Below are 55,431 nucleotides of genomic sequence, written 5' to 3' on the forward strand. Positions count from 1 at the left end.
GTTACATTCCGAACCCGGAAGCTAAGCCTCACAGCGCCGATGGTACTGCAGGGGGGACCCTGTGGGAGAGTAGGACGCCGCCGAACTATTTTTGATAAAAAGCCTCATTCCCCGAGTGAAAACTCGGGGAATGAGGCTTTTTTGCGTTCCCGAACATAAAGCGAGCCGCAGATTCACGCCGGCTCCACCAGCTTCGCGTCGTACGCCACGATCACCGCCTGCACCCGGTCCCTGGCGCCCGTCTTCGCCAGGATGCGGCTCACATGGGTCTTCACCGTCGACTCGGCCAGGTGCAGTCGCGCCGCGATCTCCGAATTCGTCCAGCCCTGGGCGATGACCGTGAGGATCTCGCGTTCCCGGTCCGTGAGGGCGGCGATGCGCGGGTCGGGGCCCAGGGGTGCGTTCGTGGCCGGCAAGTGCTGGACGTAGGCGTCGAGGAGACGGCGCGTCAGGCTCGGCGCGACCACCGCGTCGCCCGTCGCGACCGCCCGGATCCCGGAGAGGAGCTCCTCCGGCAGCGCGTCCTTGACGAGGAAGCCGGACGCTCCCGCGCGCAGGCCGTCGTACGCGTACTCGTCGAGGTCGAACGTCGTGAGGATCAGGACCCGGGCGCGGGTGCCGGACGCGACGATGCGGCGCGTGGCCTCGATGCCGTCGAGGCCCGGCATGCGGATGTCCATCAGGACGACGTCCGGGTGGAGGCGTGCCGTGAGGCGGACCGCCTCGGTGCCGTCGCCCGCCTCCCCGGCGACGGTCAGGTCGTCCTGGCTCTCCAGGAGCATGCGGAAGCCGAAGCGCTGCATGGGCTGGTCGTCGACGATGAGCAAACTGGTCACGCGGAGGGTTCCTTCGGGAGGTGGAGACGGACGTGCCAGCCGCCCGGGGGCGTGGGCAGCGGGCCTGCCTCAAGTGTGCCGTCGTAGAGGCCAGTTCGCTCGCGCATGCCGGTCAGGCCGCGGCCCGTGCCCGGCTCCGGCGAGCGGCCGCCGCGGCCCGTGTCCGTGACGCTGACGCGCACCCCGTCGTCCCCGTATGTGACGTCGACGGCCGCGGAGGCGCCGGGACCGGCGTGCTTGAGCGTATTGGTGAGCGCCTCCTGCACGACGCGGTACACCGTCAGTTCCTTTCCAGGGGCGAGGGAGCCGGGGTGGCCGCGCAGCGCGAGGCGTACGGGCAGGCCGGCCGCGCGTACTCCGTCGACCAGCCGGTCCAGGTCCGTGAGGGCCGGCTGGGGGGCCAACTCGGCGGTGGGCACGGCCTCTTCGCGCAGGACGTCGAGCAGACGGCGCAGTTCCGCGAGGGCCTGGCGGCTTGTCGTCGCGATGGCTTCCAGGGCCTGCCCGGCGCGCTCGGGGCTCTTGGCCGCCGCGTAGGAACCGCCGTCGGCGAGGCCCGTGATGACGGAGAGGTTGTGGCCGATGATGTCGTGCATCTCGCGGGCGATGCGGGTGCGTTCCGCGGCCGCGGCGAGCCGGGCCTGCTGGTCGCGTTCGACCTCCAGGCGGCGGGCGCGCTCGACGAGGGACGACGTGTACTCCTGGCGGCTGCGGACCGCGATGCCGAGCAGTGCCACCAGGGTGATGGCCCAGACCTGCGGGACGATCTGCTGGTCCCAACTGCCCTTCGGATAGCGGGCGACGCCCACGACGACCGGCACGATCGTCAGCGCGCAGGCGGCCGCAAGGAGCTTGAGGGGGCGGCGCAGCGCGACGTTGAACACGACGATGAGCTGGACCAGCGCCGCCTGGAGCAGGGCGCCCGACCAGCTGTTCACGACACCTGCCGCCACCATCACCGCGAGGGCCGTCATCGGGCGCGTGCGGCGCCACAGCAGCGGCACCGTGAGAGCGAGGCTCAGGCACAGGACGAGCGGGCCCGGTACGGCGGTGTTGTGGGCGATGTTGCGCCAGCCGTCGCCCGCGTAGTCGATGACGGCGGCGGTCACGAAGAAGCCCGTCAGGTGGAGATCCCAGACGAGCGGGCGGCGCCGGTCGAAGGCGCGCACCCGCTCGGTGAGCCGCTGGACGTGAGCGGTGAGGGGGAAGGGGGCCCGCTCGGGCCCCTGGGTCCTGTCGTCCGTCTCCTCGTCCGTCACCGCTTCATCCTCGTACGGGAAAGGGTTCCGCGGGGCGTCATACGTCGCGGCGCCTGAGGAAGAGGGCCGTGGCCGTGAGGACCGCGGCGGCCCACAGGGTCAGGGAGAGGAGCCCCATGGCGGGCGAGACCGCGTCGGCGAGCCGGGTGGCGGAGCCGAGGGACTCGGCGGACTGGGTCGGGAAGTAGTTGACGGCGCTGTCCACGGCGTCGTACGGGAGCATGCCGAGGATCTCGGGGAGGATCATCACGCCGCCGACGAAGGCGCCGATCGCGGCGGGGACCGAGCGGAGCAGGCCGCCGAGACCGAGGGCGATCAGGCTCATCAGGGTGATGCCGGCGGCGTTGCCCGCGAGGGCGCCGAGGACGCCCGTGTCGGTGAGCGAGGTCGCCTTGTCGCCGTCGGAGAGCCAGATCTGTGCGACGAGGAACGTGACCACGTTCGTCACGAAGCTCAGGGTGAACGCGACGGCCGCGAAGACTCCGGCCTTGGACCACAGCACGGGCAGCCGGCGCGGGACCGCCGTCAGCGAGGCGCGGATCATGCCCGTCGAGTACTCGCTCGCCGTGACCAGGATGCCGAGGACGGCGACGCAGATCTGCGAGAGCTGGGTGCCGAGGAGGACGAAGACGACCGTGTCGATCTCGGAGTCGTCGCCGTCGTACGTCGAGCCCATGGTGATGCCGACGGCGAGGACGAGGGCGCTCGCGACGGCGAGGGTGATCCACGTGGAGCGCAGGGTCCAGAACTTGTGCCACTCGGAGCGCAGTACGCGGGGCGTGGTGACGCGGTAGGGGATTGCGGTGGTCATGCTGCTGCTCCCGTCAGGGCGGTGGTCTGGTACTCGACCGAGTCGTGGGTGAGGTCCATGAAGGCCTGCTCCAGCGAGGCGGTCCGCGGCGTGAGTTCGAAGAGGGGGATGCCGTGCGTGGCGGCGGTGCGGCCGATGTCCGGGGCGTCGGTGCCGCGGACGTGCAGGGTGTCGGGGGACTCGCCGGTGACGTCGACGCCGGGGGCGCCGGACAGGAGCTCGCGCAGGCGTGCGGCTTCGGGCGTGACGACCTTGACGTAGGCCGCGCCTGACTCGCGTACGAGGTCGGAGACGGTGGTGTCGGCGAGGAGGCGGCCGCGGCCGATGATGATGAGGTGGTCCGCGGTCAGGGCCATCTCGCTCATCAGGTGCGAGGAGACGAGGACCGTACGGCCCTCCGCGGCAAGGGACTTGAGGAGGTTGCGGACCCACAGGACGCCCTCCGGGTCGAGGCCGTTGACCGGTTCGTCCAGGATGACGGTGGCCGGGTCGCCGATGAGCGCGGCCGCGATGCCCAGGCGCTGGCCCATGCCGAGGGAGAAGCCCTTCACGCGCTTTCCCGCGACATCGGTGAGGCCGGTGAGCGCGAGGACGTGGTCGACGCGGGAGCGCGGCACGCCGTGTGTGTGGGCGAGCGCCATGAGGTGGTGGAACGCGGTGCGGCCCGGGTGGATCGAGCGGGCCTCCAGGAGGGCGCCGACCTCGTGCAGGGGCGCGGCGTGTGCGGCGTAGGCGCGGCCGCCGACGGTGGCGCGGCCCGAGGTCGGGGCGTCGAGGCCGAGGAGCATGCGCATGGTGGTGGACTTGCCGGCGCCGTTGGGGCCGAGGAAGCCGGTGACGGTGCCCGGGTCGACCGTGAAGGTGAGGTCCTGGACGACGGTCTTGTCGCCGTGGCGTTTGGTGAGTCCGTGTGCCCTGATCGTCATGGTTCGAAGGTAGGGAGAGGGGCGGGGGCGGGTCGTCCGACCGGGGTCCGGAGCTGCGGAAAACGCGTAGTACCCCGGTACGACGGTCCCGTAGGGTCCGCCCCATGGAGCCTGCCGAGAAGTACGCCGTACGTCCTGTCCGCAGCGATGAGTGGCAGGCGGTGCGGGAGATGCGGCTCGCCGCCCTTCGCGACCCGGCGGCGCCGATCGCCTTCCTGGAGACGTACGAGGGCGCGCTCGCGCGGCCTGAGCAGTTCTGGCGGGACCGGGCCGGGAGGTACGAACTCGACGGATCTGCCCGGCTGTTCGTCGCCGAGGGTGCGGACGGCCGGTGGTGGGGATCCGTGACCGTGCTCGCGGAGGAGGCCGGAGCGCCGCTCGTCTTCGGCGACACGAGCGAGGTGCGCCAGGCACATCTCGTCGGGGTGTACGTGCGGCCCGAGCACCGGGGGAGCGGCGTGACCGAGGCGCTGTTCCTGGCGGCCGTGGAGTGGGCACGCTCGCTGGACGGCCTGGAGCGGGTGCGGTTGTACGTGCACGAGGACAACGCGCGGGCGCAGGCGTTCTACCGGCGGTTCGGCTTCGTCCCCAGCGGGGCGAGCGTGGCGGTGCCGTCGGACCCGTCGAAGTACGAGTACGAGATGGTGCTGGAGCGTCGGTGAAAGGCCCTAGGTGACCGGGAGTTCGGCGTGCGGCCAGCGGGCCCTGCCCTGTTCCCGGGAGCGGAGGAGGGCCAGGGTCGGAAGACCCCGGTCCGCTCCGGTGGACAGCAGCTCCGGCAGCTGGGGAAGCGGAGCCACCGCGGCGACATCGTCGAGGACGAGCGCCATTGGTGGGTCGAGCCGACCGGCAGATGACCGTTCGGCCATGCGCCGGCCGTGCTCGACCACGCTTGAGGCGAGGGCCGTGAGGAGGGGCATCGCGCCCGGGTCCGTCTTGGGATCCTCGATGGCTTCACCCACCACATAAAGCGTGCCCCCTTCATTCACGAAGGAATCCAGGGTGAGCGCATCAGTTCGGTTTGGGGTGCAGGCCTCGCGGATGTGGACGGAGAACAGCGAGGACAGAGCGCGGGCCGTCAACTCCTGTGCCATGTCCCGGCGTTCGGTGTGCGAGGTGAGCGCGGCCTCCAGCTCGCCCGCTGTGCCGGCCGCGGCCTTCGGGCTGGTACGCAGAATGCGTACGGCCTCCTGGACCTGACTGCCCTGCGCCCAGCGGTGCACGTGCCGGAAGGGCTTCGCGTCCACGGCGGCGGCGTGCAGAAAGCTCCTCAGCAGGGTCTCGGCCGTGTCGGCGGTGGCCGCGTCGAGTTTGGCGGTGGGCCGGATCGGGGCGAGGAGCGCTGCCGCCCGGGACGCGGCCGTGGGCTTGTCCTCGCAGCCCTGCGCCGGGTTCCAGTGGAGGCGGGCCGGGGTGTCGCACAGGTGCGTCGGGTCGTAGACGAGGACGGGGCCCAGCTTCGACCGGGCGTCCTTGGTCTCGGCCCAGACACTCGCCGACGACGTGACGACGAGGACGGGACCCTCGGCGTCCCTGATCGCCTGAATGGCCCGGGGAGCCCGGGTCTCGACGGGGCCGAGGACCACGGGGCCGCGGGGGGCGGGGACGGCCACGGGGGTGGCGGCTGCCGGGGCGACGGGACTCGGGAGGTGCTCGTGGGGTGCGTGGTGCTGGTCGTGCGCGTGACTGTCAGAGGATTCCGCCCCAGCCGCCGGGACGACCTCCGAGGCCGTGGCCCGGGGAGCGGGCGTGACCGCAGGCGCCGGTTCGGCGGGCGGAGGCGCACCGGTCTGTGCCCGCCCCCTCCGCCGTACGGCCCGCCACCGCGCCACCGTCCCCGCGATGAACACCGCGAGCACGATCAGCACAAGGACCTGGCCGATGAACAGGCCCCAGAACAGCCCGTACCCGGAGAGCTGCCCGTCCGGGGTGTCCGGCCACGCGGCCGGCAGGTCGTGCGGGCGGCCGATGAGGGAGCGCATGGCCACCGGCGTGTGGCGGATCGTCACGCCGTCCGGCCAGGCGCCCTTGGAGAACAGGCCCGACAGACCCGTCGCCGTCCACACCATGACGGTCATGCCGAGCAGGAACGCGAGGACGCCGAGGAGCAGCCCGTCGGGAACGCCGCGTTCCCGTTCCCGTGGGGCGGGGCCACCCCGGCCCCGCTCCCCGTACCTGTCGTCCCGCTCGTAGGCGTCGTGCCGCCGCATCCCGCTCTCGCTCTCGCCGAGCCCCACCAGTGACTTCCCAGCCTCAGGCCTCGGACATCAGGCCTCAGACCCCAGGCCTCAGGCCACCGTCGACTCCGACGAGTCCTTCAGCCGGTCGCCCATGTGCTGTTCCACGAACGCGGCCGCCCGTTCCTCCGCCTCCAGGTCGGCGGCGCGCATTGCGTCGTCGTCGCCGAGCGTCTCGGCGGAGGACTCCGTCATGGCGCGGTCGGTGAAGACCAGGGGACGTTCCGTCTCGGTGATGAGGTGCTTCACGACCTGGACGTTCCCGTTCACGTCCCAGACCGCGATGCCCGGCGTCAGCGAGGGGATGATCTCCACGGCCCAGCGTGGCAGGCCGAGTACGAGACCGGTGGCCCGTGCCTCGTCGGCCTTCTGGGCGTAGACGGTCCTGGTCGACGCCATCTTCAGGATCGCGGCCGCCTCCTTGGCCGCGGCCCCGTCCACCACGTCGCTGAGGTGGTGGACGACCGCCACGAACGACAGGCCGAGCCGTCGCCCGAACTTCAGGAGCCGCTGGAACAGCTGTGCCACGAAAGGCGAGTTGATGATGTGCCACGCCTCTTCCACCAGGAAGATGCGCTTCTTGCGGTCCGGCCGGATCCAGGTGTGCTCCAGCCACACGCCCACGATCGCCATGAGGATCGGCATGGCGATGGAGTTGCGGTCGATGTGGGAGAGGTCGAAGACGATCAGCGGGGCGTCGAGGTCGATGCCGACCGTCGTCGGACCGTCGAACATGCCGCGCAGGTCACCGTCCACGAGCCGGTCGATGACGAGGGCGACGTCCAGGCCCCAGGCCCGTACGTCGTCTATGGCCACGTTCATCGCTTCCGCCGACTCGGGTTCCGGGTGGCGGAGCTGCTCGACGATGTCGGTCAGGACGGGCTGGCGGTCGACGATGGTCTCGTTGACGTAGGCGTGCGCGACCTTGAGGGCGAAGCCCGAGCGCTCGTCGAGACCGTGCCCCATGGCCACCTCGATGATCGTCCGGAGCAGGGCGAGCTGCCCGGTCGTCGTGATCGCCGGGTCGAGCGGGTTGAGCCGGATCCCCATGTCCAGAGCGGCCGTGGGGTCGAGCCGGATGGGAGTTATACCCAGCTCCTGGGCGATGAGGTTCCATTCGCCGACCCCGTCCTCACCCTGCGCGTCGAGGACGACGACCTGGCGGTCCTTGAACCTCAGCTGCCGCAGGACGTACGTCTTCTCCAGCGCGGACTTGCCGTTGCCGGACTCGCCGAGGACCAGCCAGTGCGGGGCGGGCAACTGCTGCCCGTACAGCTGGAACGGGTCGTAGATGTAGCCCTTGCCGGAGTAGACCTCGCGGCCGATGATGACGCCCGAGTCGCCGAGGCCGGGGGCGGCCGTCGGCAGGTAGACCGCCTGGGCCTGCCCCGTCGACGTACGGACCGGAAGCCGGGTCGTCTCCACCTTCCCGAAGAGGAAGGAGGTGAAGGCGTCCGTGACCATGGACAGCGGATCCCGCATCTCAGAGCCCTGCCTCTACCGTCGGATGCCGGTCGCGAACGGCAATGTGTTGACGAAGGCCCGGTGGTGCTCGCGGTCGCACCACTCCAGCTTCAGATAGGACTTGCCGGCGGAGGCGCGGATCGTGCGCTTGTCGCGCGCGAGGCTCTCCGGGGAGCGGGAGGAGACGGTGATGTAGCCGACGAGGTTGACCCCGGCCGCGCCGCTCGCGAGGTCCTCGCCGCGCTGGTCGAGGCGGGTGTTGGCGGCGACGTCACGCGGGTCGATGGTCCGGTTCATCTTGGCGGCGCGGCTGGCGTCCGCCTCGTCGTTCGTCTTCTCGGTGAGCATCCGCTCGATGGCGACCTCGGTGGGTTCCAGGTCCATCGTGACGGCCACGGTGCGGATCACGTCGGGGGTGTGGACGAGGAGCGGTGCCAGGAAGTTCACGCCGACCGGCGTCATCGGCCACTCCTTCACCCAGGCGGTGGCGTGGCACCAGGGCGCGCGCGTCGAGGACTCGCGCGTCTTGGCCTGCAGATACGTCGGCTCCATCGCGTCCAGCTCGGCCGGCCAGGCGTTGCGCTTGGTCATGGCCTGAATGTGGTCGATCGGATGGTCCGGGTCGTACATGGAGTGCACGAGCGAGGCGAGCCGCCCCTGTCCGAGCGGCTGACGCACCCGGATGTCGGCCTCCTGGAGGCGCGAGCAGATGTCGGTCAGCTCGCGCGCCATGACGACCGCGAGCCCCGCGTCCCGGTCGACCTTGCGGCCGCTGTGCGGACGGGCCGCGCGCGCCATGGCGTGCGCCTCGGCGGCCAGCTCGCGCGTGTAGTGCATGCAGGCCACGAGGTAGGCGCGGTGCTGCTCGCTGCTGGTCGACACCATGGACTGGAGCTGGTTGTACGACTGCTGCAGCCAGCCCGGCGTGCGGTCGTCACCGCGCACGGCGACGTCCTTGGCGTGCGCGTCGGGGTCGGCGGGGAGCGTGCGGGCGAGCATCTGCAGCCGCGTGACGAACCCGTCCCCGTTCGCGACGTGCTTCAAAAGCGTCCCGAACCGGTCGACCAGCGCCTCCTGGTCCTCGCTGTCCCGCAGCCCGACACCCGGGCCCTCGATCTCGATGGCGGCCGTGACGGTCCGCCGGTCGGCGTGCAGCAGCACGGCGATCTCGTCCGGCCCGAACGGCGCGGCCAGCCAGGTCAGCCGGCCGATGCCGGGCGGCGGCCCGATCTCCACCTCGCGCCCGTCGAGCCGCACCCCCGCGTCCATGGCCCGCGACCGGTACGTCGTGCCGCGCTTCAGCTGCCGCTTGTAACTGCGGTTGATCTCGAACCACTTGTAGAAGGTGCGGTGCTTGTACGGGATGTAGACGGCCGCGAGCGCGATCAGCGGAAAGCCCAGGAGCAGCATGATGCGCAGGGACAGGGCGGGGACGAGAAGCCCGCACATCATGCCCAGGAAAGCGCCCCCGATGATGAGGGCGATCTCGCCGGTCTCGCGGTTCTTGCCGACGATGGCGTTCGGCCGGGCACGGCCGATCAGATACGTACGGCGGGGCGTGACCGATGGGGACACATGGGACTGGGTCGTCAACGCCCTGCACCTCCTTGCCGATTGCTGTTGCCGGTGTTCCCGCCGTTACGCGTACTGCGCGCGTGCGGCGTGTTCGTGGGACTCGTACGGGGCGGAGGTGCGGCGGAGGGGACAGATCCGCCGCCACCGCCACTGCCCCCGGAGGAGGGGCGTGTGCTGTGTGCGGCCACGCCTCCCGACACGGGGTTCGCGGGGCGGGCCTGGGACTGGCCGCCACCGCTGCCGCCGCCACCGTCCGCACGGGCGCTGTGCGTCTTGATGCCCTGCGAGACGAGTGCGGCGGGTGAACTGATGACTGCGGCGGCCTTGTTCTCGGCGCCGCGCATGATGCGGTTGTTGCGGCCGTTGACGATCTCGTCGCCGAAGCCGGGTACGAAGCGATAGATCATGCCGCTGGCGAAGATCGCGAGCAGCACGATGGCGAGACCGGAGACGACGGCGGCGAGGGAGTCCGGCCCTTCCGACCCGGACAGCGCGCCGGCCAGCCCGAGCACGATGACAATCACCGGTTTCACCAGGATCACGGCGATCATCACGCCGGCCCACCGGCGGACGTGCCCCCACAGGTTCTTGTCGACGAGCCCCGCGTAGACGACGACGCCGAGCAGCGCGCCCACGTACAGCAGCACGGCCCGCAGATACAGCTCCAGGTAGAGCACACCGGCGGCGAGGATCGACACGAGCGAGACAACGATCAGCATGATCGGCCCGCCCCCGATGTCGTCGCCCTTCTTCAGCGCACCGGAGAACGTCCCGAAGAACGCGTCCGTCTGATCCCCCGTCGCCTTCGCCAGCACATCCGAGACACCGTCCGTCGCGGAGACGACGGTGTAGAGGATCAGCGGCGTGAACGCGGACGCGAGCACCGTCAGCCACAGGAACCCGATGGCCTCGGAAACCGCGGTCCCGAGGGGAACCCCTCGAACCGCCCGCTTGGCCACGGCGAGCAGCCACAGCAGCAACGTGAGGATCGCGGACGCGGCGAACACGATGGCGTACTGCTGGAGGAACCTGGGGTTGGTGAAGTCGACGTTGGCGGTCTGCTTGATGGACTTGCTGAGCATGTCGACAGTCCAGGAAGCGGCGTCGGCACAGCCTCTGGCGAGGGAGGAGAGGGGGTCCAGGGGGTTGGTGGTGCCGGGGGGTGTGGTGGGGGAGGTGCCGCCGGACTTTCCGTTGCCGCGTTCGCAGTAGGCCTTGGCGGGGCCGTGGATCAGATCGCACGGATCGTTGGAGCTCTTCGGGTCTGGCGCCGCGTATGCGCGTGTAGCGAACAGGAACGCGGCGGTCTGCACGGCCGTGATGGCAGTGGTGAGCTTGAGCGAGTGCCGCTTACCGGGCATACGTGAACCCTCCGTACCCCTCGACCGCGTTCGCGATCTCGTCAGAACTGGAGGCGCGTTCGTCGCCCGGGACCGGGGCGGGGCCGTCCTTCTGGGAGTGCGTGACGATCTTCCAGTCCCCGCCGGTCCACTCGAGCTTCATGGAGATGGTGAACCAACTGTTCGTGACCGGGTTCTTCGAGTTCTCTCCAGCCATTCCGAGCAGGCCGCTGCACCAGACATCGACGTTCGCCGTGCCTGCGGAGGAGTCGGTCGTCTTGGTGCCGATCGGGATGGTGCGCGAGACGAAGGTGTAGCCGTGGGGCGACGATCCGTCCTCATTGAGTCCAACGTTCTTGTTGAACTCAGGGGAGTAGGCCTTGTCGAGGGTGCCCTCGAAGCCGGTCACGCGGGAGGGCGTGATGACCTCATTGAGGATGCGGTCCCGCTGGGCCTTGTTGAACATCTCCGCCGAACCGAGCAGCACCGCATAATTCGCCGCAGCGCTCTGCGCCCCCTGCTCGTCATGGGCGAAGCCTGACGCGACCGGCTTCGTTCCGGTCGCCGCCGTCGCGGACGCGCCCGGCTTCTTGCTGTCGCCGCCCCCCGAAGAGGAGCCGTCCCCGTCCCGGTTCGCGAAGGCGATCGCCGCGACGAGCAGGACCACCACTCCGACCACGGTGATGAGACTGCGCGACGAAGACCGGGCAGGTCTGCGCGCAGCGCCCCCGTACACATCGCCCTGACCCCCGTCGGGCAGGCGGGTACGGGTCTGGCCCGTGCCGCCGTAGAGGCCGTCGTCGTCGTTGCCGTCGCCCGGACTCATCCCGCGTACGCCCCCTCAGGCTCGTGCTGAACCGCCGCGTACGACGGTAGCCGCGCTGCTTTCCGCGCGGGCGCGGTGTGGTGACTGGACATCAGGGAGTTGCAACCTCAGTGCAGGTGGGACCGGAGCGGGCGGAACAGGGGCTAGATCGCCATGCCGTACACGATGGTGAAGAGCGTGCCGAGTGAGCCGATGATGAATACGCCGGTCAGGCCCGCGATGATGAGGCCCTTGCCCTGCTCGGCGCTGAACGTGTCGCGCAGGGCCGTCGCGCCGATCCGTTGCTTGGCCGCGCCCCAGATCGCGATGCCCAGGCACAGCAGGATCGCCACCGCCATCACGACCTCGACCATCACCTGAGCTTCCTTGCCCAGATTCTGGAATGGGCCCCAGTCGGGGGCGATCCCGCCGATGATGGTGTCGATGTTGCCCTTGCCGGCTGCCAGCAGCATGTGTAACTCACCGCCCCATGTGGGTAGTTCTGTCGCCCCCGCCGCAGCGCAGAGGTCAGGCCCATTCTTGCCCAGATCGCCGCGGATGCCCGCCGACTTGGCGCCATTCCTTGGCTGAGTTCCAACGTCTTCACATGGTTGCGTATACGAGGGAACGTATGGTCACTCTGTGTATCACGCTGCGTCACTCCGGGCAATGAACCTCAGGTCTGTGCCGTGACCTGGACGGTGACGGTTCGTTGGCCACTCACTGGCTGTCGCCGGACGCGTCAGAGGTCCTCGGCGAAGTGGTCGAACTCGCCTGCATGCACGCCCAGTACGAAGGCGTCCCACTTCGAGCGGGTCGTGGTGACGACGGTGTCCGGGACGGACGTCTCGCGCAGGTACACGAGGTCGCCGGCGCCGAACGCGATCTCTATCCAGGGGCCGTCCCCGGTCGCGCCCTCTGGGGCGGCGCGGGTCCTGTCGAGCTGGGCGGGGGGTGAGGTTTCGTCATGGGGCATGAGGGCGTCCTTCCTTGCGGTCACCGATGAAAAGCGAATGGGGTGGCTGGGGTCCGTGGGTGGTTGCTGGCGGCCTCCGCACGCCGTCCTCTTCTCTGCGGCCAGGTGGGGGCTGACTTTCGTCGCTTGATGTTCGTACGGGGGAGGGGGGTTCTCATCCGCTCCGACCACCAATGGTCCCCGGACGACCAAGACCAAAGACGAAAAGCAGGCGGCTGCGGGGAGGGAGGGGAAGGGAGGGCAGGGTGGATTGCCGGGTGCGGGCCGGTTCGTATGAGGGTGCCCGTGTCCGTGTCCGTGTCCGTGTCCGTGTCCGTGCCCGTGCCCGTGCGGCTACGGGAGGAGGGGTGGGACCGGGACTGCCCGAACTGGCCTGAATCTGCCAGTCATGAGAGCACTGTCAGGGAGGCGGTTCTCTGAGCTGCGCTTACGTCAAGGGTCGGCGGAGCGTGAGGCCCGTGGGGGTGTGAGTGGCAGATCTCGGCCTCCGGAGAGGTCGTTTGCCCCCAACCGGCGGGCCGCAGCCGCCCGCGAGAGAGCGGACCGCCCTGACCCTGCCGCGTGCTCTGCTTGCTGTTGCTGCCTGCTTTTCGTCTTTGGTCTTGGTAGTCCGGAGCCCGTTGGGCGTTGAAGGAAAATCTGGCTCCCCCTCCAACCCCGTACGAAGATCAGCCGACGAAAGTCAGCCCCCACCGAGCCGCAGACGAAAAGACGGCGTACGGAGGCCGCCAGCAACCACCCAGTCACTCCAGCCACCCAATCTGCTTTTGATCGGTGACCCGCACCCGCCGAACCAGACCGGCGAAGGCGGCGGGCGTGGCCGGTCTCGGAATCCGTATCCGTAATCCGTGGGAGCAGTCAGGCCGGGTGTCCCGCGCGCACGATCCGCACCCGGCAGTTTTACGTTGCGCCCGAGGTCGCACTGGGGTGGTGTCCGTCATCCGGCGTCCCGGAGGCGGTTGGCGTCGGAACCTGGGCGTAGAGGGTGTCCCGGACGCGCTGGGCTGCCCTGGCGGCCAGGGCCACGACGTCGTCGGGACTGCTCTCCTCGGCCGCCTCGGGGGAGACGGTGACGATGACGGTGCCGATGCGCACCTCGACGGTGTAAGACCAGCTCACGCCACTGTCGGCCGGGTCATTGGGGTTGGTGTGGAACCCGCGTGCCGTGAGGACCGCCTGGTCGCCGAGGCCGGTGAGCCGCTCCGCCGCACGGAACTCCGCCTCCGGCGCACCGTCCGTGTCCCTGAGGGAGCTGGGACAGGACTTGTGCAGTTGGTACTGCAGCTCGACATAGCGCTTGGACTGCGTGTCCGGCAAAGAGGCCAACCGCTCGAACCCGACGGCCGTACGGCTGGCGTCCCGCTTGCGGGCTTCCTTGCCGGTCATCGGCCGCCGCGCGATGTACTGGGCGCTCGGGCCGTGCAACTCCTCCAGCTCCTTGCGCGGGCCGTCCACCCGCGTCCCGCAGTCCTCCCAGCCCGCCGACAGCCCCGAGTACTGGTTGATGTCGCCCTCGTACGCCTCTGCTCTGGTGGTCCCGGCCGGATGCATCTCCCCGGGCCGCAGCAGCGCGCTCTTGACCTGTGTGACGTTGAACGTCTGCCCATCGGCCGGTGTTCCGTCCACCCCGGCCACCGGGTGCGACGGCGTCGGGAGCGCGCTGAGATCCGGTTTCGGGGGCGTGGTGCTGCGCGGCGCCGGGGGCGTGGCGGAGTGCGGCTTGCTGCCGCTGTCCGCGCCAGGGCCCGTGCTCTTCGTGCCGCACCCCGCCGCCATCAGCAAGCCGGCGGTCACCGCGCAGCATGCGACCCGCACCCGCACAAGCCCTCCCCAGGAGCGAGCGGACCCGCCGCTGCGAGCCCTCAAGTGACGTCGATACTCGGGTACATCGCCGGCTCAAACAAGCGCGCGACTTTCCGGGTCATCAACAGGCGGCGGTCCCTGGGTGCGAGCAGAGTCATGGCGCGGTCGCCGAAGACGCGGAGTCAGGTGTCCCGAGTGTGGAGATGGTCCATCCCGTCCGACGGGCCCGCATCTAGACTGATGGCCTTGCGACGGAGGGCGGTTGACGGTGCGTAAGGCGTGGGTCGTCGGGGGTGCGCTCGCTGCCGGGGGGACCGGGTTCGTGACCCTTGTCGTCGTCGGTACGTACATGGCGGCCGGCTCTCTCGCGAGCGGGGTCGGCAAGGGGGCCGTGGGGCTCGCCAAGGGCGCCGTGCCCGCCGCGTACCAGTCGATCGTGCAGGAGTGGGGGAACCTCTGCCCCGCGATCAATCCGGCGCTGCTCGCCGCTCAGCTGTATCAGGAGAGCGGGTTCAACCCGAACGCGAAGAGTCCGGCGAAGGCGCTCGGCATAGCGCAGTTCATCCCGGGGACGTGGGCCGCGCACGGGGTCGACGGTGACGGGGACGGGGACCGGGACATCTGGGATCCGAAGGACGCCATTCCGTCCGCGGCCTCGTACGACTGCTCGCTCGCGAAGTACGTGAAGGACGCGCCGGGCAGTCAGACCGAGAACATGCTCGCCGCTTACAACGCGGGCGCGTACGCCGTCATCAAGTACGGAGGCGTACCGCCGTACCGCGAGACGCAGAACTACGTGAAGACGATCACGAACCTGGAGAAGAGCTTCGCGCGGCCGGTCGGGCGGGTGCAGCCGTCGCAGCAGGCGGCGGGTGCCATCTACTACGCGCAGAAGAAGCTGGGGACCGAGTACCTGTGGGGCGGGAACGGGACCGCCGATCAGGGCGGCCGGTTCGACTGCTCGGGGCTGACGCTCGCCGCGTACCGGGAGGTCGGGATCGAGCTGCCGCGGGTCGCGAACGACCAGTACAACGCCGGGCCGCATCCCAAGCGGGACGAGCTGCTGCCGGGAGACCTCGTCTTCTTCTCGGACGACCTCACCGACAGCCGCGCGATCCGGCACGTCGGGATCTATGTGGGCGGCGGCTACATGATCGACGCGCCGCGGCCGGGTGCCGTGATCCGGTTCGACCCGGTCGACACACCCGACTATTTCGGGGCGACGCGGGTGACCGAGGATGGTGCGAAGGCGGTGCCGAGCGAGAGGCCGACCGGGAACTCCGAAGTGTGACGTGGCGGGAACTCTCCGTCAGAGCCCTGCCCTGAGCTGCGGCTTCGTGTCTCTCTTCGATAACGTCTGCGTGATCATTCGGTGGAGTGCGGAACGAAGGAGTGGGGGCCGTGCGTTCCTTTTCCTGAGCCGATCGCGGATCGACGAAGACCGCGGATCTATGACCACGGGGGTGGACGAGCGGCGCACGGCACGTGTGCGCCCACTGAGCAGCAAGACGAAGGGGCCGCGGCGAGATGGCTGGACTGGCTGGACTCTCGGCACTCGGGGCCTCCGGGTCCAACCCGGACGTCGGTCTGCTCTACGACATCAACGGTCTGGCGAAGGACGCCCCCGGCTGGGTCGACAGCGCCATGGCGTTCGTCGGTGAGTACGGTCTGCTGCTCGCGCTCGTGCTGCTCACCCTGTGGTGCTGGTGGGGTGTGCGCAAGCGGGACTCGCTCGACGACGCCGCCTCGTCGGTCGCCTCCGTCGTATGGGCCCCGCTCGCGGCCGGAATCGCCGTCCTGGTGAACGTGCCGATCCGCGGTTTCGTGGAGCGGCCCAGGCCCTTCACCGACCACGAGGGCCTCGACGTCCTCGTCGCCGGCAAGTCGGACTTCTCCTTCGTCAGTGACCACGCGACGCTCGCCATGGCCATCGGCGCGGGTCTCTTCGTCGCCCACCGCAAGTTCGGGCTCATCGGTCTCGGGCTCGCGGTGCTCGAAGGGTTCTGCCGGGTCTTCATGGGCGTGCACTACCCGACCGACGTCGTCGGCGGATTCGCCCTCGGCACGGCGGTGGCACTGCTCCTGTCGCCGCTCGCGTCCGCGCTGCTCACCCCGCTGGCGCGCACCGTCGGGCGGACGAAGCGGCTGCGCTGGCTGGTGTGGTCGCCTAGCGAGGCGGCGCCGGCTCGGGAGACGGTGGAGATTCCTGAGCCGCGGGAGTCTGAAGAGCGGGATCTGGCCGCTTAGCCTTCTCTGCTTCACGTCGGCACAGGAGGACGGCGCCGCCGCCCGCGGCGGTGAGCGCCACGGCGCCGGACGCGATGGCGCGGGTGCCCGAACCGGGGTGTTCCGAGTCGTCGTCGGTGACGGCGGCGGCCGTGACGCCCACGGCGAGCGCGGCGGCGCCGATCGCGAGGACGGCGGCTGTACGGGGTATTCGGGGTATTCGGGGCTTGTTCATGGTCCCAGCGGAACCCTGTGGGCCGCTTTGGGCCAGTCGAGGGCGTGTTGGGTGGGCCGTCCGTGTCGGGTACCGCCGGAACGGCCGTGCGCCGGGTGCGGGTCCGGTGAGGGCCGGGCGCGCACGCGGCGGAGCCGCGGATCGGCACAGCCCCGCGCCCCTGACGGGGCGCTCGGATCAGGGCGCCCTCACAGCCCCTGCGGGAACGTGAAGAAGTGGTTCGGGTCGTACTGCTTCTTGACTGTCGCCAGGCGTGTGGCCGCGTCGCCGTAGTACGCCTTGCGCCAGTTCGTCAGTGTCGGGTCCGTGTAGTTCTGGTACGCCGCCCCCGACGCGTACGGCCGCATCGCCGTGTGGGCGGAATCGAGCCAGGCGCGGGCCGTGGAGCCGGACGTTCCGGCCTGCCAGGAGACTATGTACTGCGCGAGCATCCGGGAGCGCCGGTGCACGAACGCGGTGGCGGTCGGGTCGACGCGGTTGATCGCCCCGCCGAGTGCGGTCAGCGCGATGCTGCCGGCGCCCGAGGTGACGTTCTCCATCTTGGCGAACATGGCGCGGATGCCGGCCGAGGAGATCGAGCGGTCGAAGAAGTCGGAGTGGGCCGCGTACGTCTCGCGCCCGAGCGCCCCCTGCGTGCTGCGCCCCGGGGTCGTGCCCGGCAGGTGGCACTGGGCGTCCTCGGCGAACGCCGAGCAGCCCGCGTACACCTCCATCGACTCCTCGTAGGAGCGGCGCTTGAGGGAGACGTTCGACGCGGGGCCGGGGCCGCCGGGGCCGTCGGCGAGGCGGTCGACGGCGTTCTGGAGTTCGCGGTACGTGCCGAGCGAGAACGCGGCGACCGAGATGGTCGGCCGGCCTCCGACGGCGTTCGCCATGTGGCAGGACGACCAGATCTCGTCGGGCTGCGAGGGACCCCACTCCTGCCAGGCCTTCAGGACGGCGGTGGCCTTCGACCAGGGCCAGGTCATGTACGCGGAGACGGCCTGCGGGGCGGGGTGCGTGCGGAAGCGGAGCTCGGTGACCACGCCGAAGTTGCCGTTGCCCGCGCCGCGCAGGGCCCAGAACAGGTCCTTGTTCTCGCTCCTGTTCGCGACGACCTGCTTGCCGTCCGCCGTGATCAGTGTGGCCTGGGTGAGGCTGTCGCAGGTCAGGCCGTAAGCGCGGGAGACGACGCCGTGACCGCCGCCGAGGGTGAGGCCGGAGACGCCGACCGTGGGGCAGGACCCGGCCGGGATGGTGACGCCCTTCGCGGCGAGCGCGCGGTACACGTCGATGAGCTTGGCGCCCGCGCCCACCACGGCCTCGCCCCCGGAGGCCCTGATCGCGGAGAGCTTCGAGACGTCGAGGATCAGGCGGCCGTCGCCGGACGACCAGCCCGCGTACGAGTGGCCGCCGTTGCGGATCGAGACGGGTACGTGGTGCGCCCGCGCGTAGGCGAGCGTGGTGCGGATGTCGTCGGGGTGGGCGACATAGGCGACGGCGGTCGGCTTCAGGCTGTCGAAGCGGGTGTTGTAGAGCTGGCGCGCGGCCGCCCACTTGGCCTGGCCGGGGGTGACGAGCGTGCCGTCGAGGTCCTTGGCGAGCGCCTTGAGGTTCGCCGCGGCGGAGGCGCTCGCGCTGGTGGTGCGGATGGTGGCGCCGGTTGTCGCGCCGGGCGTCGCCCGCCCGCCACCGGCCCCCGCCGTGCCGGTGCTGCATGCCGTGGCCGCGCCTGCCGTGACAGTGGCCGCGCCGACTGCGATGAACGTACGCCGATCCATGGACGCCTCCCGTTGTTTCCCGGGGTACGAGACGTCTTCGGGGAGCGCGGGGTTCCACGCCGGGCGGTCGGGTCAGGGGTGGGCGGTGTGCTCCTCGGCGTCGCTTCTCGCCTTCGAGCGGGCTCTGCGGGAGGGGCCGCGCCAGCCGCAGGTGCAGCGCGCCAGGCAGAAACGGCCTTGTTCGGCCGTGGTCGTCCGGTGGGTTTCGGGGAGTTGGGACTGCTCGTGTGCCACACCTCAACGGTACGCGTGACGGGTGCAGGCAACTGTCGTTATCCGGTCGACAGAGGGGCCGCGGACGCTCGGACTGACAGAGCTTGGGGGCAGACAGGCGATGGTGCAGCACGGACGCGCAGCACGGGCGGTCGCAGCGGCCGCGGCGGTCGGAGTGATGAGCCTCACCACCGGCTGTTCGGCCGCCGCGGAGGCGGACAACGAGAGCCCGGCCGACTCCGCCGCCGCCGTCCACGACGCGGCGGACCGCCTGGTCAGGGAGGGCAGTTCCAAGGCCCGTACGTCCATGGAGATGGCGAGTGGCGGGACCCGGGTCACCATCAGGGGCGAGGGTGTCTACGACTACCGGGCGCGCGTGGGGCAGTTGAAGGTGGTGCTTCCGCAGGATCCTTCCGGCGTCGAGGAGCACCGCCCCATCACCGAACTCCTCGCGCCCGGCGCCCTGTACATGAAGAACCGGGGTGCCGGGGTGCCCGCCGACAAGTGGGTGCGGGTCGAGACGGCGTCCCTGCCGGACGGGAACCTGGTCACGGGCGGGGCCACGGATCCGCTGGCCGCGGCCGAACTGCTGCGGGGCGCGCGCAAGGTGACGTATGTGGGGGAGAGCGAGCTCGCCGGGACGCAGGTGCGGCACTACCGCGGGACCGTCGACATGGCGGCCGCCGCCCACGCCGCCTCCCCGGCCGGCCGGCAGTCCCTGACGGCCGCGGCGAAAGGGTTCGCCAAGGACCAGGTGCCGTTCGACGTGTACCTCGACGACCAGGGCCGGATCAGGAAAGTGCGGCACCGGTTCAGCTTCGTGAATACGAAGGAGACGACTGCGGTGAAGGGGAACGGGAAAGGGCAGGGCGGGAAGAGGGACGTCGTCGATGTGGCGTCCACCACTCTGCTCTATGGCTTCGGGGTTACGGCGCATATCGAACTTCCCGACACAAAGGACATTTTCGCCGGGAAGATCGCCGAGAACTAGCCGTCCGGAAATGGTCCGTCCGTGCCATGCGCGGCGTGTAGGCCGCTCCCTACTCTAGGAAGTCGGTTACGGCTACGGCTTACGGCTGGAAGAGGTGATGAGCGTGGCTCCGGTGGGCGGCACGGCGGTTCACGACCACGTCGCCCTCGCCGAGATCGAGCTGTGCGGTGAATTGATCATCGCGGCTTCGGCCGCGGATGAGGACCGGCTCAGTGCGGACCGTATCGACGAGGTGCTGAGGGTCGCCGAGGAACGGTGGCCCCGGGGCGAGGGGTTCCGGGAGTCCTGAACCCGTGAGGGGCGCGGCCGGTCGTCCGGCGCGCCCCGGCTCCGGGTCGGGTATCTCACAGGGGCAGGGCGCGCGGTGCGCGTCCCGGGCCTTTCAGGTGCGCAGCATCCGCGCGATCGCCTTCGTCGCCTCCTCGACCTTCGCGTCGATCTCCTCGCCGCCCTTGACCGCCGCGTCGGCGACGCAGTGGCGCAGGTGCTCCTCGAGGAGCTGGAGCGCGAACGACTGGAGAGCCTTCGTGGAGGCGGAGACCTGCGTGAGTATGTCGATGCAGTAGACGTCTTCGTCGACCATGCGCTGCAGGCCCCGGATCTGGCCCTCGATGCGGCGCAGGCGCTTGAGGTGCTCGGCCTTCTGGTGGTGGTACCCGTGAATGCCACGGTCGTGGTCCGTGACGGTCTCGCCGTCGTGGTCGGTCACGATCTCGGTCGCTTCCGTGGTCATCGCGTCCTCCCGTTGTATACCCCTGGTGGGTATATGATACCGAATTTCGAGTGGGTCCGACGGGTTCGCCGTACCCCGTGCTGACCACAGTGTCTGATGGGCGACACTGGTGTATTGCCGGTTAGCCGTGGCCGGATGATGCGCCTAGCATCAGCCTGACCGAATCCAAAGCACCCCGAGGACCCCACGTGCGCTTTCGTCTGACCCCCAGGGAGACGAGCTTCTACGACATGTTTGCCGCATCCGCGGACAACATCGTCACGGGCTCGAAACTCCTGATGGAACTGCTCGGGGCGGATTCCTCCGCCCGGGCCGAGATCGCGGAGCGGATGCGGGCAGCGGAACACGCCGGTGACGACGCCACCCACGCGATTTTCCACCAGCTGAACTCCTCGTTCATCACGCCCTTCGACCGCGAGGACATCTACAAGCTCGCGTCGTCCCTCGACGACATCATGGACTTCATGGAGGAGGCCGTCGACCTCGTCGTCCTCTACCAGATCGAAGAGCTTCCCAAGGGTGTGGAGCAGCAGATCGAGGTTCTGGCGCGCGCGGCCGTGCTGACGGCCGAGGCCATGCCGAACCTGCGGACCATGGACAACCTCACCGAGTACTGGATCGAGGTCAACCGGCTCGAGAACCAGGCCGACCAGATCCACCGCAAGCTGCTCGCGCATCTCTTCAATGGCAAGTACGACGCCATGGAGGTCCTGAAGCTCAAGCAGATCGTGGATGTGCTCGAAGAGGCGGCGGATGCCTTCGAGCACGTGGCGAACACGGTGGAGACCATCGCCGTCAAGGAGTCCTGAGGCCTTCTCATGGACACCTTCGCACTGATCGTGACGATTGGCGTCGCGCTCGGATTCACGTATACGAACGGCTTCCACGACTCGGCGAACGCGATCGCCACGTCGGTCTCCACGCGTGCACTGACGCCTCGGGCGGCGCTGGCGATGGCCGCGGTGATGAACCTCGCCGGCGCCTTCATGGGCAGCGGCGTCGCCAAGACGGTGAGTGAGGGGATCATCGCCACGCCCGAGGGCAGCAAGGGGATGGGCATCCTCTTCGCCGCGCTCGTCGGCGCGATCATCTGGAACCTGGTCACCTGGTACTTCGGTCTGCCGTCCTCGTCGTCGCACGCGCTGTTCGGCGGCATGGTCGGCGCGGCGCTCGCCGGCGGGACGGCCGTCTACTGGTCCGGCGTGCTCGACAAGATCGTCATCCCGATGCTCACCTCGCCGGTGATCGGTCTGATCGTCGGCTATCTCGTCATGTGCGCGATCCTCTGGCTGTTCCGGCGGTCCAACCCGCACAAGGCCAAGCGCGGTTTCCGTATCGCGCAGACGGTGTCGGCGGCCGGTATGGCGCTCGGCCACGGTCTGCAGGACGCGCAGAAGACGATGGGCATCGTGGTGATGGCCCTTGTCATCTCCGGGCACGAGACCTACAGCGACCCGATCCCGGTCTGGGTCAAGCTCGTCTGCGCCCTGATGCTGTCGCTCGGTACGTACGCGGGTGGCTGGCGCATCATGCGGACCCTCGGGCGCAAGATCATCGAGCTGGACCCGCCGCAGGGTTTCGCGGCGGAGACGACCGGTGCGTCCATCATGTTCGGCTCGGCGTTCCTGTTCCACGCGCCGATCTCGACGACGCACGTCATCACCTCGGCGATCATGGGTGTGGGTGCCACCAAGCGTGTGAAGGCGGTCCGCTGGGGCGTCGCCAAGAACATCGTCCTCGGCTGGTTCATCACGATGCCGGCTGCGGCGCTGGTCGCGGCGGGGAGCTACTGGGTCGTGAACCTGGCCTTCGGCTAGTACGCGGTCCACGTACGAAAAGAGGGCCCGCCCCCCGGGAGCCAGGGGGCGGGCCCTTTGCCTTGCGGTGGCACCGCCATGCAGCACCGCAAGGAGCAGGTGGTGTCTAGCCGAAGCGGCCCGAGATGTAGTCCTCGGTGGCCTGGACCGACGGGTTGGAGAAGATCCGCTCGGTCTCGTCGATCTCGACGAGCTTGCCGGGCTGGCCGACCGCGGACAGGTTGAAGAACGCCGTGCGGTCCGAGACGCGGGCCGCCTGCTGCATGTTGTGCGTCACGATGACGATCGTGAAGCGCTCCTTGAGCTCGCCGATCAGGTCCTCGATGGCGAGGGTCGAGATCGGGTCGAGGGCCGAGCAGGGCTCGTCCATGAGGAGCACCTGGGGCTCGACCGCGATGGCGCGGGCGATGCACAGGCGCTGCTGCTGGCCGCCGGAGAGGCCGGAGCCGGGCTTGTTGAGGCGGTCCTTGACCTCGTTCCAGAGGTTGGCGCCCTTGAGGGACTTCTCGACGACGTCGCCGAGCTCGCTCTTCTTGTACGAGCCGTTCAGGCGCAGGCCCGCCGCCACGTTGTCGAAGATCGACATGGTGGGGAACGGGTTCGGGCGCTGGAACACCATGCCGACCGTGCGGCGCACGGCGACCGGGTCGACGTGGGTGCCGTAGAGGTCCTCGTCGTCCAGGAGCACCTTGCCCTCGACGCGGCCGCCGGGGGTGACCTCGTGCATGCGGTTCAGGGTGCGCAGGAAGGTGGACTTGCCGCAGCCGGACGGGCCGATGAAGGCCGTCACGGAGCGGGGCTCCACCGTCATGGAGATGTCTTCGATCGCCTTGTGGGAGCCGTAGTAGGCGGTGAGTCCGCTTACGTCGATTCGCTTGGCCATAACTAACTCACTACTTCCGGGTCGCTGATGGTCGCGTCAGCGACCGGTCTTCGGGGCCTTCCAGCGGGCGATGCCGCGGGCCACCAGATTGAGGATCATGATGAAGGCGATGAGGACGAGAGCCGCCGCCCATGCACGGTCGTACGCCGCCGGGCTGCCGCCGCTGTTCTGGTACTGCTGGTAGATGTACAGCGGCAGCGAGGACTGGGGTCCCTGGAACGGGTCCGTGTTGATGAGCGGGTTGCCCCAGACCAGCAGCAGCACGGGCGCGGTCTCACCGGCGATACGGGCGATGGCCAGCATCACACCGGTCGTGATGCCGCCGATCGACGTCGGCAGGACGACCTTGAGGATCGTGCGCCACTTCGGTACGCCGAGCGCGAGGGAGGCCTCGCGCAGCTCGTTCGGGATGAGCTTGAGCATTTCCTCGGTGGAGCGGACGACGACCGGGATCATCAGGATGGAGAGCGCCATCGACCCGGCGAAGCCGGAGTAGCTGAAGCCGAGGATCAGGATCCAGAAGCTGAGGATGAACAGGCCCGCGACGATCGACGGGATGCCCGTCATGACGTCGACGAAGAAGGTGACCGCCTTGGCGAGCTTGCCCCGGCCGTACTCGACCAGGTAGATCGCGGTGAGCAGGCCGATCGGCACGGAGATCAGGGTGGCGAGGCCGACCTGCTCCAGGGTGCCGATGATGGCGTGGTAGATGCCGCCGCCCGGCTCGAAGTCGGTGACGACGCCCATCGAGTGCGTCAGGAAGAAGCCGTCGAGGACCTTCACGCCGCGCGAGACGGTCTCCCAGATCAGGGAGACCAGCGGGATCACGGCGAGGATGAACGCGACCCAGACGACGCTGGTCGCGACGCGGTCCTTGGCCTGGCGCTTGCCCTCGACGGCGGTGGCGATGCCGTACGTGCCGAGCACGAACAGGATGGCGGCGATCAGACCCCACTGGATCTGGCTGTCGAGTCCGGCGCCCAGGCCGATCGCGCAGCCGATCGCGATGGCGCCGGCGGCGATGGCGTACGGGGACCAGCGCGGCAGACGCGCGGCGCTGAGCGAGTTGGTGCCGGGGGCCGGCGGGGTGATGGTTGCGTTGCTCATGCGTTGGCCCCCGAGTACTCCTTGCGGCGGGCGATGATCGCGCGGGCCGCGCCGTTCACGACCAGCGTGATGATGAACAGGACCAGACCGGAGGCGATGAGCGCGTCACGGCCCTGCTCGGTGGCCTCGCTGAACTTCGCGGCGATGTTCTGCGCGAAGGTGCCGCCGCCCGGGTCGAGCAGGCTGGCGTTGATCTCGAAGCTGGGGGAGAGGACCGTCGCGACGGCCATGGTCTCGCCGAGTGCGCGGCCGAGGCCGAGCATCGAGGCGGAGATGACGCCGGAGCGGCCGAAGGGGATCACCGACATGCGGATGACTTCCCAGCGGGTGGCGCCGAGCGCGAGTGCGGCCTCCTGGTGCATCAGGGGCGCCTGCCGGAAGACCTCACGGCTGACGTTCGTGATGATCGGGAGGATCATGATCGCGAGCAGGATGCCGACGGCGAGGAGGGTGCGCGGGGCGCCGCCCTGCCACTCGAAGATGCCGGTCCAGCCGAAGTAGTCGTCGAGCCAGCTGTAGAAGCCGGTGAGGTGCGGCACCAGGAAGAGGGCGCCCCACAGGCCGTACACGATGGACGGGACGGCGGCGAGCAGGTCGATGACGTACGCGATCGCGCCGCCGATCTTCTTCGGCGCGTAGTGCGTGATGAACAGCGCGATGCCGACCGCGATCGGGACGGCGATCGCCATGGCGATGACCGAGGAGACGATCGTGCCGAACGCGAGGACCGCGATGCCGAAGACCGGCGGGGTCGCGTTGGCGTTCCACTCGAAGGTCGTGAGGAAGTTGCCGTCGTTCTTGGACAGCACCAGCGAGGCGCGGTAGGTGAGGAAGGCCGCGATGGCGGCCATGATCACCAGAAGCAGGATGCCGGAGCCGCGCGAGAGACCGAGGAAGATCCGGTCACCGGGGCGGGTGGCGCCGCGGGCCGCGCGCTTGTGCAGCGTGGGCCTGGGCGGGTCGGCGGGGGTGGGTGGAGCAGTCGTCTTCGTGGATATATCCATGGGGTTCTCCGGTCTGCGGAGCCGCGGTCGGGCGGCTCCAGGCGGCGGTGCACCGGACGGTGCGGCCCGCCCCCGGTCGGGGACGGGCCGCACACTGGGTCAGCTCAGGCTCGCGATGGTGTCGCGGACCTTGGTGTTGATCTCGGAGGGGATCGGCGCGTAACCGAGGGCCGCCAGGGAGTCCTGGCCGTCCTGGCTCGCGATGTAGGTGAGGAAGGACTTGGTGGCCTTGAAGGTGTCGGCCTTGTTGCCCTTGTCGCAGACGATCTCGTAGGTGACGAGGGTGATCGGGTAGGCGCCGTCGGCCTTCGTCGCGTAGTTCAGCTCGAGGGCGAGGTCCTTGCCGGTGCCCACGGTCTTGGCCTCGGAGATCGCCTTGGTGGCGTTCTCGACGGTGGCCTTGACCGGCGCGGAGGCGCCCGTGTCGAGGTCGACCGACTTGATGCCGTCCTTGGCGTAGGAGAGCTCGAAGTAGGAGATCGCGCCGGCGGTCTGCTTGACCTGCTGGGCGAGACCGGAGGAGCCCTGCGCCGACTGGCCGCCCTTGGCCTGCCAGGCCTTGCCGCCCGAGTACTTCCAGTCCGCCGGGGAGGCGGCCTTGAGGTACTTGGTGAAGTTGTCCGTGGTGCCGGACTCGTCCGAGCGGTGGAACGCCTGGATCTTGGTCTTGGGCAGCTTCGCCTTGGGGTTCAGCTTGGCGATGGCCGCGTCGTCCCAGGTGCTGATCTTGCCGTCGAAGATCTGGGCGAGGGTCTTGGCGTCCAGGACCAGGTTGTCGACACCCGGGACGTTGTAACCGACCGCGATCGGGCCGCCGACCATCGGGAGGTCTATGCCCTGGCCGCCGCTGCAGACCTTCTTGGAGGCGGTGACCTCTTCGGGCTTCAGCGCGGAGTCCGAGCCGGCGAAGGCGACCTGGCCCTGGGTGAACGCCGTGACACCGGCGCCCGAACCCTCGGGCTTGTAGTTGATCTGAACGTCCTTGCACTCGGCGGTGTACGCCTTGACCCAGGCCTGGATGGCGTTGGCCTGCGCGGAGGAACCGTTCGCGAGGAGCTGGCCCTTGGCGTCGTCGCACTTGATGCTGCCGGCCTTGGCCGTCGGGGCGCTGCTCGAACCGCCGTTGGCACTCGTGTCGTCCGAGCCGCACGCCGTGAGGGCCAGGGCGCCGGAGACGGCGATGGCGCCGAGGGAGAGGGCGCGGAGCCGGTTCTTGCGCTGAAGCTTCACTTTCGGATGTTCCTTCCAGGAGCCGCCGGTCGGAGATCCGGTACGGCGTGCGAAGTCTGTTCGTTCCAGGTAGGCGGTGCGGTGTTCGCCCTCGTGGGCGACTCGCACCGTGCAAGGCCGAAATTAGGCAGGACAGGTGAAGCGACCGATGGGCATGAGTGAACGGCGGGTGAACCTCGGCGGTCGGTGCGGTGAGGTAATGTGTGACACTTTGTGACGACGTGGATGCGTAGTGCGACTATGCCAGGTGGAGGGCGTTGAGCAGCGCGTCGACGAGCGTCTTGTCGCGGGGCTGGGTCAGACGGTGGCGGGCGGCGACCGGGGCGAGCCAGGCGACGCGGTCGACCTCGCGGTTCGGCGTGAACCCGCCGTTCGTCGCCTCGGCGGCCCAGTAGTCGACCCGCTTGGGCCGGCCCCTCGCGATGTAGTGGGCGGTGGGGAGGCGGGCGCCGGGAGCGCACTGGAACCCGGTCTCCTCCGCCACCTCGCGCAGCGCGCCCGCGAGGGCCTCCTCGCCGCGCTTCAGCTTGCCCTTGGGGTGAGACCAGTCGTCGTACTTGGGCCGGTGGACGAGGCAGATCTCAAGACCGTCGTCGTAGGAGGAGCGGCGCCACAGCACGCAGCCGGCCGCGCGGATCGTGTCGTCGCCGCTGCTCATGTGGTGTGGACCGTCTCCCTCAGCCAGGCCCGCTGGAAGCCAAAACGGGCCGCCTCCACCTCGTGGCGCTGGTCGGCGTGCAGGACGCCGAGCGCGTAGGCCGTCGCCGGGGCGATGCGGGGGGTGCGGGCCGCGTGGGCCGCGGCGGCCGCGGCCTCGGCGGCGTCCCGGTGCCGGTCGAGCGCGGCGGCCGCCTCGGTCTCCGCGTCGGCCGGCCCGCCGCCGGGTCCGCACGGCACGACCTCCTGGGCATAGCGGTGCAGCCGCAGCAGGAGGCGTACGTGGTGCCAGGGCGCGTCCTGGGACGGGGGCGCCGTGTCGGCGGTGAGGCCCTGGACGAGGGCCTCCGCGTTGTAGGGGTGGCCCGCCCGGTGGAGGGGGAGCGCGGTGACGGCCTCGGCGAGGCGGGACTCCGCGGTGGCGGCCAGCGCTTCGAGGTCGGCCGTGGTGGCGCGCAGCGGTACCTCGCTGGCGAGTACGGCGACGCTGTCCGCGACCGCGTGGAAACGGGACGAGCCGAGTGCCTGCAGCGCCGTCGAGTGGGCTCGGGTCCGGGCGAGGGTGAGCTGGCGCTCCAGGAGGGCGCCCGCCTTCGCCGCGCCCACGGTCAGATTCCCCGAGGCCGTGTTCTCGCCCCGCGCCAGCTGGGCCGTGCCCACCCGCCCGGCGAGAGCCGCGGGGGCCTGGGCCGGGACCGCGTGCGCGCCGGAGAGCCGGTGCAGCGCGCAGAGCAGGCGCTCCAGGCGGCCCGCGTACGCGTGTTCCTGCGCCAACGTGCCCGACAGCCACGCCAGTTCGGGGCGCAGCGCGTCGGACCACTCGGGGTCGAGGAGGGGACGGAACGTGTGGAGCGTGCCGCTGATGCGGCGGGCCGAGCGGCGCAGGGCGCGCGCCGCGTCGGCCGCCTCCTCGGCGGTTCCCCCGGGTGCGGCGCCGCCGCTCTCGCGGTGCTGCCGCAGGGAGCGCAGGAACTCCGTGGCCTGCTCGCGCAGATGGGCCGCGACGACCTCGCCCGCGGAACCCTCCGCTCCCGTTGTCTCAAGGTGTTGCTGTGCCACGCCTGCGCCTCCGGGCGTCTATGAGCATCTCCTGTACGTTCCGCAGGGGCCGGCCCTCCGCGTCCTTGGCGTGCCGGACCCAGTTCCCGTCCGGTCCCAGGTGCCAGGAGGCGGTGGTGTCGGACATCCCCGTCTCCAGGAGCCGGTTCAGGGCGCCGCGGTGAGCCGGGTCGGAGACCCGGACCAGGGCCTCGATGCGGCGGTCGAGGTTGCGGTGCATCATGTCCGCGCTGCCGAACCAGACCTCGGGCTCGCCGCCGTTGCCGAAGGCGAAGACCCGGGAGTGCTCCAGGAAGCGGCCGAGCACGGACCGTACGCGGATGTTCTCCGACAGGCCCGCGACGCCCGGCCGCACGGCGCAGATGCCGCGGACCCACACGTCGACGGGTACGCCGGCCTGCGCCGCCCGGTACATCGCGTCGATGACGGCCTCGTCGACCATCGAGTTGACCTTGAAGCGGACGTAGGCGGGGCGGCCGGCGCGGTGGTGCTGGACCTCGTTGTTGATCCTCGAAATGAGGCCGTCGCGCAGGGACTTGGGGGCGACGAGGAGGCGGCGGTACGTCTCGCGGCGCGAGTAGCCCGACAGCCGGTTGAAGAGGTCGGAGAGGTCGGCGCCGACCTGCGAGTCGGCGGTGAGCAGCCCCAGGTCCTCGTAGAGGCGGGCCGTCTTCGGGTGGTAGTTGCCCGTGCCGACGTGGCAGTAGCGGCGCAGCGTGTCGCCCTCCTGGCGCACGACGAGCGACAGCTTGCAGTGCGTCTTCAGGCCGACGAGCCCGTAGACGACATGGCAGCCGGCCTCCTCCAGCTTGCGCGCCCACTTGATGTTGGCCTGCTCGTCGAAGCGGGCCTTGATCTCGACGAGGACGAGGACCTGCTTGCCGGACTCCGCGGCGTCTATCAGCGCGTCGACGATCGGCGAGTCGCCTGAGGTCCGGTACAGCGTCTGCTTGATCGCGAGGACGTCCGGGTCCGAGGCGGCCTGCTCCAGGAACGCCTGCACGGACGTGGAGAACGAGTCGTACGGGTGGTGGAGCAGCACGTCCCGCTCGCGCAGGGCGGCGAAGATGTCGGGCGCGGACGCGGACTCGACCTCGGCCAGGTCGCGGTGGGTGCCCGCGATGAACTTGGGGTACTTCAGCTCGGGCCGGTCGAGGCTCGAGATGCCGAAGAGGCCCGTGAGGTCCAGGGGGCCCGGCAGCGGATACACCTCGGACTCGCTGATCTTCAGCTCGCGCACGAGGAGATCGAGGACGTACCGGTCGATGGTCTCCTCGACCTCGAGCCGCACCGGCGGGCCGAAGCGGCGCCGCATGAGCTCCTTCTCCAGCGCCTTGAGGAGGTTCTCGGCGTCGTCCTCCTCGACCTCCAGGTCCTCGTTCCGGGTCAGCCGGAACATGTGGTGCTCCAGGACCTCCATGCCGGGGAACAGCTCGCCCAGGTGCTTGGGCGCCGAGATGACGTCCTCGATGGGGACGTAGCGCTGCGGCGAGGCCTCGAGGAAGCGGGAGAGCAGCGGCGGCACCTTGACGCGCGCGAAGTGGCGGTGCCCGGAGACCGGGTTGCGCACGACGACGGCGAGGTTCAGGGACAGGCCGGAGATGTAGGGGAACGGGTGCGCCGGGTCCACGGCCAGTGGGGTGAGCACGGGGAAGATCTGCTGCTTGAACAGCGTGAAGAGCCGGGACTGCTCCTTGTCGGTGAGCTCCTCCCAGCGCACCACGTGGATGCCCTCGTCGGCGAGCGCGGGGGCGACGTCCTCCTGGTAGCAGGCGGCGTGCCGGGCCATGAGCTCGCGCGAGCGGTTCCAGATCAGTTCGAGGACCTCGCGGGGCTGGAGCCCCGAGGCCGAACGGGTGGCGACGCCCGTCGCGATACGGCGCTTGAGACCGGCCACCCGGACCATGAAGAACTCGTCCAGGTTGGACGCGAAGATCGCCAGGAAGTTCGCCCGCTCCAGGAGCGGGGTGTCCGGGTCCTCGGCGAGTTCGAGTACGCGTTCGTTGAACGCGAGCCAGCTGCGCTCCCGGTCGAGGAAGCGGCCCTGGGGCAGCTCGGCGCTGTAGTCCTCGTACTCGTCGGGATCGGCGTCGATGTCGGCCGCGAGCGCGGGGCGCTCGGGCTTGAAGTCACCGCCTGCGACGGTGTGCGGACGGTGCGCGGCTATGGAGCCGACGGACGGCTGCGCCTGCCGGTCGGAGGCCTGGTCCTGGGCGTTCTGCTGGCTCATGGACCCATTCTTCCGCGCCTGGACCACGATGGGCGCGTCGGAGAGCGCGGGCGTGAGGCGGAGTCTCCCGTTCGGGGAGCGCTCCGCCGGTGCCCCGGTGGGGTCGGGCGCGGCGGGCTGCATTCTGTGAGGGTGGCAAGCCCGTCTGAATGGTTGGTTACGGCGACATGACGTGCGGGGCATGGCGGGGCGTCCCGGGGGCGTCCTGGGGCGCCCCCGCGTGCCCGCGGCCGCCTACGGCCGCAGATTCCTGCGCAGGAGGGCGAACACCGCCGTCACCGTGAGGGCCGTCAGGCCGAGCAGGATGCCCGTTTCGACGAGCTGGAGCGGCCAGAAGTGGGAGGACGGCTGGAATTCACGGTAGAAGCCGGTGATGTTGTGCTGGACCAGGCAGCTCCTGTCGTCGACGCACAACGGGTCCGCGATGTGGGCGCCGCTCCCGGTGACCGCGCCCTCGTCGAGGAGGAGGCCGGTGAAGCCCCGGTAGCCCTCGCGGACATTACCGGTGACGGTGACGGGGGGCCACAGGCGCCCGCGGATTTCACCGAGCGCGGTGATCACGATGCCGGTGAGGGCGAGCGAGACGCACATCGACGTGATCACGCGCCGGGAGATGAACGCCACGAGTGCGCCGAGGGCCAGGCCGAGCAGCGGGAGCGCGACGGCGGTCGGACCGAGGGCGCCGTAGATGCCGGCGGCGGAGAACCACTGGTTGTCGGGGAGGCTGCTCGCCCCCGACGCCACCAGGCGGCGCAGCACCACGAGGATGCCGGTGCCGACGACGAGGAACGCGGCCGGGACGGCGAGCTTCGTCGCCAGCCAGCGGGCCGGGGAGACGGACTGCGTCCAGGCGAGGGCGGCCGTGCCGCGCTCCAGCTCGCGGCCGAAGAGGATCCCGCCGGCGAAGGCCGCGGCGATCGCGGGTACGAACGTGATCAGGCTCGTGGTGAGCGAGAGCAGGTAGTTGTACGTGCCCGCGCCCGGCCCCGTGGCGTTGCAACTGTTCGTGGTGCCCGCGACGCACGTGCCGGTGATGCGGATCCCCGAGGCGCCCGGTCCCCACAGCCACAGCAGCATCGCGGCGGTGATCGCGACGTACGCCACCCACAGCCACAGGGCGAGCCGGTGCACCTTCAGCACGGTCCAGGTCAGCCCGGTCGAGGGGGAGAAGGTGGCGGTGCTCATGCTGCGGTCTCCTTCTTCGGCCCATGCGTGCTCTTCGGCCGGTGCGCGCGCGGCTGGTACCGGCGCAGGACGAGGAACGCGCCGACGACGGCGAGCGCGGTCAGGGCGAGCAGGATGCCCGTCTCCGTGAGCTGGCGGGGCCAGTAGTCGGGGGAGGGGAGGTAGTGGCGGTCGAAGCCGAACACGTCGTGCCGGTCGAGGCACTTCACGTTCAGGTAGCAGCCGGGGTCGCGGACCTCGACGCCCGCCGAGTCGACCGCCTTGCTGTGCACGGGGATCGCGGGCTGCTGGTACGCGCCCTGGAACGGCCAGGAGTTGCCGCGCGCGGCGCCCACCAGGTACTGCCCGATCCCGGCGACGGCCATCGCGGGCAGGGTGCGGCGCAGCACCAGCGCGGCGACGGTCCCGAGCGCGAGGCCGAACAGAGCGTTGGCGACGGTCGTCGGGCCGACGGAGAAGTAGAAGTCGCGCGGTCCGATCCCGGCTATGAGCAGATGGCCGCGGGCTTCCCACACCACCTCGTAAAGGGCGACGACCACGGTCGTGCCGACGGCGATCAGCACGGCGGGCACCGCCAGCTTGGCCGCCAGCCAGCGGGCCGGGCTCACGGACTGGGTCCAGGCCAGCCGGACGGTCCCCCGCTCCAGTTCGCGCCCGATCAGCGGGCCCGCCGCGAACACGGCGACGGCCACCGCGGCGAGCCGGGTCAGTGACAGCGGGTTGTAGAAGAGGGAGTCGAAGGAGTGGCCGACGGCCGGGAAGGAGACGGAGCGGCCCTCCCACCCGTTCTGCTGTGCCCCTGCGTAGCCGAACCGGGCGAACGCGTCACGCGCCGCCGACGAGCCCGCACCCCACAGCCACAGCAGCAGGCCCGCGCTGATCGCGACGTAGGCGCCCCACACCCACAGTGCGGTGCGGTGCAGGCGCAGCACGGTCCGCACGAGGCCGTCGGGGCCGGGCATCCGGCGCCGGACGGGGCTCTGGGCGGGACGGTCGAGGACCGGGGTCGTGGCGCTCATGCCGTCACCGCCACGGCGGACGCGGCCGTGCCCGGGGTGATCAGGGGCGTGACGTCGGGGTTGCGCAGATGGGCGAGGATCAGCTCCTCCATGGACGGTTCCTGCGCCTCCCAGGCGCTGTCGAGCGGTCCGTCGCGGCGGATCAGGGCGGTCAGCCCGCGGCCGGCGGCGCGGGACTCGACCACGGTGTGCGGGGCGAGGCCGGCGGCCGTGCCGCGCCCGGTGACGAGGCTGTGCGCGGCCGTCAGGTCGTCGATGCCGCCGCCGAGCCGGATGCGCCCGGCACCCAGGAGCAGCAAGTGGTCGCAGGCGTCGGCCAGTTCGGCCACGATGTGCGACGACATCAGGACGGTGGTGCCGTGTTCGGCGGCGTCCGCCATCAGCGTGCCCATCAGCTCGTGGCGGGCCAGCGGGTCGAGGTCCGCCATCGGCTCGTCGAGGAGCATCAGCTGGGGGCGCTTGCCGAGCGCGAGGGCGAGCGCGACGCGGGTGCGCTGTCCGCCGGAGAGTGAGCGGACCCGGGCCGCGGGGTCGAGGTCGCCCTGCTCGACGATCCTGTCGGCGTACGCGGCGTCCCAGCGGCCCGGGTTCAGTTCGGCGCCCATGCGCAGGGTGTCCGCGATGGAGAGCTGCGGGTACAGCGGCTTGTCCTGCGAGAGGTATGCGACGCGGTCGCGGTGCACGCCGGGGGCGGCGCCGAGGACGGTGAGGTGTCCGGAGGTGGGGCGCAGGACCCCGGCGGCGATCGCGAGGAGGGTGGACTTTCCCGCTCCGTTGGGCCCGACCAGGGCGCTGATCCGCCCGGCGGGCAGGCGGAAGGAGCACTGGTCGAGCGCGGCCCGGCCATGGCGGCCGTAGCGCTTGCCGAGCCCTGTCGCCTCGATGGCGACGGCCGGGGTGGTGCTGGTGGAACTCACTGATCCCCCTTCGGGAAGTTTTCGTCGAGTACGGCGCCGAACAGGGCGGCCGCGTCCTCGCGGTCGAGGCCCGCGGCGCGGGCGCGGCGGGCCCAGTCCGCGAGTTCGGCCCGCAGCGGGGAGTCGGCCGGGGCCGCCGCGCCGAGCGTCCTGCGGACGAACGTGCCGAGACCGCGGCGGGCCTCGACCAGGCCCTCGCGCTCCAGCTCGCGGTACGCCTTGAGCACGGTGTTCGGGTTGATCGCGGTGGCTTCCACGACCTCGCGGGCCGTGGGCAGCTTGTCGCCGGGTTCCAGCAGACCGAGGCGCAGGGCCTGCTGGGTCTGCTGGACGATCTGGAGGTAGGTGGCGACGCCGCTGCGCCGGTCGATCCGGTACTCGACCACGTTCTCCAACACCACCCTTTCACTAATCAAGTAGTGAAAGGGTGGTGCAGGAGAGGGGCAGTGTCAAGTGACGACTGCCCCTCGGGTGCTGCTGAGCTGTGTTCTGCTGTTCTGCTGTTCTGCGGCCGGTGTTCTGCGACCGGCTACGACTCGGTGCGGTACATCAGGTCCGTCTCGTGCGTGACGAAGCCGAGGCGCTCGTAGACCGTGACCGCCGGCTTGTTGTCGGCGTCCACGTAGAGCATCGCCGTCGGCATGCCCGACGCCGCCAGATGCCGCAGGCCCACCGCCGTGAGCGCCTTGCCGAGGCCGCCGCCCTGGTTGCCGGGCGCGACCCCGACGACGTACACCTCGCCGAGCTGCTCCTCCGCGTGGACCTTGGTCCAGTGGAAGCCGATGACCGCGCCGTCGCCCTCCCGTACGGCGAGGAAGAAGCCGGCCGGGTCGAACCACGGCTCGGCCTTGCGGTCGTCCAGGTCGCGCTGGGTCAGCGAGCCCTGCTCGGGGTGGTGGGCGAACGCCGCCGCGTTCACCGCGAGCCAGGCCGCGTCGTCCTCGCCGGGCACGAAGGTCCGGATGACGACACCCTCGGGCAGCACCGGCTCGGCGAGCGGGGGTCCCTCGGCCAACGGGCGCCGCATCTGGCGCAGTTCACGGAACAAGGTCAGGCCGAGGACCTGCGAGAGGTGCCGTGCCGCCGCGTGGCCGCCGTGCGCCCAGACCCGCAGCCGCTTGCCGGACGCGCCGAGCAGCGCCGAGCCGAGCGCCCGCCCGTGCCCGTGCCCGCGGTGCGAGGGGTGCACGACGAGTTCGGCGGCCGGCGCCTCGATCGGGTCGGTGTCCTCCAGCTGGCCGTACCCGATCAGCTCGCGGTCGACCTTCAGGAGGAAGTGGTGCACGCCCTCCCTGGGGCCGCCGCGCAGTTGCAGCCTGCCCTGCTCCGACACCGCCTGCTGCCCGTCGGCACGGGCGGCGTCCGAGAGGATCTCCAGGACGGCTTCCGCCTGGTCCGGAGTGAGGGCGGTGAGCGTCTCGATCTGGCGGTCGGGGGCGGGGGGCACGGCATCGCTGGTCATGCACAAGAGGGTACGGCGACGGGCCCGCGCCGGGCTTGCGGCGAGTGATGGCAACCAGCCCGTAACCGGCAAACACCTGTCGTGCTACGCGCGTTGACCCTAGGCTGCCGACTTGGTCACGACACACCGCAGGCACTTCCGTCTCACAGCACCCACACAGGGGGACGTACCCATGACTCCGCTGACACCGCACAGGCCCGGGCGCCGCGCCGCATCGCGGCTACTCGCCGCGGCGGCCGGGATCGCCACCGTCGGCGCGCTCGTCGCGGCGCTGCCCGCGAACGCCACGCAGGACCGGCACCACGGGGACGAGCACCGCCGCACGGTCGACGTGCAACTGCTCTCCTTCAACGACTTCCACGGCAACCTGGAGCCGCCGGCCGGCTCCTCGGGCCAGGTCACGGAGAACCTGCCGGACGGCACGACGAGGAAGGTCGACGCCGGCGGCGTCGAGTACCTGGCGACGTCCCTGCGGACCGCCAGGAAGAGTCACCCGTACAGCGTCACCGCCGCGGCCGGCGACCTGATCGGGGCCAGCCCGCTGCTGTCGGGGCTCTTCCACGACGAGCCCACCGTCGAGGCGATGAACAAGCTCGACCTGGACGTCACGAGCGTGGGCAACCACGAGTTCGACGAGGGCGCCACGGAGCTGGCGCGCATGCAGAACGGCGGCTGCCACCCCAAGGACGGCTGTTTCGAGGACGGCAAGAAGTTCGAGGGCGCCGACTACCCCTACCTCGCCGCCAATGTGACGAACGAGAAGACCGGCAAGCCCGTCCTCGCCCCCTACTGGGTGTGGAAGCAGGGCGGCGTGAAGATCGGGTTCATCGGCGTGACCCTTGAGGGCACCCCCGACATCGTCTCCTCGGACGGCGTCAAGGGCCTGAAGTTCCACGACGAGATCGAGACCGTCAACAAGTACGCCGAGATCCTCGACAGGCAGGGCGTGAAGTCGATCGTCACGCTCATCCACGAGGGCGGCGTGCCGGCCTCCGGCTCGTACAACTACGACTGCGACTCCCCGAGCGGCGGCGCGGGCATCTCCGGCCCGATCGTCGACATCGCCAAGGGCATCTCGCCGAAGGTCGACGCGCTGGTCACCGGTCACACGCACAACGCGTACGTCTGCACGATCCCCGACCCGTCCGGCAAGCCCCGCCTGGTCACTTCGGCGTCCTCGTACGGGAAGCTCTACACGGACACGACGCTGACGTACGACCGCCGCACCAAGGACATCGTGCGTACGTCGGTGAAGTCGGCCAACCACGTGGTGAGCCGCACGCAGCCGAAGGCCGCGGACATGACCGCGCTCATCGGCCGCTGGAACAAGATGGCCGCGCCCGTCGCGGGCCGGCCCGTCGGGTACATCTCGGCGGACATCCCGGGCCGCGGCGCCGCCTCGCCGGAGGCGCCGCTCGGGGATCTGATCGCGGACGCGCAGCTCGCGCACGCCAAGACCCTCGACCCGAAGACCTCGCTGGCCCTGATGAACCCCGGCGGCGTGCGCTCCGACCTCGTGTACAAGGCGAGCGGCAGCGAGGGCGACGGCGTGGTCACCTACGGCGAGGGCTTCACCGTGCAGCCCTTCAGCAACACAGTGAACCTGGCCGACCTGACCGGCGCGCAGGTCATCGCCGCGCTCCAGCAGCAGGTCAGCGGTTCCAACGAGGCCTCGCCGAAGATCCTCCAGCCGTCGGCGGGCCTGACGTACACGCTCGACATGACGAAGACGGGCGCGGCCCGGGTCGTCGTCGACTCCATCGAGCTGAACGGCGCCGCGATCGACCCGGCGGCGACCTACCGCGTCGCGATGAACTCGTTCCTCGCGGGCGGCGGCGACGGCTTCGCGGCGCTCGGCCAGGGCAAGAACCCGCTGGTCGGCAGCGACGACCTGAAGGCGCTCAACGACTATCTGACGGCCAACTCGTCGGCCACGTCGCCGATCGCGCCCCCGAAGGCGGACCGGATCACGATCGTGAAGTGACGTATCGCACGGCCGAGTTGGGGGCCCAAAACGCCCTTTACTGTGAGTAATGCTTAGCGGTGGGATCGGGACGTGTGGTGAAATCTCACGATGCGTTCCCCCCACCGCATAGCCACGTCCACGTCCGAGTCCGCCGAACTGTCTGATGGACGTACGGAGGAATCCGTTCCATCGGGCACTGTGCCGCACAACCCGTACGACGAGCTGGGCGCCCTCGCGGACAACCCGCTCGACGAGTTCCTCCACGAGGAGGACCCCGAGGCGGGCCCGGACGACCAGCCCTGGTCCAGGCCCAACCACCGCCGCGGCAGCCGCCGCCGCAACCGCTTCGCCGGACTCCCGCTCGCCACGAAGGCCGTCGTCGGGATCCTCGTCCTCGCCGCCTTCGTCACCCTCGCGGACCGCTGGGCCCTCCTGTACGCCGAGCACCGCGCCGCCGACCGGCTCAAGGACCAACTGCACCTGAGCGCCGCGCCCGAGGTCGACATCGAGGGCTTCCCGTTCCTGACGCAGCTCGCCGACCGGCGCCTGGACGAGGTGGAGGTGACCGTCCCCGACGTCGCCGCGAGCCGCGTCTCCCTCGCCAAGGTCTCCGCGACCGTCCGCGACGTACGCATCGACGGTGACGGCCTCACGGATGTGCGCGGTGCCCGCATCGGCGGCATGACCGGCGAGGTCCTGCTCTCCTTCGACGACCTGAACCGCGAACTCGGCGCCTCCCAGGTCACGTTCAGCGGACACGGCCGCGACCGGGTCCTCGCGCGCGGCACGCTGCCCGTCGCCGGACACGACCTGAGGGTGCGCGCCGACGCCACGATCCGGCGCATCGGTGACACCGGCATCGCCACCGACATCGGCGGCATGCGGCTCGACATCGGCGGCCTCGCCACGTACCGGCCCGGCACCCGCCCGTCCGAGGGCCTGCACCTGAGCCGCCGCTCGGTGAAGCGCCTCGCGACCGAGACCGCCAAGGCGAAGGCCCTGCTGTCCGTGCCGTCGCTCGTGCACCGGCTCGGCGTGCCCGACGCGGCGGTACGCGCGGCGCTGCGCAGCGACCGGCGCCTGAGCGAGCTCACCGGATCACCGCGCTTCGTGCACCGGCTGATGTCCCTGAACCTGGTCGACCTCGCGCTCGCGCACCCGGCGCTCCTGAAGAGGTTCGGCCTCGTCCCGGCCCTGCTCCAGGGCCTCACCCGGCTCACCCGCCCCGAACTCGCCGACCGCCTCTCCCTGACGTTCCGCCTGCCGAAACTGCCGGGCGACGGGACGGGCGACGTCCGGCTGAGCGACGTGAAGGTCGAGAAGGACGGGATCCGGGTCGGGCTCACGGGGGAGGGGCTGGGCTTCGAGCGCTAGGGGCCCCCTGGGGCGGCCCGGCCCCTAAGGCGTGTCCGGCGGGCCTTCGGGGACCTCCGGCGGAGGCGTCGGGGCGCCCGGCAGCTGCACCGTCGCGACCGTGCCGCCGCCCTCCGCGGCCCCGAGCTCGACGGTGCCGCCGAAGCTCTCCACCGTGCGGGCCACGATCGACAGGCCGAGGCCCGAGCCCGGCAGCGCCCGCGCCGTCGGCGAACGCCAGAACCGGTCGAAGACGTACGGGAGTTCGTCGGCCGGGATGCCCGGACCGTGATCGCGCACGGTCAGCCGGCCGCGCATGAGGTGGACCTCGATCGTGCCCTCGGCCGGGCTGAACTTGACCGCGTTGTCGAGGAGGTTCACGATCGCGCGCTCCAGGGCGGCGGGCTCGGCCCGCACGTACCAGGGCGCCAGCTCCGAGGTGATCGTCAGCTCTGGCCCGCGCAGCGCGGCGCGCTCCAGCGCGGTGCGGACCGTGTCGTGCAGGGCGACGACCTTGAGGGGCACGTCGCCGGCCGTCAGGCCCGTACGGGACAGCTCCTGCAAGTCCCGGATGAGAGCCGCCAGTTCGGTCATCTGCGCCTTGAGTGAGGCCATCAGCGCCTTGCGGTCGTCCGGCGGGATCGCGCGGCCCGTCTCCTCGCTGCGGGTGAGCAGCTCGATGTTGGTGCGCATCGAGGTGAGGGGCGTGCGCAGCTCGTGCCCGGCGTCGGCGATGAGCTGCTGCTGGAGTTCGCGCGACGAGGCGAGCGAGGCGGTCATGGAGTTGAAGGACGCGGACAGCCGCGCGATCTCGTCGTCTCCCTCCACGGGGATGCGCACGGTGAGGTCTTCGGTACGGGCCACGTGCTCGACGGTGTCGGTGAGTTCGTCGACGGGACGGAGTCCTGTGCGGGCGACCCACAGGCCGGCGGCGCCCGCGCCCACGACGCCGATACCGCCGATGGCCAGGAGGACCAGCGCGAGGTTGTTGAGGGTCTTGTCGGTGTCCGTCAGGGGTACGGCGACCGTGAGCGCCAGGTTCTGCACCACGCCGTGCGCACCCGGGCCGTCGGTGACTGCGGCGCGGGTCATGACGCGCAGGGGCTTGCCGTCGCTGTCGACGCCGTTGCGGAAGTAGAGGTGGTTGGTGTCGCCGCGCTTGGCGACCGCCCGATCGCCGGCTGTGGCCTCGACCAGGCCGACCGAGTTCGCGGCGACGCAGACGGTGCCGTCGCTGTTGACGACCTGGACGTAGAACACCTGAGGGCGCCCGAAGCCGTTGTCCGTGGAGGGTGTCCGGGTGCAGTTGGCCAGCAGATCGGCGTACTGACCCGGCGTGACCCCGCCGGGGATGGCCCCGCGCAGATCGTCGTCGACCTTGTTGTACAGCTGCTTCTCCACGATGAACCAGCACGTCACCGATACGGCGGCCACGGCGAACGCGACGGCGACGGCGGTCAGGAGCGAAAGCCGGGACCTGAGGGGCAGCCCCCGGAAGTAGCGGACGACCCGGTTCATTCGCTCCCGCCCGAGCGCAGCACGTACCCCACACCCCGCACCGTGTGAACGAGCCGCGGCTCGCCGCCCGCCTCCGTCTTCCGGCGCAGGTACATCACGTACACGTCCAGGGAGTTGGAGCTCGGCTCGAAGTCGAAGCCCCAGACCGCCTTGAGGATCTGTTCGCGGGTGAGGACCTGGCGCGGGTGGGCCAGGAACATCTCCAGGAGCGTGAACTCCGTGCGGGTCAGCTCGACGGTGCGCGCGCCGCGGGTGACCTCGCGGGTCGTGAGATCCATGCGCAGGTCGGCGAAGGACAGGACGTCACCGGCGTCGTCCGCCGGGCTCGCCGCAGAGGCGTAGGCGCTGCGCCGCAGCAGCGCCCGTACCCGCGCGAACAGCTCGTCCAGTTCGAACGGCTTGACCAGGTAGTCGTCGGCGCCCGCGTCGAGCCCGGTCACGCGGTCGCCGACGGTGTCGCGTGCGGTGAGCATCAGGATCGGCGTCCTGGACCCGCCGGCCCGCAGCCGCCGGGCGGCCGTGAGTCCGTCCATGCGCGGCATCTGGATGTCGAGGACGACGAGGTCGGGCTGGTACGCGGCCGCCTTGTCGAGCGCGTCCGCACCGTCGACCGCGACCTCCGTGCCGTACCCCTCGAAGGCGAGGCTGCGCCGCAGTGCCTCGCGGACGGCGGGTTCGTCGTCGACGATGAGAATGCGCTGGGGTTCACGGTCGCCTTCGGCGGGACTCATGGGCGGGCTTCCTCGGGGGTGCGGACGGTGGTGGGGGCCGGTATCAGCCTCGCACGGTGGCGCTGCGGGTGCGTGCGGCGCGGCGGCGCGCGGGCGGGGTCAGCTGCCGGAGGTGCCCCCGCTGCGCAGCGAGTCGAGGTCGGCCTTGACCGTGTTGACGGGGATGGCGAAGCCGAGACCGACGCTGCCCGCGCCGGACGAGCCGGAGCCGCTGTCCGAACTGGCCGAGTACATCGCGGAGTTGATGCCGATGATGTTGCCGTTCATGTCGATGAGGGCGCCGCCGGAGTTGCCGGGGTTGAGGGAGGCGTCGGTCTGGAGGGCCTTGTACGTCGTCTTGGACGAGCCGGTGTCGCCGTTGAACTGCTGCCCGCCGAACTCGAACGGCCACTGGCCGTCGCTGCCGCCCTGTTGCTGCTGCTGTTCCTCGTCCGTGGAGACGGTGACGTCGCGGTCGAGGGCGGAGACGATGCCGCTGGTGACGGTGCCGGTCAGGCCCTCGGGGGAGCCGATGGCGACGACCTCGTCGCCGACCTTCACGTTGTCGGAGTCGCCGAGGGACGCGGTCGTGAGGCCGGACGCGTTCTTCAGCTTGATGAGGGCGAGGTCCTTCTTGGCGTCGGTGCCGACGACGTCGGCGGTGTACGTCTTGCCGTCGTTAGTCCGCACCTTGACCGTCGAGGCGCCCGAGACGACGTGGTTGTTGGTGACGATCTCGCCGTCGCTCGTGATGACGACGCCGGAGCCGGTCGAACTGCCCGCGTTCGAGGTCGCGCTGATCTCCACGATGGCGGGGCTGACGGCCTCGGCGACGCCGGCGACGGTGCCCTTCTTGCTGGTCGGCACGACGCTCGCGCCGGCGCTGGTGGACGTGGAGTCCTTGCCGGTCAGCTCCTGGAAGGCGTACGCGGTGCCGCCGCCCACGGCCGCGGCGGCGATGGCGACCGCGGCGAGAAGTCCGAGCGGGCCCTTGACCCGCCGCCGGCGTGCGGGCGGCGCGGGGGAGCCCTCCGGGACCGGAGCGGGCCACATCGCCGAACCCGGGGCGGCGTTCACCGGCTGCGGCGGGTCGTACGCGGGCGGGGGCGGAAAGGCGCCGCCCGCCTCGGGGGTCCCCGGATACGAGGACTGCGAGTGCTGCTGCTGGCCCTGGGGGTACTCGCCGCTTCGGCGGAAGCTCTCGGTCATGGCAGTAAGCCTGAGCCGCGTTCATGAGAGCCACCTGAGCGTGCCCTGAGAGTCCCGCGAGAACCCTGTTTGCCCGAAATAAAGGTGCCCCGGGAAACGGCGGGTTGACGGGGGGTGAGATACGGGAGGGCGCCGGAACAACTCTCACCTGCCTGCTGTGAAGGCCGTGTGTTCAGGGGGCCGTGGGATCTACGATCCGTGCGCCGGAGGGGGGTCTGCGGCGGTGTCCGGGGCTGAGCCCGATTCTTCGTGTGCTCTGTGTCCGGTACCGGCCGTGGTGTGCGTCGTAACGCCCCTTCTCGGGCCCTGAAGCCACTCTTCACACCAGGAGCCCTGAGTGATACCTGCCCTGCGCGACCGCTGGAGACGCCCCGCCACGGCGTTGTCCACGGCCGCTCTCGCGCTGGCGCTGAGCTGCGCCGGCGCCCTCGTGGCGCACCCTGCCACCGCGGCCGACGATCCGCCCGTACTGCCCGACGCGAGCGTCGCCCGTACCGCGAATCCGGCCCCCTCCGCCTCCGACGCCGAACTGCGCAAGCGGGTCGTCGAGGCCGCGAAGACCCAGGCGACGCCCCAGGCGAAGCCCAAGAAGACGCCGTTCATCATCGGCGGCACCGAGACGGCGATCTCCTCCGCGCCGTGGATGGTCCAGCTCTCCTACTACGACGCCGCGTCCGGCGACGGCTACTTCTGCGGCGGCACCCTCGTCGCGCCGAACAAGGTCCTCACCGCGGCGCACTGCGTCGCCGGTCTCGACTGGGTGAACAACGGCGCGGTCGTGGCCGGCACCGCCGGCCTGCTCGACAGCGCCCAGGGCACCGTCGCGGGCGTCTGGCGCCAGTGGAACCACCCGCGCTACAACGCCGACACCATCCAGAACGACATCGCGGTGCTCACCCTGGACCGTCCGCTCGAGGACCAGTGGTCGAAGGTGGTCCAGAGCAACGACACCGCCTCCTACAAGGCGGGCACCTCCGCCACCGTCTACGGCTGGGGTCTGACCTCCGGCGCCGAGGACGCCGACCTGTCGGCGACCCTGCGCAAGGCGACCCTGCCGATGGTCTCCGACTCCACCTGCAACAGCGCGATGCAGTCGGTCCTCGGCGAGGACGACTTCATCGAGGGCTCGATGTTCTGCGCGGGCACCCCGGCGACGGGCGCCGACGAGGGCACCAAGAGCCCTTGCAGCGGTGACTCCGGCGGCCCGGTGGTCGTCGGCGGCCGCGTCGTCGGCATCGTCTCGTGGGGCGTCTCCGGCTGCACCGCGAAGGGCGCCTACCCCGTCTTCACCAAGGTCTCCTCGTACGTCTGGGCGGCCCAGCCGCGCATCGACGACACGGACCTGAGCTTCGACGGCCGGGCCGACCTGCTGGCGCGCACCCCCTCCGGGGGCCTGTTCGAGCAGGACAGCAAGGGCACATCGCTCGCCACGCGCGCCTACCAGAGCGCCGGCTGGCAGACCGCGAGCTGGGCCCTCCAGGCCGACCTGGACCGGGACTTCTTCCAGGACCTGATCATCCGCGACAGCACCGACGGCAAGCTGTACCGCAGCTACTACAACCACGCGTCGGACGCCTTCGAGTGGATGCAGATCACCTCGGTGTGGGGCGGCTACAAGTCGTACGCCATCCCCGGCGACATGACCGGTGACTCCCGCCCCGACCTGGTCGCGGTGGACGCCGACGGCTCGACGTACCTCTACCCGGGCAAGGGCAACGGCGAGTTCTACGGCAAGGTCAAGGTCGTCGACAAGGCCTGGAAGGGCGTCAAGATCTTCGGCCACGGAGACCTGACCGGCGACGGCAAGGCGGACCTCCTGGTCCGCAACAGCTCCGGCGTCCTGTACCTCTACCGGGGCACGCAGGTCGAGCACACCCCGTTCGCCACGCGCATCCAGGCGCGTACGGGCTGGAACTTCACCTCGTACGTGACGAGCGGCGACGTGACCGGCGACGGCATCGCCGACGTCATGGCCCGCGACTCGGGCGGCACGCTCTGGCTCTACCCGGGCACCAACAAGGCGTCCGCGGACGTCTTCGGCGCGCGCAAGAGCCTCGGCACCGGCTTCAACCAGTACAACCTGATGTTCTGAGCACGTGTTCTGAGTGACTCGCAGCAAGCGCGCGTCGGTCCCGCTGTCCGGGGGCCGGCGCGCGTTCGTGTGCGGTCAGGGGCAGCCGCAGGACTGGCGGACGACCAGCCGTGAGGGGAACACCTTCAGGCGCTCACGACGGGACCCGGCGACGCGCAGCGAGTCGTCGAGGACGAGGTCGACGGCGGACCGCGCCATCGCCGAGCGGTCCGATGCGACCGTCGTCAGCGGCGGATCCGTCAGACCCGCCTCCTTCACGTCGTCGAACCCGGCGACGGCCAGCTCGCGCGGCACGTCTATCCGCAGCTCGCGCGCGGCCCGCAGGATGCCGAAGGCCTGGTCGTCCGTGGAGCAGAAGATCGCCGGCGGCCGCCGGGGCCCGGCGAGCAGCTCGAGCCCGATCTTGTACGCGTCGTAGCGGTTGTACGGCGCCTCGAAGAGCCGGCCCTCGGTGGAGAGTCCCGCCTCGTGCATGGCCCGGCGCCAGCCCTCGACGTGGTCGGAGACCGGGTCGCCGACTGACGGCGTCTCGGCGGTGCCGCCGAGACAGGCGACGTACGGGTGGCCGTGCTCCAGGAGATGGCGGGTGGCGAGCTGGGCGCCGCCGATGTCGTCGATCACGACCGCGACGTCGTCGATCGCCTCGGGCCGCTCGTGCAGCAGGACCACGCGCGCGTCCCAGGCCTCGATCTCGGCCGCGGCCAGATCGTTCAGGCCGTGGCTGACGAGGATGAGGCCGGACACCCGCATGCCGAGGAAGGCCCGCAGATAGTGGACCTCGCGCTCCTCGACGTAGTCGGAGTTGCCGACGAGGACCATCTTTCCGCGCTCGGACGCCGCCTGTTCGACGGCGTGCGCCATCTCCGCGAAGAACGGCTGGCGCGCGTCCGGCACGATCATGCCTATGAGGTCGGTCCGCCGCGACGCCATGGCCTGGGCGACCCGGTCGGGCCGGTACCCCAGCTCCTTGATCGCGGCGAGTACACGCTCGCGCGTGGCCGGGGCAACCGGCCTAGGTCCGTTGTTGATGACGTAGCTCACGACCGCGGTCGAAGTACCCGCCAGTCGCGCCACATCATCCCGAGTCACCTTGGCCACGCGCGGAGTCTACGCGGATGGACCTACCGCTGGGCAGGGCGTCCGGCGGTGGCCTGGTGAGCACCCGCCCGGGGCTGATCGACCGGCTCCCGCACGCCACGGGAATCGGCCCCGGAGTCCGTGTCGCCGGGCTCTTCGGCGTGCGCCGCGTGCTCTGCGGTGTCCGGCTTCGGAGCCGCCGCCTTGGCCTTCGCCGCGTCCGCCGCCCGCTCGACCTTCTCCGGGGTCACGAAGCGGTAGCCGACGTTGCGCACGGTGCCGATCAGTGACTCGTGCTCGGGCCCGAGCTTCGCGCGCAGGCGCCGCACATGGACGTCGACGGTGCGGGTCCCGCCGAAGTAGTCGTAGCCCCACACCTCCTGGAGCAGCTGGGCGCGGGTGAAAACACGGCCCGGGTGCTGCGCGAGGTACTTGAGGAGCTCGAACTCCTTGAAGGTCAGGTCGAGGACCCGCCCCTTCAGCTTCGCGCTGTAGGTGGCCTCGTCGACCGACAGATCGCCGTTGCGGATCTCCATCGGGGAGTCGTCGGCGACGATCTGCTGGCGGCCCATCGCGAGCCGCAGCCGCGCCTCGACCTCGGCGGGTCCCGCCGTGTCGAGGAGTACGTCGTCGATGCCCCAGTCGGCGGTGACCGCCGCGAGGCCGCCCTCCGTCACGACCAGGACCAGCGGACACCCGGGCCCGGTGGAGCGGAGAAGCTGGCACAGGCTGCGTACCTGCGGGAGGTCGCGGCGCCCGTCGATGAGGATGACGTCGGCACCGGGGGTGTCGACGAGAGCGGGGCCCTCGGCGGGGGCGACCCGCACGTTGTGCAGCAGCAGGCCGAGAGCGGGGAGCACCTCCGTCGACGGCTGAAGGGCATTGGTCAGGAGCAGCAATGAACTCATCGCGCCCCACCTGCCTGGGTCGTCCTGCGGTCGTGCACGTTTCGCTCGCCCATAACGTCTGGTTCCTCCTCGGTCCCTGCGAGGACGTTTACGGCACTGCTTCGTACTGCTTGTACGTACCGCGTGTACGTACTGCTTGCACTTCTGTACTGCTTTGCACTGCTTCGGGCCCCGCGCCCTGGGGCCCTGCGCGCCGTGCGGTCCGCGTTCGTATACAACGCGGTCCGAAAGCACAAAAGGACCCGGGGGCTTCGCTGCCCGGATCCTCTGCCTAGGAGAATAGCCCACATGAGTTCCGGTCCGGCAGGTCAAGACGCACGATCTTCTGTGCAGCCGATCACTGCGCGCTCACGGCGCGTGATGCTGCGCACGCGGGACGGTGTGCCGATCGAGGCCGCCTACGACCCCGGGCCGGGGCCCGCCGGGGGCCCGGTGATCGTGGTCGCGCACGGGTTCACGGGCGATCTGGAACGGCCGCATGTCCGGCGTGCGGCGGGGGTGTTCGCGCAGCGTGCCGCCGTGGTCACGTTCTCGTTCCGGGGGCACGGGCGGTCGGGCGGGCGGTCCACCGTCGGCGACCGGGAGGTGCTCGACCTGGTGGCCGCCGTGGAGTGGGCGAGGTCACTCGGGCATGAACAGGTGGTGACGGTCGGATTCTCGATGGGCGGGTCCGTCGTCCTGCGGCACGCCGCGTTGCACAGGGGGCGCACGGAAGCGTGGTCCGACGCCGTCGTCGCGGTCAGTGCCCCGGCCCGCTGGTACTACCGGGGGACCGCGCCGATGCGGCGCCTGCACTGGCTGGTGACGCGGCCCGCCGGGCGGATCGTGGGCCGTATCGGGCTCCGCACCCGCATTCACCCACACGAGTGGGACCCGGTGCCGCTCTCGCCGGTCGAGTCCGTGCCGCTGATCGCGCCGACGCCGCTCCTGATCGTGCACGGCGACCGGGATCCGTACTTCCCCCTCGATCACCCGCGCATGCTGGCCTCGGCCGCGCCCGGCGGGGCCGAGCTGTGGCTGGAACCGGGCATGGGCCACGCCGAGCACGCGACGGACAACGGGCTCCTCGCGCGGATCGGTGGCTGGGCCACGGCATCATGGACGACGGCAACCGCCGAATAGACCGTATGGACAGACCGCATGGGAGGAACGCCGCACATGGCCAACGGAACCATCCGCTACTGGGCCGCGGCCAAGGCGGCCGCCGGTGTCGCCGAGGAGCCGTACGAGGCCGAGACGCTGGCCGACGCGCTGGAGGGCGTGCGTACGCGACACCCCGGTGACCTGGTGCGCGTCCTGCAGCGTTCCTCGTTCCTCATCGACGGTGACCCCGTCGGCAAGCGCGGGCATGAGACGGTACGGCTTGCCGAGGGCGGCACGGTCGAGGTGCTCCCGCCGTTCGCAGGAGGGTGACCGCGATGAGTGACGAGCCGTACGAAGACGAGTACGGGCGGCAGCAGCCGCCTCAGCAGACCCAGCACTGGCAGGGCCGGACCTGGGACACCCAGGCCCAGTCGACGTATCAGCCGCCCCAGGGGTTCGAGCCCGGACAGCCCGCGTACGGGCAGGCCGAGTACGGCCAGGCCGCGTACGGGCAGGCCGAGTGCGGGCAGGGTCCGGTGAGCCAGACCGGCGGTGAGCAGCACGCTTACGGCGACCAGCAGGCGTACGGCGGTGAGCAGCACGCCTACGGCGGTGACCAGCAGGCTTACCGCGGTGACCAGCAGGCTTACGGCTACGGGCCGGTGCCGTACGGGCAGGGGCCCGCGGTTCAGACGCCCGGTGGCCCCACTCCGCCGCCCGCGCATGCCGCGTACGGCCAGGCGCCCGGGGCCCCCGGGGCCGATCAGCAGACGCAGGTCTTCGGGACGGTGGCGGCGGCCCAGCCGCTGCCCGTGGCCGAGCCGGAGGCCGCCGGTTACGGGCCCGCCACCGTCACCGGCAACGCCCGCGTCACCGACGCGCAGCGCGCCCGTGCCGAGGGACGGTCGCCGATCATAGAGCCGGGGATGCAGCCCGCCGCGCTGACCGCGCTGCTCGGGCTGCTGCTCGCGGGCGGCGCCGCGGTGGGCCAGTACGCGCTGCTCGTGCCGCTCGTGCTGCTCCAGGCCGTCACGGCCGCCGGCTGGTTCCGGCTCAACGGCATGTGGCCCGCCCGGCAGGGCATCGCGCTCGCCTTCGCGGGCGGCCTCGCCGCCGACGCGGCGCTGCTCGTCACCGGCCGGGAGAACGCGCCCGCCGCGATCCTCGGCACCCTCGGTGTCTGGGTCCTGCTCACCCTCGTCCTCCAGCTCCGCAGCCACGCGGCACCGGACGAGCGCATGTACGGCCTGATGGCGACGGTCGCCTCCGCGGCGCTCACCATCGTCGCGACCGGGCACCTCGCGGCCGACCCGGACGCCGTGACCGTCGGCGCCGTGGCCGTCGCCGTCGCCGTCCTCGCGCGGGCGCTCCCGCTGCCGACGCCCGCCTCCGTGGCCGTCGCGCTGCTCGCCGCCGCGGGCGCAGGCATCGCCGCCGGCGGCATGACGGACATGGGATCCAAGGGCGCGCTCCTCGGCCTCGGCGCCGGTGTCTGCGCGCTGATCGGCCACCGCGTCGCGAGTTACGACTATCCGTCCCGCTTCGTGCACATGACGGCGGGCGTGGCCCTGCCGCTGGCCGCCGCGGCCCCGGCCGTCTACCTGCTCGGGCGGGTCGTGGGCTGAGCGTCCGGCGGGCGTACGGCCTGTCACAGCTGATCGACAAGAATCGGGCCGGGCCCCCTTCGCGGGGGTCCGGCCCGTACTCTCGCGATCAGGAACTGTCGTCCAGGTGGGGGGAAACACCGGGCCATGCGTGCTCTGCGGATACTTCTGATCGTCGTCGTGATCCTGGGCGGCCTGTTCGTCATCGCGGACCGGGTCGCGGTGCACTACGCGGAGGGCGAGGCGGCCGACCGCGTGCGCACCAGCGAGGGCCTCGCCGGCACGCCCGATGTGTCCATCAACGGCTTCCCGTTCCTGACCCAGGCCGCGAGCGGCACCCTGGACGACGTGGAGATCGGCATCAAGGACTACGACGCGAAGAGCGGCGGCGAGTCGATCCGGATCGCCGATCTGAACGCCGAGATGCGCGGCGTTCGGTTCAACAGCAGCTTCAGCTCCGCCACCGCCGACTCGGCCACCGGCACCGCCCGCATCACCTACGCCGAGTTGCTCAGGGCGGTCAGGAAGCAGGACGCCGCCCAGGTCGCCCCCGGCGTGACGGCCCAGATCGAGGGCCTCTCCTACGGCGGCGGCGACAAGGTCAAGGTCACGATCACCGTGCACACGCCGGTGGGCACCCTGCACCCCACCGTCCTCAGCTCGGTCAAGGTCACCGACGGCAAGGTCTCGGCGCGTGCCGACAGCCTGCCCAAGGCGGGCGCGCTGGACCTGGCCGAGGGCCGGATCCGCGCCGTCACCGACTTCCAGCAGGCGATCGACGACCTGCCGGCCGGGATCGAGCTGGACCGGGTCGAGGCGGTCAAGGACGGCGTCGAGATCTCGGTGAAGGGTTCGGATCTCGACCTCGTCGGGTAGCCACCCGGAAACGGCGCGTCCGCACTGCGAGACGACGCTGTCCGCACAGCAGCGATCGGCGTAGCCACAGCGGCCCCGGAGCCCGGGACGAGCGGCTCCGGGGCCGCACCCATCTCGTATCGTGGACGATCGCGTCTCAGGATGCGACACGCCGGTGACACGGCCGCCCGTGCGTACCTACGATCGGTGGCATGAAGCGACAGGCGGATCTCACGAAGCGGCGGGCAGTAGACCTGTGCCGCGTCGCCGCCATGCTCTGTCGCACCGCCTGAGCGGGACGGCAACTCCCGCTTCCCCAGGCCCCTTTGAGGCCTCCCCTCGCGCGCGCCGAATGCCGTCCCTGTCCGCATGCAGGGATCGTGCCCGCACCGCACCCGCACTCCCGCACCCCGCCGCAACTGCCCCGGAGGAGAAAACATGAGCCGCAGCGACGTCCTGGTAGACGCCGACTGGGTCGAGGCGAACCTCGACAACCCGAAGGTCGTCATCGTCGAGGTCGACGAGGACGCTTCGGCGTACGACAAGAACCACATCAAGAACGCCATCAAGGTCGACTGGCAGCAGGACCTCCAGGACCCGGTCCGCCGTGACTTCATCGACCAGGCCGGCTTCGAGAAGCTTCTGTCCGCGCGCGGCATCGCCAACGACGACACGGTCGTCCTCTACGGCGGCAACAACAACTGGTTCGCGTCCTACGCCTACTGGTACTTCAAGCTCTACGGCCACGACGGCGTCAAGCTGCTCGACGGCGGCCGCAAGAAGTGGGAGCTCGACTCGCGCGACCTCGTCGCCGAGATCGTCCAGCGCCCCGCCACCGAGTACAAGGCCAAGGCCCAGGACACCTCGATCCGCGCCTTCCGTGACGACGTCGTCGCCGCGATCGGCAGCCTGAACCTCGTCGACGTGCGCTCGCCCGACGAGTTCTCCGGCAAGCTCCTCGCCCCGGCGCACCTCCCGCAGGAGCAGTCGCAGCGTCCGGGCCACGTCCCGTCCGCGCGCAACATCCCGTGGTCGAAGAACGCCAACGACGACGGCACGTTCAAGTCGGACGACGAGCTCAAGGCCCTCTACGAGGACGAGCAGGTCGACCTGGCCAAGGACACCATCGCGTACTGCCGCATCGGTGAGCGCTCGGCCCTGACGTGGTTCGTCCTGCACGAGCTGCTCGGCCAGGCCAACGTCAAGAACTACGACGGCTCGTGGACCGAGTACGGCTCGCTCGTCGGTGTGCCGATCGAGCTCGGCGCCAACAAGTAACCCTGCCCGCCCCCCTGACAGACCTGACCGACCTTTTTGGAGAAGCACATGTGTGGAGCGAAGGCCGGCGGCCCCGACGCCTCGACGATCAAGCCCGGTGAGACCACCATCCAGGGCCAGGTGACCCGCGACGGCGAGCCCGTCACCGGTTACGTGCGCCTGCTGGACTCGACCGGCGAGTTCACGGCCGAGGTTCCCACCTCGGCGACGGGACAGTTCCGTTTCTACGCGGCCGAGGGCACGTGGACGCTGCGCGCCCTGGTCCCCGGCGGCTCGGCGGACCGTACGGTCGTCGCCCAGACCGGTGGTCTCTCCGAGGTCGCCATCGCCGTCTGACACGGCTCGCCGTGTGACGGCGGCGCAGATACGGCCGAGGGGCCGCACCTCCGGGGGTTGGACGCCTACGGAATCGGGGTGCGGTCCCTCGGCTTTGTGCAGGGACCCTGGTGCCAGGCATGTACACGGCCGTATTCTGCTGATTTCTTGACAGCCGTGACCTGACCCGACTTTCTTGTCCGGAAGGCGTGTCCAGGTCGTGGACGCAGGAAATCGGGGGAAGAGCCATGGGCTCTGCGGAGGGCTACCAGGTCGGGCACAAGGGGATGTCGGGCCAGGCCGGCGAACTCGATGGCGCGGGCCGCGACGTCGGCAGGATCGGCAAGGCGATCGCCTCGACGATGTGCTACTCGCAGGACGTGCTCGCAGGCTCCGACACCGCTCCCGCGTTCAACACGTTCGCGGCCGCCTGGGAGGCCGAGACCAAGGTCCTCGAAGCGGCCCTGCACGAACTCGCCGACAAGGTCCGCCTGTCCAGCCGCGCCTACTCCGGCTCCGACATCGGCGTACGCGACGGAGCGAAGTCCGTGTCCGTGGGCTCCGCGGCCGGGGAGCGCGTCAGTACGATGCCGACGTACGCCGAGCGCCCGTCCGCGCTGTCCGGCTACTGACGGGGCCTGCGACCGTGTCGGAATCCACGAACGACCGCAGGCAGAAGCTCAACGGCCTGCGCGACAGGATCTCTTCGGCCGGCAGCAAGAACGACCTGATCGACGCGATCGACGACGCCCTCGGCGTCTCGGGGCCGGTGGGCGACCCGAAGGTGATCGAAGCGCTGGGCAAGCGCTACACCGGCCAGACCGACGCCGTGAGCGACCGGATCGACAAGATCGCCCGCAAGGGCCTGCCGCAGGCAGCCTGGTGATCATCGGGCAGGAGGACGGCAAGCTGCAGGTCTACAACCCGTGGGGCACCACGTCCTGGATCAGCGAGGACGATTTCATCAACGGTGATCTCGAGTCCGCCGTCGACAACCGTTACTCCAAAGCCCACCAGCCGCGCACCGCGCACCGACGACGAGGTGCTCGCCGCCACCGACGTCCCGACGCTGCTGCGCCACGGCCTGGCCCGTGACACCTTCCGCACCGCGCTCTTCGGCGACGGCGCGATCGCCGCCGCCGTCACCCTCGACCGGCTCGGCGTGCTGCCGCGCTCGGTGACGTACGTGGCGAAGATCGTCCGGGCCCGCGGCCTCGCGTACGCGGCCGCGCTGCCCGAGCCGCTGCCGTCCGGTGAGGCGTCCGCCTGCCTGAGGGACTGGCTGGAGACGGCGGCGCAGGTGGCCGGGGCACCGGGTGACGAGACGCGCGCGGCGCGGTGGCTGGAGACGGTCGCGGAGATCGTCTCGATGCGCCGCGCCGGCCGGGGCGAGGGGTCTCAGGCCTCCTAGGGGCCGGGGGTCCCAGGCGCCCTAGTGGTCTTCGGGCCGCCTCTTGCCGTCCAGCTCGTCCCACCACTCGTCGGACTTCGCGTCCCCGGAAGGGTCGTCCCACCAGCGGTCGTCGGGGCCGCGGCGGTTGGCGACGATCGCGGCGACGGGCGGGATCACCATCGCCACGATGCACATCGCCACGGCGGCGGGCACGGACCAGAGGCGCACGACGGCCCAGGCCAGGACGAACAGGCCGATGCAGAAGCCCATCATGGCGAAGTACAGATGACGACGCCGCGAGTACATGCTCCCAGCGTAGGTCCGCTCCGCGTCAATAGACGAGCGCCTGCGTCCCGTCCGTCATCGCCTCCTGCACGAAGACCTGCGCGCCGGCGATCCGGACGCCCTCGATGACGTCCTTCTCCGTGATCTCGCGGCGGGCCGCGCACTGCGTGCACAGCGTGATCCGCCCGGCCGCCAGGACCGAGTCGATCAGGTCGGGCAGCGGCGCGGCGTGCGGCAGCTCGAACTCGGCGGCGCGGCCCGGCAGCGCGAACCACGACGACTCGCCGGTCAGCCAGAGCGAGACCTCCACCCCGCTGGCCACGGCCACCGCCGCCACGGTGAAGGCCTGCGAGCAGCGTTCGGGGGCATCGGCCCCCGCGGTCACCTTGATCACGAGCTTGGTCGCCATGGCTGAATCGTAATCAACTCCTGTACAACCAGGGATGTTGCCCGTGGGTCTCCTGTGCGCGCGGATACGGAATCCGCGCTTCGAGTTCCGTGGGGGGACCCGTTGGATGACGAACGAATACCGCAAGGGGCGCCGGAGCCGTCCGTGCCCGCGGTGCCGGAGAGACCGCGGCGCCGCGGCCGCACCACCCTGCTGATCGCCTGCGCCGCCCTGCTCGGCGCTGTCGCGGGCGTGTGCACCGGCTACGTCGTACAGGCGGACCGGGAGCCGACGGCGCTGCCGCCGCTGTCCCTGGCGGTGGTCGGGCAGGCGAAGGGCGAGGGGCCCAAGGCGGCGCCCCGGGCCCAGGACGGCGATCTGCGCAAGCTCCTCGCGCCCAGGCCCGCCGGAACGCAGAAGTCGGACGCGCGGCAGGGCTGGCTGAACCAGTACGACTTCGCGAACGGCTTCAAAGATCCGCGCTGGATGTTCGGGCAGCTCGCCGAAGGCGGCTTCCGCCGGGCCACGATCGAGGCCTGGCGGCGCGGTCAGTCCACGACGGAGGTCCAGCTCATCCAGTTCCGGGACGACACCGATTCCGGCTCGCGCAAGTTCCTGGACGGCCAGCAGAGCTACATGGGTGAGAGCGACTGGGCGGGCAACGAGGGGGTGCCGCTCACCGGCAGCGGCAACGGGCGCGTCTACGTCTACGACAAGCCGCACACCGAGGCCGGCTACCTCCCGGTGTACCAGGCCAGGGCGCTCGCGGCCCGTGGCGACATCGTCATGGACATCCGGCTGTACGACACCAGGCCGATCCCCGAGAAGACCGTGATGTCTCTCGCGAAGCGCCAGTTGGAGCGACTGTGAGCGACCTGGACACACAGCTTCCGGAACCCGGGCCCACCCCGGATCCCACCCCGGTCGCCACGGATCCCGCTCCCGTCGCGGGGAGTGCGGTCCGCCGCTGGCCCGTCGTGGCCGTGGCCTGCGCCGTCGTGCTCGCCGTCGGGGCCGGCACCGGCCTCACCGTCATGAAGGTCAACGCCGCCGACCGCTCGGCGCCCACCAAGGTGTGGGCGAAGCCGAAGGAGCAGAAGCAGGCGAAGCCCGGCCAGGCCAAGGCCCAGGGGCTCAGCGCCCGGCTGCTGCCGGTCCCCAAGGCCTACCGGCCGGGCCCGGACATCGACGAGTACGGCAACGACAAGACCCTCAGCGGCAGCGAAGCCACCGCCCGCCTCAAGAAGGGCACGCGCAACCTGCCCTCCCGCCAGCGCGAGGCGCAGGACAAAGCCATCGACAAGCTGAAGGTCAGGGGCATGGCCATGCGCAGCTACCAGCTGAGCGGCTCCATGGGATTCGGGATGGACGACGACAAGAAGTCCCTCGTCGTCGAAATGCAGCTCGCCCAGATGCAGAACCGCAGAGCGGGGCGTCAGCTCAAGGAGTTCCGCAGCGAGTTCCTGCGCTCGGTCGGCGTGTTCCCCAAGGGGCCGAAGGTCAAGGGCCATCGCAACGCCGACTGTTTCCTCGCACCCAAGGACAGCAAGGGCAAGCTCGAAATGGTCCTCTGCAGCGCGTACGAGGACGACGTCCTGGTCACCGCCACCGGTTACGGCCCCAAGCCGCTCAACACCGCCGAGGTCGCCGACCTGCTCGCCCAGCAGCTCGACCGTCTGACGTCGCAGGGAGGGCAGCTCGTATGAGCGAGACACTGCAGCCGGCCGAGGAGCCGCAGCAGGCCGAGACGACGCCGCGGCTGTCCGAGGAGTCGCAGCTGTCCGAGACCCCGCAGCCGGCCGAGGAGCCGCAGCAGCTGGACCCCGTTGCCGCCGGTTCCCCGCAGCAGCCGGGTCTCGTCCCTGCCGAGGCGGCCCCGCCCGCCCCCAGGAACCGGCGCGTCCTGCGCGCCGTCCTGCGCTGGACCGCCGCCGTCGCCGTCTTCGGCGTGATCGGCGCGGCCACCGCGTACGGCGTCACCGAGCAGAAGCGCACCGACCTGCCGGGCCTGGCCACCGAGAGCGACGGCCGGTGGACCTATCCGGCGATCGAGAAGCCCCCGCTGCCCGCCGGCTCCCCGGCCCCCTTCGCCGACGCCAACGACAGCGAGACCCACTACGCCGATCTGCGCAAGCTGGTCCTGCCCCTGCCCCGGGGCGCCACGCCCGATACGGCACTGGCCGGGAAGGACGGGTGGCTGCCCACGTCCGTGTACCTCGACGCGTACGAGAAGGAGGCGCGCCAGGACCTGGGGCAGCAGCTCAAGGACGACGGGCTGCGGCAGATCGCGGCCCGCGGCTGGACCACGCCCGACGGGACGCGTACGCGGATCTACGCGCTGCGCTTCACCTCGGCGGCCTTCACACGGATCGTCCACGCCGACCTGACGGACAACGTGGCCTCCCCGGCGGACGCGCCGTACGCCGACGAGGAGTACGGCGGCTGGGCGGAGAAGGTCGACATCCAGTACACGAAGCGGAACGTCTTCACGGAGGCGAAGCCGTACGGGAGGACGGCCGTGCGGTACGCCTACATCGAGGCCGGTGACGTCATCGCCCTGGTGATCCAGTCCGGGAAGGCGTCTCTGCCGCCCCGGATCACCTTCCAGCAGACCGTCGTCCTGCAGAGCCAGCTCCT

The 55,431-nt window shown here is 70.6% G+C and carries 57 protein-coding genes and 1 rRNA gene (1 of these 58 only partly in view); 24 read left to right on the forward strand and 34 right to left on the reverse strand.

The genetic code is table 11. The features are described 5' to 3' along the window. Positions 1-86 (forward strand): 5S ribosomal RNA (gene rrf, locus ACZ67T_RS10805); the annotation flags it as partial. 87 nt (positions 87-173) lie between these two features. On the opposite strand, the gene ACZ67T_RS10810 is transcribed toward rrf, so the two are convergent. From ACZ67T_RS10810 to ACZ67T_RS10825, 4 genes are read right to left on the reverse strand one after another with little or no spacing between them, the layout of a single operon-like run. Then, positions 174-836: a response regulator gene (locus ACZ67T_RS10810; protein WP_469983108.1), complete on the reverse strand. Its 663-nt coding sequence runs from the start codon at positions 834-836 to the stop codon at positions 174-176. After that, positions 833-2,095 carry a sensor histidine kinase gene (locus ACZ67T_RS10815; protein ID WP_469983110.1) on the reverse strand — a complete coding sequence of 421 codons (1,263 nt, stop codon included), beginning with the start codon at positions 2,093-2,095 and terminating at the stop codon, positions 833-835. Before ACZ67T_RS10815 ends, ACZ67T_RS10810 begins: the two co-directional genes overlap by 4 nt. A 37-nt stretch (positions 2,096-2,132) precedes the next feature. Continuing rightward, positions 2,133-2,906 carry an ABC transporter permease gene (locus ACZ67T_RS10820; RefSeq protein ID WP_469983111.1) on the reverse strand — a complete coding sequence of 258 codons (774 nt, stop codon included), beginning with the start codon at positions 2,904-2,906 and terminating at the stop codon, positions 2,133-2,135. Beyond that, complete coding sequence (locus tag ACZ67T_RS10825; protein WP_469983113.1) at positions 2,903-3,832, reverse strand: ABC transporter ATP-binding protein; 930 nt, start codon at positions 3,830-3,832, stop codon at positions 2,903-2,905. The genes ACZ67T_RS10820 and ACZ67T_RS10825 overlap by 4 nt, the downstream gene beginning before the upstream one ends. Positions 3,833-3,936: 104 nt before the next feature. Between ACZ67T_RS10825 and ACZ67T_RS10830 the strand changes: the two genes are divergently transcribed. Then, a complete protein-coding gene (locus ACZ67T_RS10830) occupies positions 3,937-4,494 on the forward strand; it encodes a GNAT family N-acetyltransferase (RefSeq protein ID WP_469983115.1) in 558 nt (185 codons plus the stop codon). A 6-nt stretch (positions 4,495-4,500) separates the two neighbouring features. On the opposite strand, the gene ACZ67T_RS10835 is transcribed toward ACZ67T_RS10830, so the two are convergent. The 8 genes from ACZ67T_RS10835 to ACZ67T_RS10870 all read right to left on the reverse strand — a co-directional run bounded on the left by ACZ67T_RS10835 (position 4,501) and on the right by ACZ67T_RS10870 (position 14,023). Beyond that, positions 4,501-6,042, reverse strand: coding sequence for a TraM recognition domain-containing protein (locus ACZ67T_RS10835; protein WP_469983759.1), 1,542 nt, complete (start codon positions 6,040-6,042; stop codon positions 4,501-4,503). 78 nt (positions 6,043-6,120) lie between these two features. Beyond that, a complete protein-coding gene (locus ACZ67T_RS10840) occupies positions 6,121-7,551 on the reverse strand; it encodes an ATP-binding protein (RefSeq protein WP_469983117.1) in 1,431 nt (476 codons plus the stop codon). 15 nt (positions 7,552-7,566) lie between these two features. Beyond that, positions 7,567-9,126, reverse strand: a complete 1,560-nt coding sequence (locus ACZ67T_RS10845) for an SCO6880 family protein (protein ID WP_469983119.1) — start codon at positions 9,124-9,126, stop codon at positions 7,567-7,569. After that, positions 9,123-10,469: a hypothetical protein gene (locus ACZ67T_RS10850; RefSeq protein WP_469983120.1), complete on the reverse strand. Its 1,347-nt coding sequence runs from the start codon at positions 10,467-10,469 to the stop codon at positions 9,123-9,125. The genes ACZ67T_RS10845 and ACZ67T_RS10850 overlap by 4 nt, the downstream gene beginning before the upstream one ends. Beyond that, on the reverse strand, positions 10,459-11,274 hold the full coding sequence (locus ACZ67T_RS10855; protein WP_469983121.1) for a DUF8175 domain-containg protein: 816 nt from the start codon (positions 11,272-11,274) through the stop codon (positions 10,459-10,461). Before ACZ67T_RS10855 ends, ACZ67T_RS10850 begins: the two co-directional genes overlap by 11 nt. Positions 11,275-11,417: 143 nt before the next feature. Next, positions 11,418-11,726: a hypothetical protein gene (locus ACZ67T_RS10860; RefSeq protein ID WP_116512240.1), complete on the reverse strand. Its 309-nt coding sequence runs from the start codon at positions 11,724-11,726 to the stop codon at positions 11,418-11,420. 269 nt (positions 11,727-11,995) lie between these two features. After that, complete coding sequence (locus tag ACZ67T_RS10865) at positions 11,996-12,229, reverse strand: DUF397 domain-containing protein (RefSeq protein ID WP_469983122.1); 234 nt, start codon at positions 12,227-12,229, stop codon at positions 11,996-11,998. A 900-nt stretch (positions 12,230-13,129) separates the two neighbouring features. Then, positions 13,130-14,023, reverse strand: a complete 894-nt coding sequence (locus ACZ67T_RS10870; RefSeq protein ID WP_469983124.1) for a hypothetical protein — start codon at positions 14,021-14,023, stop codon at positions 13,130-13,132. A gap of 277 nt (positions 14,024-14,300) precedes the next feature. Between ACZ67T_RS10870 and ACZ67T_RS10875 the strand changes: the two genes are divergently transcribed. Together ACZ67T_RS10875 and ACZ67T_RS10880 are read left to right on the forward strand one after the other, a co-directional pair. Continuing rightward, on the forward strand, positions 14,301-15,323 hold the full coding sequence (locus tag ACZ67T_RS10875) for a C40 family peptidase (RefSeq protein ID WP_469983760.1): 1,023 nt from the start codon (positions 14,301-14,303) through the stop codon (positions 15,321-15,323). 236 nt (positions 15,324-15,559) lie between these two features. Beyond that, on the forward strand, positions 15,560-16,279 hold the full coding sequence (locus ACZ67T_RS10880) for a phosphatase PAP2 family protein (protein WP_469983126.1): 720 nt from the start codon (positions 15,560-15,562) through the stop codon (positions 16,277-16,279). 402 nt (positions 16,280-16,681) lie between these two features. Here the strand turns inward: ACZ67T_RS10880 and ACZ67T_RS10885 are convergent, their stop codons facing one another. Next, the gene (locus ACZ67T_RS10885) at positions 16,682-18,253 is read right to left on the reverse strand and encodes an FAD-binding oxidoreductase (RefSeq protein ID WP_469983128.1); all 1,572 of its coding nucleotides are present in this window, start codon (positions 18,251-18,253) and stop codon (positions 16,682-16,684) included. Between the two features lie 72 nt (positions 18,254-18,325). After that, positions 18,326-18,487 carry a hypothetical protein gene (locus ACZ67T_RS10890; RefSeq protein WP_469983129.1) on the reverse strand — a complete coding sequence of 54 codons (162 nt, stop codon included), beginning with the start codon at positions 18,485-18,487 and terminating at the stop codon, positions 18,326-18,328. Between the two features lie 100 nt (positions 18,488-18,587). Between ACZ67T_RS10890 and ACZ67T_RS10895 the strand changes: the two genes are divergently transcribed. Continuing rightward, on the forward strand, positions 18,588-19,457 hold the full coding sequence (locus ACZ67T_RS10895) for an SCO4651 family lipoprotein (RefSeq protein ID WP_469983131.1): 870 nt from the start codon (positions 18,588-18,590) through the stop codon (positions 19,455-19,457). Positions 19,458-19,554: 97 nt separating this feature from the next. Then, positions 19,555-19,746 (forward strand): hypothetical protein, encoded by a 192-nt coding sequence (locus ACZ67T_RS10900; RefSeq protein WP_469983133.1) that lies wholly within the window; start codon positions 19,555-19,557, stop codon positions 19,744-19,746. 93 nt (positions 19,747-19,839) lie between these two features. Here the strand turns inward: ACZ67T_RS10900 and ACZ67T_RS10905 are convergent, their stop codons facing one another. Next, entirely contained in the window at positions 19,840-20,190 is a 351-nt protein-coding gene (locus tag ACZ67T_RS10905) for a metal-sensitive transcriptional regulator (RefSeq protein ID WP_384245867.1), read from the reverse strand. 188 nt (positions 20,191-20,378) lie between these two features. On the opposite strand from ACZ67T_RS10905, the gene ACZ67T_RS10910 reads away from it, so the two are divergent. Together ACZ67T_RS10910 and ACZ67T_RS10915 are read left to right on the forward strand one after the other, a co-directional pair. After that, the gene (locus tag ACZ67T_RS10910) at positions 20,379-20,999 is read left to right on the forward strand and encodes a DUF47 domain-containing protein (RefSeq protein WP_469983135.1); all 621 of its coding nucleotides are present in this window, start codon (positions 20,379-20,381) and stop codon (positions 20,997-20,999) included. 9 nt (positions 21,000-21,008) lie between these two features. After that, positions 21,009-22,007 (forward strand): inorganic phosphate transporter, encoded by a 999-nt coding sequence (locus ACZ67T_RS10915; RefSeq protein ID WP_469983136.1) that lies wholly within the window; start codon positions 21,009-21,011, stop codon positions 22,005-22,007. Between the two features lie 106 nt (positions 22,008-22,113). Here ACZ67T_RS10915 and pstB read toward each other — a convergent pair whose 3' ends face one another. From pstB to mshD, 12 genes are all read right to left on the reverse strand, one after another. Next, positions 22,114-22,890 (reverse strand): phosphate ABC transporter ATP-binding protein PstB, encoded by a 777-nt coding sequence (pstB, locus tag ACZ67T_RS10920; RefSeq protein ID WP_100595598.1) that lies wholly within the window; start codon positions 22,888-22,890, stop codon positions 22,114-22,116. A 36-nt stretch (positions 22,891-22,926) separates the two neighbouring features. Continuing rightward, positions 22,927-23,997: a phosphate ABC transporter permease PstA gene (gene pstA, locus ACZ67T_RS10925; RefSeq protein ID WP_469983138.1), complete on the reverse strand. Its 1,071-nt coding sequence runs from the start codon at positions 23,995-23,997 to the stop codon at positions 22,927-22,929. Then, positions 23,994-25,001, reverse strand: coding sequence for a phosphate ABC transporter permease subunit PstC (gene pstC, locus ACZ67T_RS10930; protein ID WP_469983139.1), 1,008 nt, complete (start codon positions 24,999-25,001; stop codon positions 23,994-23,996). Before pstC ends, pstA begins: the two co-directional genes overlap by 4 nt. Before the next feature lie 99 nt (positions 25,002-25,100). Then, complete coding sequence (gene pstS, locus ACZ67T_RS10935; RefSeq protein WP_469983141.1) at positions 25,101-26,231, reverse strand: phosphate ABC transporter substrate-binding protein PstS; 1,131 nt, start codon at positions 26,229-26,231, stop codon at positions 25,101-25,103. Positions 26,232-26,469: 238 nt separating this feature from the next. Then, on the reverse strand, positions 26,470-26,889 hold the full coding sequence (locus ACZ67T_RS10940) for an NUDIX hydrolase (protein ID WP_469983143.1): 420 nt from the start codon (positions 26,887-26,889) through the stop codon (positions 26,470-26,472). Beyond that, on the reverse strand, positions 26,886-27,947 hold the full coding sequence (locus ACZ67T_RS10945; RefSeq protein ID WP_469983144.1) for a CHAD domain-containing protein: 1,062 nt from the start codon (positions 27,945-27,947) through the stop codon (positions 26,886-26,888). The genes ACZ67T_RS10940 and ACZ67T_RS10945 overlap by 4 nt, the downstream gene beginning before the upstream one ends. Beyond that, positions 27,928-30,300, reverse strand: a complete 2,373-nt coding sequence (locus ACZ67T_RS10950) for an RNA degradosome polyphosphate kinase (RefSeq protein WP_469983145.1) — start codon at positions 30,298-30,300, stop codon at positions 27,928-27,930. The genes ACZ67T_RS10945 and ACZ67T_RS10950 overlap by 20 nt, the downstream gene beginning before the upstream one ends. Before the next feature lie 111 nt (positions 30,301-30,411). After that, the gene (locus ACZ67T_RS10955) at positions 30,412-31,362 is read right to left on the reverse strand and encodes an ABC transporter permease (protein WP_469983147.1); all 951 of its coding nucleotides are present in this window, start codon (positions 31,360-31,362) and stop codon (positions 30,412-30,414) included. Further along, the gene (locus ACZ67T_RS10960; protein WP_469983149.1) at positions 31,359-32,381 is read right to left on the reverse strand and encodes a hypothetical protein; all 1,023 of its coding nucleotides are present in this window, start codon (positions 32,379-32,381) and stop codon (positions 31,359-31,361) included. The genes ACZ67T_RS10955 and ACZ67T_RS10960 overlap by 4 nt, the downstream gene beginning before the upstream one ends. Then, entirely contained in the window at positions 32,378-33,298 is a 921-nt protein-coding gene (locus tag ACZ67T_RS10965) for an ABC transporter ATP-binding protein (protein ID WP_469983151.1), read from the reverse strand. The genes ACZ67T_RS10960 and ACZ67T_RS10965 overlap by 4 nt, the downstream gene beginning before the upstream one ends. Continuing rightward, a complete protein-coding gene (locus ACZ67T_RS10970; RefSeq protein ID WP_453774018.1) occupies positions 33,295-33,684 on the reverse strand; it encodes a GntR family transcriptional regulator in 390 nt (129 codons plus the stop codon). The genes ACZ67T_RS10965 and ACZ67T_RS10970 overlap by 4 nt, the downstream gene beginning before the upstream one ends. Before the next feature lie 143 nt (positions 33,685-33,827). After that, positions 33,828-34,760, reverse strand: coding sequence for a mycothiol synthase (mshD, locus tag ACZ67T_RS10975; RefSeq protein WP_469983152.1), 933 nt, complete (start codon positions 34,758-34,760; stop codon positions 33,828-33,830). 172 nt (positions 34,761-34,932) lie between these two features. On the opposite strand from mshD, the gene ACZ67T_RS10980 reads away from it, so the two are divergent. Both ACZ67T_RS10980 and ACZ67T_RS10985 read left to right on the forward strand, forming a co-directional pair. After that, entirely contained in the window at positions 34,933-36,744 is a 1,812-nt protein-coding gene (locus tag ACZ67T_RS10980; protein WP_469983153.1) for a bifunctional metallophosphatase/5'-nucleotidase, read from the forward strand. A gap of 90 nt (positions 36,745-36,834) precedes the next feature. After that, positions 36,835-38,100 (forward strand): LmeA family phospholipid-binding protein, encoded by a 1,266-nt coding sequence (locus tag ACZ67T_RS10985; RefSeq protein WP_469983155.1) that lies wholly within the window; start codon positions 36,835-36,837, stop codon positions 38,098-38,100. Positions 38,101-38,124: 24 nt separating this feature from the next. Here ACZ67T_RS10985 and ACZ67T_RS10990 read toward each other — a convergent pair whose 3' ends face one another. The 3 genes from ACZ67T_RS10990 to ACZ67T_RS11000 all read right to left on the reverse strand — a co-directional run bounded on the left by ACZ67T_RS10990 (position 38,125) and on the right by ACZ67T_RS11000 (position 41,516). Beyond that, entirely contained in the window at positions 38,125-39,597 is a 1,473-nt protein-coding gene (locus ACZ67T_RS10990) for a HAMP domain-containing sensor histidine kinase (RefSeq protein ID WP_469983157.1), read from the reverse strand. After that, entirely contained in the window at positions 39,594-40,328 is a 735-nt protein-coding gene (locus ACZ67T_RS10995; protein WP_469983159.1) for a response regulator transcription factor, read from the reverse strand. The genes ACZ67T_RS10990 and ACZ67T_RS10995 overlap by 4 nt, the downstream gene beginning before the upstream one ends. A 99-nt stretch (positions 40,329-40,427) precedes the next feature. Next, a complete protein-coding gene (locus tag ACZ67T_RS11000; RefSeq protein WP_469983160.1) occupies positions 40,428-41,516 on the reverse strand; it encodes a S1C family serine protease in 1,089 nt (362 codons plus the stop codon). A gap of 337 nt (positions 41,517-41,853) precedes the next feature. On the opposite strand from ACZ67T_RS11000, the gene ACZ67T_RS11005 reads away from it, so the two are divergent. Then, complete coding sequence (locus ACZ67T_RS11005; protein ID WP_469983161.1) at positions 41,854-43,608, forward strand: trypsin-like serine protease; 1,755 nt, start codon at positions 41,854-41,856, stop codon at positions 43,606-43,608. Positions 43,609-43,683: 75 nt separating this feature from the next. Here ACZ67T_RS11005 and ACZ67T_RS11010 read toward each other — a convergent pair whose 3' ends face one another. Then, positions 43,684-44,706, reverse strand: coding sequence for a LacI family DNA-binding transcriptional regulator (locus tag ACZ67T_RS11010; protein ID WP_469983163.1), 1,023 nt, complete (start codon positions 44,704-44,706; stop codon positions 43,684-43,686). Positions 44,707-44,729: 23 nt separating this feature from the next. After that, positions 44,730-45,593 carry a winged helix-turn-helix transcriptional regulator gene (locus ACZ67T_RS11015; protein WP_469983164.1) on the reverse strand — a complete coding sequence of 288 codons (864 nt, stop codon included), beginning with the start codon at positions 45,591-45,593 and terminating at the stop codon, positions 44,730-44,732. A gap of 288 nt (positions 45,594-45,881) precedes the next feature. Here ACZ67T_RS11015 and ACZ67T_RS11020 point away from each other — a divergent pair, with 288 nt between their 5' ends. From ACZ67T_RS11020 to ACZ67T_RS11065, 10 genes are all read left to right on the forward strand, one after another. Then, positions 45,882-46,715 carry an alpha/beta hydrolase gene (locus tag ACZ67T_RS11020; RefSeq protein ID WP_469983166.1) on the forward strand — a complete coding sequence of 278 codons (834 nt, stop codon included), beginning with the start codon at positions 45,882-45,884 and terminating at the stop codon, positions 46,713-46,715. Between the two features lie 36 nt (positions 46,716-46,751). Beyond that, complete coding sequence (locus tag ACZ67T_RS11025; RefSeq protein WP_100595616.1) at positions 46,752-47,006, forward strand: MoaD/ThiS family protein; 255 nt, start codon at positions 46,752-46,754, stop codon at positions 47,004-47,006. 5 nt (positions 47,007-47,011) lie between these two features. After that, positions 47,012-48,301, forward strand: a complete 1,290-nt coding sequence (locus ACZ67T_RS11030) for a hypothetical protein (protein WP_469983168.1) — start codon at positions 47,012-47,014, stop codon at positions 48,299-48,301. A 126-nt stretch (positions 48,302-48,427) separates the two neighbouring features. Next, complete coding sequence (locus ACZ67T_RS11035) at positions 48,428-49,156, forward strand: LmeA family phospholipid-binding protein (RefSeq protein WP_469983170.1); 729 nt, start codon at positions 48,428-48,430, stop codon at positions 49,154-49,156. Positions 49,157-49,347: 191 nt separating this feature from the next. Further along, positions 49,348-49,428 carry a putative leader peptide gene (locus ACZ67T_RS11040; protein WP_351257108.1) on the forward strand — a complete coding sequence of 27 codons (81 nt, stop codon included), beginning with the start codon at positions 49,348-49,350 and terminating at the stop codon, positions 49,426-49,428. A 145-nt stretch (positions 49,429-49,573) separates the two neighbouring features. After that, positions 49,574-50,413 carry a sulfurtransferase gene (locus ACZ67T_RS11045; RefSeq protein ID WP_329572557.1) on the forward strand — a complete coding sequence of 280 codons (840 nt, stop codon included), beginning with the start codon at positions 49,574-49,576 and terminating at the stop codon, positions 50,411-50,413. A gap of 48 nt (positions 50,414-50,461) precedes the next feature. Next, positions 50,462-50,749 (forward strand): DUF1416 domain-containing protein, encoded by a 288-nt coding sequence (locus ACZ67T_RS11050; protein ID WP_100595620.1) that lies wholly within the window; start codon positions 50,462-50,464, stop codon positions 50,747-50,749. Between the two features lie 227 nt (positions 50,750-50,976). Then, positions 50,977-51,360, forward strand: coding sequence for a hypothetical protein (locus ACZ67T_RS11055; RefSeq protein WP_469983172.1), 384 nt, complete (start codon positions 50,977-50,979; stop codon positions 51,358-51,360). A gap of 14 nt (positions 51,361-51,374) precedes the next feature. Next, positions 51,375-51,614 carry a hypothetical protein gene (locus tag ACZ67T_RS11060; protein WP_469983173.1) on the forward strand — a complete coding sequence of 80 codons (240 nt, stop codon included), beginning with the start codon at positions 51,375-51,377 and terminating at the stop codon, positions 51,612-51,614. Between the two features lie 156 nt (positions 51,615-51,770). Then, positions 51,771-52,139: a hypothetical protein gene (locus tag ACZ67T_RS11065; RefSeq protein WP_469983174.1), complete on the forward strand. Its 369-nt coding sequence runs from the start codon at positions 51,771-51,773 to the stop codon at positions 52,137-52,139. 21 nt (positions 52,140-52,160) lie between these two features. Here ACZ67T_RS11065 and ACZ67T_RS11070 read toward each other — a convergent pair whose 3' ends face one another. Beyond that, complete coding sequence (locus ACZ67T_RS11070; protein WP_469983762.1) at positions 52,161-52,457, reverse strand: DUF3099 domain-containing protein; 297 nt, start codon at positions 52,455-52,457, stop codon at positions 52,161-52,163. After that, positions 52,453-52,815, reverse strand: a complete 363-nt coding sequence (locus ACZ67T_RS11075) for a DsrE family protein (RefSeq protein ID WP_469983175.1) — start codon at positions 52,813-52,815, stop codon at positions 52,453-52,455. The genes ACZ67T_RS11070 and ACZ67T_RS11075 overlap by 5 nt, the downstream gene beginning before the upstream one ends. A gap of 144 nt (positions 52,816-52,959) precedes the next feature. Between ACZ67T_RS11075 and ACZ67T_RS11080 the strand changes: the two genes are divergently transcribed. The 3 genes in view from ACZ67T_RS11080 to ACZ67T_RS11090 are tightly spaced (each overlapping or abutting the next) and all read left to right on the forward strand, a layout consistent with a single transcriptional unit that may run on beyond the window. Then, positions 52,960-53,664: a hypothetical protein gene (locus ACZ67T_RS11080; protein WP_469983177.1), complete on the forward strand. Its 705-nt coding sequence runs from the start codon at positions 52,960-52,962 to the stop codon at positions 53,662-53,664. Further along, positions 53,661-54,500: a hypothetical protein gene (locus tag ACZ67T_RS11085; protein WP_469983179.1), complete on the forward strand. Its 840-nt coding sequence runs from the start codon at positions 53,661-53,663 to the stop codon at positions 54,498-54,500. The genes ACZ67T_RS11080 and ACZ67T_RS11085 overlap by 4 nt, the downstream gene beginning before the upstream one ends. Beyond that, a protein-coding gene (locus ACZ67T_RS11090; protein WP_469983181.1) for a hypothetical protein crosses the window boundary here: on the forward strand, positions 54,497-55,431 show its 5' portion. It continues 7 nt past the right edge of the window; the window shows 935 of its 942 coding nt (coding positions 1-935); its start codon is at positions 54,497-54,499; its stop codon lies off the right edge, out of view. Before ACZ67T_RS11085 ends, ACZ67T_RS11090 begins: the two co-directional genes overlap by 4 nt.

The organism is Streptomyces sp. NPDC107517, from assembly GCF_055582645.1.

Coding starts and splice junctions, on each gene's coding strand:
- ACZ67T_RS10985 (WP_469983155.1), top strand. CDS start 36,835: ATGCGTTCCCCCCACCGCATAGCCACGTCCACGTCCGAGTCCGCCGAA.
- ACZ67T_RS10820 (WP_469983111.1), bottom strand. CDS start 2,906: ATGACCACCGCAATCCCCTACCGCGTCACCACGCCCCGCGTACTGCGC.
- ACZ67T_RS10905 (WP_384245867.1), bottom strand. CDS start 20,190: ATGACCACGGAAGCGACCGAGATCGTGACCGACCACGACGGCGAGACC.
- ACZ67T_RS11045 (WP_329572557.1), top strand. CDS start 49,574: ATGAGCCGCAGCGACGTCCTGGTAGACGCCGACTGGGTCGAGGCGAAC.
- ACZ67T_RS11020 (WP_469983166.1), top strand. CDS start 45,882: ATGAGTTCCGGTCCGGCAGGTCAAGACGCACGATCTTCTGTGCAGCCG.
- ACZ67T_RS10830 (WP_469983115.1), top strand. CDS start 3,937: ATGGAGCCTGCCGAGAAGTACGCCGTACGTCCTGTCCGCAGCGATGAG.
- pstA (WP_469983138.1), bottom strand. CDS start 23,997: ATGAGCAACGCAACCATCACCCCGCCGGCCCCCGGCACCAACTCGCTC.
- pstB (WP_100595598.1), bottom strand. CDS start 22,890: ATGGCCAAGCGAATCGACGTAAGCGGACTCACCGCCTACTACGGCTCC.
- ACZ67T_RS11075 (WP_469983175.1), bottom strand. CDS start 52,815: ATGGCGACCAAGCTCGTGATCAAGGTGACCGCGGGGGCCGATGCCCCC.
- ACZ67T_RS11050 (WP_100595620.1), top strand. CDS start 50,462: ATGTGTGGAGCGAAGGCCGGCGGCCCCGACGCCTCGACGATCAAGCCC.
- ACZ67T_RS11030 (WP_469983168.1), top strand. CDS start 47,012: ATGAGTGACGAGCCGTACGAAGACGAGTACGGGCGGCAGCAGCCGCCT.
- ACZ67T_RS10915 (WP_469983136.1), top strand. CDS start 21,009: ATGGACACCTTCGCACTGATCGTGACGATTGGCGTCGCGCTCGGATTC.
- ACZ67T_RS10850 (WP_469983120.1), bottom strand. CDS start 10,469: ATGCCCGGTAAGCGGCACTCGCTCAAGCTCACCACTGCCATCACGGCC.
- ACZ67T_RS10825 (WP_469983113.1), bottom strand. CDS start 3,832: ATGACGATCAGGGCACACGGACTCACCAAACGCCACGGCGACAAGACC.
- ACZ67T_RS10835 (WP_469983759.1), bottom strand. CDS start 6,042: ATGCGGCGGCACGACGCCTACGAGCGGGACGACAGGTACGGGGAGCGG.
- mshD (WP_469983152.1), bottom strand. CDS start 34,760: ATGACCAGCGATGCCGTGCCCCCCGCCCCCGACCGCCAGATCGAGACG.
- ACZ67T_RS11000 (WP_469983160.1), bottom strand. CDS start 41,516: ATGACCGAGAGCTTCCGCCGAAGCGGCGAGTACCCCCAGGGCCAGCAG.
- ACZ67T_RS10895 (WP_469983131.1), top strand. CDS start 18,588: ATGGTGCAGCACGGACGCGCAGCACGGGCGGTCGCAGCGGCCGCGGCG.
- ACZ67T_RS10885 (WP_469983128.1), bottom strand. CDS start 18,253: ATGGATCGGCGTACGTTCATCGCAGTCGGCGCGGCCACTGTCACGGCA.
- ACZ67T_RS10940 (WP_469983143.1), bottom strand. CDS start 26,889: ATGAGCAGCGGCGACGACACGATCCGCGCGGCCGGCTGCGTGCTGTGG.
- ACZ67T_RS10980 (WP_469983153.1), top strand. CDS start 34,933: ATGACTCCGCTGACACCGCACAGGCCCGGGCGCCGCGCCGCATCGCGG.
- ACZ67T_RS11035 (WP_469983170.1), top strand. CDS start 48,428: ATGCGTGCTCTGCGGATACTTCTGATCGTCGTCGTGATCCTGGGCGGC.
- ACZ67T_RS10960 (WP_469983149.1), bottom strand. CDS start 32,381: ATGAGCGCCACGACCCCGGTCCTCGACCGTCCCGCCCAGAGCCCCGTC.
- ACZ67T_RS10955 (WP_469983147.1), bottom strand. CDS start 31,362: ATGAGCACCGCCACCTTCTCCCCCTCGACCGGGCTGACCTGGACCGTG.
- ACZ67T_RS10865 (WP_469983122.1), bottom strand. CDS start 12,229: ATGCCCCATGACGAAACCTCACCCCCCGCCCAGCTCGACAGGACCCGC.
- ACZ67T_RS10880 (WP_469983126.1), top strand. CDS start 15,560: ATGGCTGGACTGGCTGGACTCTCGGCACTCGGGGCCTCCGGGTCCAAC.
- ACZ67T_RS10855 (WP_469983121.1), bottom strand. CDS start 11,274: ATGAGTCCGGGCGACGGCAACGACGACGACGGCCTCTACGGCGGCACG.
- ACZ67T_RS11025 (WP_100595616.1), top strand. CDS start 46,752: ATGGCCAACGGAACCATCCGCTACTGGGCCGCGGCCAAGGCGGCCGCC.
- ACZ67T_RS10900 (WP_469983133.1), top strand. CDS start 19,555: ATGAGCGTGGCTCCGGTGGGCGGCACGGCGGTTCACGACCACGTCGCC.
- ACZ67T_RS10950 (WP_469983145.1), bottom strand. CDS start 30,300: ATGCAGCCCGCCGCGCCCGACCCCACCGGGGCACCGGCGGAGCGCTCC.
- ACZ67T_RS10840 (WP_469983117.1), bottom strand. CDS start 7,551: ATGCGGGATCCGCTGTCCATGGTCACGGACGCCTTCACCTCCTTCCTC.
- ACZ67T_RS10990 (WP_469983157.1), bottom strand. CDS start 39,597: ATGAACCGGGTCGTCCGCTACTTCCGGGGGCTGCCCCTCAGGTCCCGG.
- ACZ67T_RS11015 (WP_469983164.1), bottom strand. CDS start 45,593: ATGAGTTCATTGCTGCTCCTGACCAATGCCCTTCAGCCGTCGACGGAG.
- pstC (WP_469983139.1), bottom strand. CDS start 25,001: ATGGATATATCCACGAAGACGACTGCTCCACCCACCCCCGCCGACCCG.
- ACZ67T_RS10995 (WP_469983159.1), bottom strand. CDS start 40,328: ATGAGTCCCGCCGAAGGCGACCGTGAACCCCAGCGCATTCTCATCGTC.
- ACZ67T_RS11040 (WP_351257108.1), top strand. CDS start 49,348: ATGAAGCGACAGGCGGATCTCACGAAGCGGCGGGCAGTAGACCTGTGC.
- ACZ67T_RS10860 (WP_116512240.1), bottom strand. CDS start 11,726: ATGCTGCTGGCAGCCGGCAAGGGCAACATCGACACCATCATCGGCGGG.
- ACZ67T_RS11055 (WP_469983172.1), top strand. CDS start 50,977: ATGGGCTCTGCGGAGGGCTACCAGGTCGGGCACAAGGGGATGTCGGGC.